Source organism: Amycolatopsis sp. NPDC043889 (assembly GCF_056435645.1).
This window is the reverse complement of the sequence record NZ_JBWKEC010000005.1, coordinates 338,720-380,301: the sequence shown is the minus strand read 5'-3', so window position 1 is coordinate 380,301 and position 41,582 is coordinate 338,720. Positions and strand designations below refer to the sequence as shown.

Genomic DNA, 41,582 nt, shown 5'->3' with positions numbered 1-41,582 from the left:
GGGGGGAAAGTGGGGCGCCAGAGACGAAGAAGGAAAACCCCTTCAAGCCCGGACTCTAGAAGAGCAGCAGAAGGAAAACCGGGGACGGGGGGGGGGGGGGGGGGGGGGGGGTGGGTTCCCAACCCAACCCCCCCCCCCACGACCCCGGGCGGCATCCAGTCGCGCGAGGCACGCCTTCGCACTGACCGGGCGGGTGACCTGCGTGCCGGCTCCATCCCAGCACGCGGGAAGTTCCGCCCGGCTTGTGGACACCCGCCGGGGCGTGTGCCATGATGCGTCCGTGACCTCCTGCACCATCATTATCGCCGAGCGCGCCGGATAACAGCTCCACAAGAGCCCCCGGCGCGCAACCTCTCGCACCCATGCGGGAGGTTTTTTTGTTGCCTGAACACATTTTGCCACCACCATGAGGAGTCCCCGTGACCCGCAAGGAGCCCGCCGATACGCCACTCGGCGACGCCTTCCACCTGTACGACACGACCTTGCGCGACGGTGCGCAGCGCGAGGGGATCTCCTACTCCGTCACGGACAAGCTGGCGGTGGCGAGGCTGCTCGACGATCTCGGGGTCGGGTTCATCGAAGGCGGATGGCCGGGGGCGCTGCCCAAGGACACGGAATTCTTCGCCCGAGCCGCTTCGGGCGAACTGAAACTGCGCCACGCCGCGCTCGTCGCGTTCGGCGCGACGCGGAAGGCGGGCGCCAAGGCCGAGCAGGACCAGCAGGTGCGGGCGCTGCTCGATTCCCAGGCACCGGTGGTCACCCTGGTGGCCAAATCGGACTTACGCCACATCGAACGCGCGCTGCGGGTCGATGTCGACGAAGCGTGCGAGATGGTGCGGGACACCGTCGCGTTCCTCATCGGCGAAGGACGTCGCGTCTTCCTTGACGCGGAACACTTTTTCGACGGCTACGCGTTCTCCCCGGACACCGCGCTGAAGGTGCTCGACGCGGGAGTGAACGCGGGCGCCGACGTCGCCGTGCTGTGCGACACCAACGGCGGACAGTTGCCGCTCGGCCTCGCGGAAACCGTCCGCGAGGTCAAGGAAAGGACCGGATTCCGGCTCGGAATCCATTGTCAGGACGACACTTCCTGCGCGGTGGCGAACTCTGTCGCCGCCGTGCAGGCCGGCGTGACGCACGTCCAGTGCACCGCCAATGGTTACGGCGAACGGGCGGGTAACGCCGATCTGTTCGCCGTGACGGGAAATCTGGTGACCAAGCTCGGCATGGAGGTCCTCCCGACCGGAGGCGCCGCCGAGCTCACCCGGGTCTCCCATGCCCTTGCCGAAATCGCGAACCTCGCCCCCTACACCCACCAGGCTTACGTAGGGGCGTCGGCCTTCGCCCACAAGGCGGGACTGCACGCGAGCGCGATCAAGGTGGATCCGTTGCTGTACAACCACATCGATCCAGCTTCGGTCGGCAATGACATGCGGGTACTGGTCACCGAGATGGCCGGCAGGGCCAGCCTGGAGCTCAAGGGACGTGAGCTCGGGGTCGACCTTGCCGGCCAGCCCGAGGCGCTGACGAGCGCCGTCCGGAAGGTGAAGCGCCTCGAGTCCGAAGGCTGGTCCTTCGAGGCCGCGGACGCTTCACTGGAACTGCTGCTGCGGCGGGAGGTCGACGGCCCGCAGAGCGATGTTCTCGACGAACCGCCGTTCGAACTCGAGTCGTACCGGGTCGTGCTGGACCACCGGTCCGACGACGAGGTCGTGTCCGAGGCGACGGTGAAGGTCCACGTCGCCGGGCAGCGCGTGATCGCCACCGCCGAGGGCAACGGCCCCGTGCACGCCCTCGACGCCGCCCTGCGCGAGGCGCTCAGCCCGCATCTGTCCTGGTTGGACAGTGTGGAGCTGGCCGACTACAAGGTGCGGATCCTGCCCGGGCACCCGGGCACCGACGCCGTCACGCGCGTGCTCGTCGAGACCAGCGACGGCGAGCGGGAATGGACCACCGTCGGCGTGCACGGCAACATCGTCGAAGCGAGCTGGCTGGCGTTGTGCGACGCGCTCGTGCACAAGTCCCTCAGGGAGGGCCCGGCGTGAGGAGTCGTACAGTGGGGGAGTGCGTCTAGCCCGAATTGCTTATCCCGGTGGTGTCGCGTTCGCTTCGATCGAAGGGGACGGCGACGACGCCCAGGTACTGGAAATCGCCGAGCACCCCTTCGGCAACCCCAACTTCACCGGCAAGCGCTGGCCGCTCGCCGACGTCCGGCTGCTCGCGCCGATCCTGCCGTCGAAGGTGATCGCGGTCGGCCGGAACTACGCCAAGCACGCGGCCGAGTTCGGCAACGAGGTCCCGCAGGACCCGATGCTGTTCATCAAGCCGTCGACCACGGTGATCGGCCCGAACGCGCCCATCCGCCGTCCGCGCGGTGTCGGCCGCGTCGACTTCGAGGGCGAATTGGCGATCGTCATCGGCCAGCCGGTCAAGAACGTGCCCGCCGCCCGCGCGGCGAGCGCGATCCTCGGCTACACCGTGGCGAACGACGTCAGCGCACGTGACCTGCAGAAGTCCGACGGCCAGTGGGGCAGGGCGAAGGGGTTCGACACCTTCTGCCCGCTGGGCCCGTGGATCGAGACCTCGCTCGACGCGGCCGACCTCGCGCTCAAGTCCGAGGTGGACGGTGTTCTCAAGCAGGACGGCCGGACCTCGGACCTGGTGCACAAGATCCCCGAGCTGGTCGAGTTCGTGTCCGGCGTGATGACCCTGCTGCCCGGCGACGTCATCCTGACCGGTACGCCCGAGGGGGTCGGCCCGATCGAGGACGGCCAGTCGGTCTCGATCACCATCGAAGGCATCGGCACGCTGACCAACCCGGTGCAGGACGTCTGACCTCAAGTGCCATGAAAGGTCCCTTCCTTGCAAAATTTGCAAGGAAAGGACCTTTCATGGCGTTCGGGGCACTCAGCCGCCGGCCGGCTCCATCGCCCGCCGCGCGAAGGCCGGGGCGTGCTCGGGCCGCAGCCCCAGGCCCAGCAACCGGGCCGGGACGTAGGACAGCACGGGGAACCGGCCGAACAGCTTCACCATCACCTCGGGCGGACCGTTGCGCCTGCCCTCCATGACCGGCTTCATGACGTTCTTGTGCAGCATCCGCTGCAGCCCCTGCACCAGCATCGTCGGTGCGAGACGGCGCTTGCGGACCTTCGCCAGATCCGCCACCGACGGCCTGCCCCGGCGCAGCGGCTCGGCGAGTAGGGTGGCGGCCGCGACCGCGTCCTGCACCGCGAGGTTGATGCCGACCCCGCCGACCGGCGACATCGCGTGCGCCGCGTCACCGATGCACAGCAGCCCGTCGACATGCCACTTCCGCAGCAGGTTCATCTTGACGTCGAGGAACTTGACGTCGTCGGTCGTCTTCAGCTCGTCGACCCGGTCGGCCAGGTCGGGAAGGATCGCGGCCACGTTCTCCCTGAACGCCTCGATGCCGTTTTCGCGGAGATCCTGGCCCTTGGGGCTGAGATAGGCGATCTGGAAGTAGCCCTTGCGCGGCAGCGGCACGGCGAAGCGGCGATCCCGCATCTTCGGGGTCAGCATGCCCTCGTGTTCGCCTTCCCGCCGCGAGATCCGGAACCACCACGCGTCGAACGGGATGGCGTAGTCCTTCGTCATCAGCCCGGCCTCACGGCGGGCCAGCGACCAGCGCCCGTCGGCGGCGATCACCAGGTCGGCGCGTAATTCGCCGGTCTTCCCGTCGGCGTCGCGGTAGCGGACCCCGCTCACCCGGCCGTGTTCGAAGATCAGCCCGGTCATCTCCGTGCTCTGCCGCAGCGTGAACGTGGGCTCCTTCGCGCCGGCGTCGGCGAGAAGGTCCAGGAAATCCCACTGCGGGACCATCGCGATGTACGGGTGCGCCACCTTCAGCCGGGTCAGGTCGGCGAGGCGCATCATCGTGCCGTCCTCGGCCGGGAAGCCGGCGTAGGAGATCTCGCTGTGCGGCAGGCTGAGGAATTTCTCCCCGAGGCCCAGCTCGTCGAGCAACGTCAATGTCGACGGGTGCACGGTGTCGCCGCGGAAGTCCCTCAGGAAGTCCTCGTGCTTCTCCAGCACCGTGACCTCGACCCCGGCCCTGGCCAGCAGCAACCCGGCGACCATGCCCGCGGGGCCACCGCCGACGACCACGCAGTTCGTGCGTTCGCTCATCCGTTCCACCCCTTCGAATCCCTTATTCATCACTTGTTGAATAAGCTCAGCATGCACCTGCTCGACCGGCGCGTCAAGCGCCATCCGGGCGGATGCGCCGTTCGGGCTATGACCCGGGTCTCACTGGTCCGGGTGTCCGGGGCGACTGTCCAAAGAGGACGCGAGGTGTGGCGGGAATGTCTCGGAAGGACGACGATCGCGGAAATGCCCTTGTGGACGGTCCGTGACTTGAATCCGGTTAAGGATTCCGGTGTCGTCACAGGGTGTGCGCGTCGCGAATCGAGGAGTCCGTATTTCACCCGCCCGCCCGCCTTAGCCGTTGTCCGGTAACTAAAACACGTCTTCTCACCAACTGGGAGTAGAGTGCCCGCGCCGGAACAGACCAGCCTTAATCACCTCATCGGCAGAGTCGCGATCGCGCTGAGTGCCCTAGCCTCACTTGGTGGATTTCGCTCTCGTGCCCCGGACCCCGTCACGAACCACGCCGGACGCTCCGGATGGAGCGCCGTGGGAGCCGCCGGAGTTGCGGTTGGTGTGTCTCGACATCGATGACACGCTGATCGACTGCACGGCGGCGATCCGGCTCAGCCTGAGCGCGCTCACCGGTCAGAACGACCTTTGGCCGCTGTGGGATCTCATCACCGAAGAGCATGTCGCGCTGGTGGTGGCGGGCGAAATCGATTACGCGATCATGCATCACAAGCGTACTGAATGTTTCCTGGCCGAGATCGGCATTCTGGCCGACGAAGACCAGGTCAAGGGCTTCGAAAGACGGCGTCGTGAAATTCTCACGCGTTCGTGGCAATTGTTCGGAGATGTCCTCCCGTGCCTGGAATGGCTGAGAGCCGCGGGTGTCCTCGTCGCGGCCGTCACGAACGCCTCCGGCGCGCATCAGCGCAAGAAGATCGCCGACCTCGGACTCGCCCGGTTCTTCGACCACGTGGCCATCGCCGGTGAACTCGGAGTAGCCAAACCGGACCCGGCGATGTTCCACTCGGTCTGCCTCGGCCTCGGCTGTGACCCCGCCCAGGCGGTCCACGTCGGCGACAAGCTCGACACCGACGCCATCGGCGCACGCGACGCCGGCCTGGGTGCCGTCTGGCTCGACCGGGACGGCATCGCCGAGCGCGCCCCGGCGGGTGTGCACACCATCTCCGGCCTCGACGAGCTGCCTGAGCTGCTCGTTTCCGAGTTCGCGAAGCTCGGCGTCCCCGCTCAGCGCGCTACGGAGACCCCCGCTTTCACGGTGCGGAACGGCGTGCTCTAGTATTCCTTCTCGTGCGGCACCGAGCCGGTCAAGATCGGAACGGTACCTCACTGGGGTATGGTGTAATTGGCAGCACGACTGGTTCTGGTCCAGTTAGTCTAGGTTCGAGTCCTGGTACCCCAGCTGGAGAACTCTCCGGAGTGAAACACAGAGTGACCCCCCCGCGAAGGGCGGGAAACCCGGTCTGGTAAGTTTCTCCACAGCAACACAGCAGGTGAACAACTGAAAATCTCCTTCTGAAGGAGAAAGTTCCTAGCCCCCGTCGTCTAGCGGCCTAGGACGCCGGCCTCTCACGCCGGTAGCGTGGGTTCGAATCCCATCGGGGGTACGTACAGCTTCCACCCAAGAAGTCTCGACCGAACTGGTCGGGACTTCTTGCATTTCGGTGGAAGTCATCGCGTCGCTGATCCTTTCTGCGGCTACAGCCGTTACCGGTACCTGATCGACCGGCAGTTTGACGGTAATGGTCACCTTGTCGCCCACGCCACGCACCTTGACGGTCAGCTGGGTGATCTCGAAGAGGCTGCGGAGCAGCGCCTGAGGTGCCTTGGCCAAGTTGAGCCGGAGATGCGGAAGCGCTTCGAGGAAGGTCAGGTCTGACGACGTAGCCTTCGCCGGTTTGCTTCCTGTCTTCCGCGTCGAGTTGGGCGATCGCCGCCAGCGCGGTGGTCTTGTCTTCCTCCAGCTTGTTGTAGTTCTGGCGAAGTGCCTAGGTGAAGGGGTCGTCTTGGGCTTGCCGCAGAACAGAGTCCTGCCACCGGGCTACCTCTGTCGGTTGGCGTTGGAGGCGTTCCCGCTCGGCTTGACGCTCTTCGGCGGCGCTGTCGTCCACTGTGGCCAGGTCGGCTTCGATGATGCTTCGCCGAGCGAGGCTGAAGAGGAGGTCGGCGTAGAAAGCCGAAACGGCCTCTGTCGCCGCGGTTGTTCTTGCCCGGCCGGCACAGGTATCAGACGAGCTGTTGTGTTTCGCGTCACCGGCCATGCGTGAGGGCGCCAGCAGAACGGCGTGCAGGATGAGCTGCGCCGCCGTCGGCGCGCCGCCCGCCGCGACGACGCCTCGGCAGCGATCGGCCACGGCGAGACCGGCCGAACCTGTCAAGCCGCCGATGAGTAAGGCTATCCCGGCATTCGGGACCGTGTCATCGCCGAGAACCTGAGCCGCCATGCCCAGGGTCGCGGCTGCGACGGCGAGTGCGACACCACGGGCGGCATGCACCGCCGAGGGAAGTTCAGTGGCCGAGGTCGTGGTTCCGCCGTGCGCAGCAGATTTCTTCGTCGGACACGGTCCGGCATGCGTCCCTTTTCGTGGGAAATGACCGGAGAACCTGTGGGGTCGAGACGTTGCTCGTCGCCGCCGCGCAGCTCGCGAGGCCGATCCTTGTTGTGGGACAAGGGCAACAGCTTCTTTACATACCCTACGGGGGTAATGTTAGTGTGGCGGCGTGACGGCGAAGGGATCGCCGCGAAACGAGTTGTCGAACCGAAGGGTGAGAGCTGATGGACACCACCGTGTACACGGTCAAGGGCATGACCTGCTCGGGCTGCATGAACAAGGTGACGACCGCGGTGAACGGCGTCGCCGGGGTCAGCGAGGTGGACGCGGATATCGCGACCGGCGAAGTGACCGTCGTGAGCGAGGGGCCGGTCGACGCGCAGTTGGTGCGATCCGCGGTCAAAGAGGCCGGCTACGAGGTGGTCGGCTGAAGGTGATGGCCGAGGAGGACGGAGCTGGGCCGGCTGTCGTCATCAAGGTCGTGAACAACGGGCCGTATCAGGTGAAAGGGGCCGTCCGGCTCGTCGACCACGACGGCGAGGAATACGAACTGACCGGCCGCACCCAATTGCTGTGCAGGTGCGGGCATTCGGCGAAAAAGCCGTTCTGCGACGGCGCCCATGTCCGGACCGGGTTCACCGCGACCGGGGCAGTCGTTGAGGTGGAATAGAAGCGGGCGGGTGACGTGAGAGTCACCCGCCCGCTTTTCGTGATGCAGACGTCAGGAGCGCACGAGGCGTGCTATCGCTTCGGAGGCTTCCCGGATCTTCCTGTCCGCCTCGGGGCCGCCTTTCGCGGCGGCTTCGACGACGCAGCCTGCCATGTGTCGCTCGAGGAGTTCGAGGGAGAACGACTGTAAGGCGCGGGTCGCCGCGGAGACCTGGGTCAGGACGTCGATGCAGTACTTGTCCTCTTCGACCATCTTCTGCAGGCCCCGGATCTGCCCCTCAACGCGTCGTAGGCGTTTGAGCTGCCTCTCCTTGTCGGCGCCGTGATCGACCACGCTCACTCCTCGAGTCGGGATTCCGCGTACGTCTCAATCATGCCCGGTCGAGGGTCGCACGCGCAGGCGGGTTTCGAGGCTTCGTGGAGTGGTTGTGGTCAAAAACGGGGGTGGCATACGTCACGGGGGTATGCCGGTTGCCCTACCCCCCTAGGGTATGTAGTGTTGCGGCCAGGAGGACGAGAGATGCACGGATACACGCAAGGCAAAGACGAATACGTGACCCGGTTGCGGCGGATCGAGGGTCAGATCCGGGGCCTGCAACGGATGGTCGAGGAGGACAAGTACTGCATCGACATCCTGACGCAGGTGTCGGCGGCCACGAAGGCGTTGCAGTCGGTGTCGCTGGGGTTGATGGACGAACACCTCAGGCACTGCGTGTCCGACGCCATCGCCAAGGGCGGCGACGAGGCCGACGAAAAGATCAAGGAAGCGAGCGACGTGATCGCCCGCCTGGTCCGTTCCTGAGACCGCGCACCGAATCGGAGGAGAACCACGATGAGTGAAACCACAAGCATCTACACCGTCACCGGCATGACCTGCGACCACTGTGTCCGTTCCGTCACCGAAGAGATCGGCAAGATCGACGGCGTCACCGGCGTCCGGGTGGATCTGCCCACCGGCGCGGTGACCGTGACCAGCTCCCAGGAACCCGAGGTCGCGGATGTGCGTGCGGCCGTCGAAGAAGCCGGATACGAGCTGACCGCCTGATTCGCGGTTCGCTCCCGATCGCGGGCACGGCCCGCACAAGGGATTCGAGATGAACACAGTTGCGAAGCTCTCCGCCTACGGTGTGGCGCTTGCCCTGGTCGCCGGTGGCGCCTGGGCCGCAGGCACCGCTGTCGGTCCTTTCGCCGGCGCTGCCGGCCTTCCCGGCGGCGAGGACGCCGGGCATGGGGACGCTCACAGCGGCACCGTCGCGGAGGCGGCGCCGACCGACGAGCCCGGCGGGCTCGCGTCGTCCAGGGGCGGCTACACCCTCACGCCCACCACCACGACGCTCACCGCGGGCACGACCCAGCCCTTCTCCTTCAAGATTCTCGGCCCGGACGGCAAACCGGTCACCGCTTACGGCGTCGAGCACGAAAAGCGGATGCACCTCATCGTGGTCCGCCGCGACACGGCCGGTTTCCAGCACGTGCATCCCGAACTCGCGCCCGACGGCGTGTGGAGTGTCCCGCTGGCCTTGCCCCAGGCGGGCAGCTACCGCGTCTTCGCGGATTTCAAGCCGACGGGCGGCTCGGCCTCGACACTGGGTGTGGACGTCGCCGTGGCGGGAGATTTCAAACCCGCTGAGTATCAGCCGTCGCGCGTCGCGGACGTCGACGGTTACCAGGTCCGTCTGGACGGCGAGCTGGCGCCGGGCAAGTCGTCGAAGGTGACCTTGACGGTGACCAAGGACGGCCGCGAGGTGACCGATCTGCAGCCGTACCTGGGCGCTTACGGGCACCTGGTGGCGCTGCGCGGCGGCGACCTGGCCTACCTGCACGTCCACCCGGACGGCGAACCCGGTGACGGCCGAACGAAGCCCGGTCCCACGGTGACCTTCTTCGCCGAAGTCCCGTCGAATGGCACTTACCGGCTGTTCCTCGACTTCCAGCACCAGGGCAAGGTCCGCACCGCCGAGTTCACCGTCGCCACCACGGGCACACCCGCCCCGGCCCCGGCTCCCTCGGCAACCCAGAACCCAACCCCACCCCCGGCCGATGACGGCCACGGCGGACACGGCTGACGCGAGCGTCGAAAAGGAGTGAACACGATGACATCCGACGTGGCCCAGACGCGGACAACCGAAGTCGAACTCGCGATCACCGGGATGACCTGCGCGTCCTGCGCAATGCGCATCGAGAAAAAGCTGAACAAGCTCGACGGCGTCACCGCGACCGTCAACTACGCCACCGAGAAAGCCAAAGTCACCTTCCCGGTCGACGTCGAGCCGCAGAAGTTGATCGAGCAGGTTGAGGCGGCCGGATACTCGGCCGCCGTGCCCGCCCCGGAGAAGACGACCGGCTCGGATGAGCCTCGTGAGGAAGCCGATCCGATCGCCCCGTTGCGGCAGCGGCTGATCGGTTCCGCGGTGCTGTCGGTGCCAGTGATCCTGCTGGCGATGGTGCCGGCGTTCCAGTTCACCTACTGGCAGTGGATTTCGCTGACGCTCGCCGCACCGGTGCTGGTGTGGGCGGCGTGGCCGTTCCACAAGGCGGCGTGGGCGAACCTGCGCCACGGTGCGGCGACCATGGACACGCTGATCTCGATGGGCACGCTGGCGGCGTTCCTGTGGTCGTTGTACGCGCTGCTGTTCGGCAGCGCGGGAACGCCGGGGATGACGCACGCTTTCGAGCTGACCGTGGAGCGGATGGCCGGGGACGGCAACATCTATCTCGAGGTCGCCGCCGGGGTGACGACGTTCATCCTCGCCGGACGGTACTTCGAGGCGCGGTCCAAGCGACGGGCCGGAGCGGCACTGCGAGCCCTGCTGGAGCTCGGGGCGAAGGATGTCGCCGTTCTCCGGAACGGCAAGGAAGAGCGAATCCCGGTCGATCAGTTGGCTGTCGGAGATCTGTTCGTCGTGCGGCCGGGGGAGAAGATCGCCACCGACGGCGTGATCACCGAGGGTGGTTCCGCGGTGGACGCGAGCATGCTGACCGGGGAAAGCGTGCCAGTGGAAGTCGCGCCGGGTGACGCGGTGGTCGGCGCGACGGTCAACGCGGGCGGGCGGCTCGTCGTCCGTGCGACGCGGGTCGGCGCCGACACGCAGCTGGCACAGATGGCCAAACTGGTGGAGGACGCGCAGACCGGAAAGGCACAGGTCCAGCGGCTGGCGGATCGCGTGTCGGCGGTCTTCGTGCCGATCGTGATCGCGCTCGCCGTCGGCACCCTGGCCTTCTGGCTCGGGGCGGGTGGCACGGCGTCGGCCGCGTTCACCGCCGCGGTCGCCGTGCTGATCATCGCCTGCCCGTGCGCGCTGGGCCTGGCCACCCCGACCGCGTTGCTGGTCGGCACCGGCCGCGGCGCGCAGCTCGGGATCCTGATCAAGGGTCCGGAAGTGCTGGAGTCCACCCGCGCGGTCGACACGGTCGTGCTGGACAAGACCGGCACGGTCACCACCGGACGGATGGCGCTCGTCGAGGTCCACGTCGCAGACGGCGTCGACGCCGACGAGGCGTTGAGGCTCGCGGGTGCGCTGGAGAACGCTTCCGAACACCCGATCGCGCAGGCCATCGTGGCCGGTGCGCGGGACCGGGTCGGCGAGCTCCCGGCCGTCGAGGACTTCACGAACGTCGAAGGCCTTGGTGTGCAAGGGATCGTCGACGGCAAGGCGGTGCTGGCCGGACGCAGCTCGCTGCTGGAGGACTGGGCGCATCACCTGCCGGAGGGTCTCGCCGAGGCGAAGGCCACCGAAGAGAAGGCGGGCAAGACCGCGATCGTCGTCGGCTGGGACGGCGCGGCCCGCGCGGTCCTGGTGGTGGCGGACACCGTGAAGCCGACCTCGGCCGAGGCGATCACGCAGCTGCGGGCGCTCGGGCTGACCCCGGTCCTGCTGACCGGGGACAACGAGGCTGTGGCCCGCGCGGTGGCGGCGGAGGTGGGGATCACCGAGGTGATCGCGGAGGTCTTGCCCAAGGACAAGGTCGACGTGGTCAAGCGGCTCCAGGCCGAGGGCAAGGTGGTCGCGATGGCGGGTGACGGCGTCAACGACGCGGCCGCGCTGGCGCAGGCCGACCTCGGGCTGGCCATGGGCACCGGTACGGATGTCGCGATCGAGGCGTCGGATCTCACCCTCGTCCGTGGTGACCTGCGGGCGGCGGTGGACGCGATCCGGCTTTCCCGGCGGACGCTGCGCACCATCAAGGGAAACCTGTTCTGGGCCTTCGCCTACAACGTCGCGGCGCTGCCACTGGCCGCGGCGGGCCTGCTCAACCCGATGATCGCCGGCGCCGCGATGGCGTTCAGCTCGGTCTTCGTGGTCACGAACAGCCTGCGGCTCAAGGGATTCCGCAGCACGGCGAGCTGACCCTCGTTCGACACGGGGCGCTCGTGCGGCACTTCCGGTGCCGCGCGAGCGCCTTTCTGTCGGTCCTCGGCCGTGAGCGTGATCAGCTCAGGGTGCTGATCAGTTCACGGCAGGCCTGTTCGCAGCGACGGCACGCTTCGGCGCATACGCGGCAGTGTTCGTGCATGCTCGCGTGTCCCTGGCACTCGTCACCGCACGCCTTGCATGCGGCGGCACACCCCTCGAGGATTGCCCGTGTCAGGTTCGCGTCGTAGCCCGTGTGCCGGGACAAGACCCGTCCTGTGGTCGCGCAGATGTCCGCGCAATCGAGATTGGTGCGCACGCACTTGACCAACTCGGCGACGCTCTTTTCGCTGAGACATGCGTCCGCGCACGCCGTACAGGTTTGGGCGCACTCGAAGCACGCTTCTATGCACCTGGTCAGCGCCTCACGATTCACCTTGCCCAGATCCGCCGGGTAGGTGCGGAGCATCTCGGCTGCCTGCGTCATGACGATTCCTTTCCTCGCGAAACATGTAGCAGCCTTCGGGTACCCGAGATGGCGGGTATGAACCGATGAACCACCATGTCACCTAGTAGAGGTGGTGCTCGGCAAGGAAACGGCGAATCGTGGGAGCGAACGCGTCGGCGAGGGCTTCGGCGGTGCTCAGTGTGTCGGACAGGGAAACGGGCGCGAGACGGCCGTTGGGCAGGACGCGGGCGGCGTTCTCTGCCAGCTCGGTCGGATGCCGTTCGTCCATGCCGGGGAAGACCAAGGTGGGTGCCGTGATCGCGGCGAGTTCGTCGACGGAGCGGAACGAGCGGTCGTGGCCGATGGCGGCCGCGGCGGCGATGCTCGCGGGGTCGGAGCGCGGGATGGCGTCACGTACGAGCGCGCCGATGACGGGAGCGAGCTCGGGCAGGACCGGTGCCCAGGCCGCTTCGATGCCGTCGGTCCGGACACGTTCGGCGAAGGCGTCCATGAACGCGATCTCGGCTTGCTTCGCTTCGTCGTCTTCGATGTCTTCGACGCTGATCAGGATGGCGGCGCGGACGCGGCCGGGATGTTCGAGGCAGGTGCGCTGGGCGATGGTGGCCCCGAGGCCGGTTCCACCGACGACGGCGCGCTGGAAACCGAGGTGATCGAGTAGCGCGGCGACATCGTCGGAGTACTGGGTCCAGGTGTGCCGGGCCGGGTCGGTGCAGACCGATCGGCCGTAGCCGCGCACGTCAGGGAGGATGATCGTGTGCCGGTCCGCCAGCCGCTCGGCCAGCGGGATGAGGCTGTGATGATCAGGGCCACCCCCGTGCAGAAGCACGAGGGGTGGCCCAGAACCGAGGGAGACCGCGTAGAGCGGCCGGCCGTCGCCGCCGTGATACGCGATCTCCATTGTGGACACCTTAGTGGTGGTAGGCGTGCACCACCGCGTGTCCGGAACCGCGGCCGATGAGCCACTTGTTCACCGGTGTCGTGAGCAGGAAGGCGACGAGCAGCGCGAAGGCGAGCGCGCCCCAGAACAGCCAGCTGGCGAGCCCGGCCTCCATCGCGCCGGGGACGACGAGCATCACCCCGTTGTCGATGATCTCCATGACGAGGATCGAGACGGTGTCCGCGGCGAGGGCGACCTTGAGGGCCTGCTTGAAGCCGACACCTGCGCGCAGCACGCCGCGCATGGTCAGCGCGTAGCCGAAGACGAACGCCAGTGCGACGGCGAGCACGATGGTGGCGACGTTGCCCCAGCCCAGCGCGGTGCCGATCACCATGCCGAGCACCTCACCGATGGCGCAGCCGGTGAGGCAGTGCAGGGTGGCCGACGCCGCCATGCCCCAGGAGACCTTCCCCGGCCGGTGGTGTTCGTGGCCCCCGTTGCCCGCATGGCCCCCGTGGTCGCCGTGGTGCTGGTGTTCGTGGTGTGAGTGGTCGTGCTCAACCGACATGGTCGTGTTTCTCCTTTGTGGACTGCTCGGCAGGTGTGGGTTCGAGTCCTGCGACGAGATTGAACGAACCGGTCAGCAGGTTGAGCGACACCAGTCCCACCGTGTCGGCGATGAGTCGATCGCTCCAGCCGTGTTCCCGCAACTCGGCGATGTCTTCATCATCGAGCGAAGACGGTTCGGCGAGGACCCGCACGGCATACGCGATCAGCGCGGCTTCGCGCCGGTCAGTGGAGGTGCCCTGCCGGGCCAGTGCGATGTCGTTGTCGCTGAGTCCGGCGGCCCGCGCGGCCCGTGTGTGCGCCTGCAAGCACAGCGCGCAACCGATCCACTCCTGTAGGGCGAGCGAGATCTTTTCGCCGAGTGCCCGGGGAAGCTTGACCCGCTTCATGGCCCGCGAGAAGTCGAGGTACCCCTGAAGGAGCGCGGGGGAGTGTGCCATCGCGGACACCATCGGACCTACCGAGCCACGCCGTTCGACGATGTCGCCGAGCAGCTCGGCGGACTTGGCTGGCGCGTCGCTCGGGTCTAGCGACTGAAGACGCTGCACGGCTCCTCCTCATGCTGTCGGCCGGCCACCGGAACTTTATACCCGTATGGGGTACCTGTCCAGTGTCGATGGTTCGATGTTGACCAAGAGTGCGGCTCGCCCTGGCGATCTTCTGATGAAGTCTTCGATGTTCTACGTGACGACTCTTTGTCACGCAACGGGTTTTGCCATTCAGGCGACATCTGTGACGATTGCGACACTGATACCCCCTAAGGGTACTTGCGCGGCGTCATGAACCGGTCTACGTTCATGTCCGCAATACCCCCTAGGGGTAATTAATCTCGAAAGGACGGTCGTCATGGCGGAGACATCCCCGGACCCACGGCGGTGGTGGGCGCTGGGACTCATCGCGTTGGCCCAGTTCATGGTCATCATGGACACCTCGATCATCGGCGTCGCTCTACCCGCTATGCAGCAGGACCTCGGGTTCTCGCCGGGGGACCTGTCGTGGGTGTTCAACGCCTACGTCATCGCGCTCGCCGGGTTGCTGCTGCTCGGTGGACGTCTCTCGGACCTGTTCGGTGCGCGGAAGATGTTCACCGCGGGCTGGGTCGTCACCCTCGGTGGTTCGGTGGTCGCGGCGGTCGCGGGCACCGCGTGGGTGGAACTCCTCGGCAGGGTGCTGCAGGGCGCGGGTGCGGCGTTGATCGCCCCGTCCGCGCTGACGCTCCTGATGATGCTGTTCGGCGCGCGTCCTCGTGAGCTGACCAAGGCGCTCGCGCTCTACGGCGCGGCCGCGCCCGCCGGTGGTACCGCGGGGGTGTTCCTCGGCGGTGTGATCACCGAGTGGCTGTCGTGGCCGTGGATTTTCTGGCTCTACGTCCCGATTTCGCTGGTCGCGATCGTGGCGACGGGCAGGCTGATGCCGTCCGCGCCCGCACGGCGTGGTTCGGTCGACCTCGCCGGTGCGATCGCGGCGACCGCGGGCCTCGGGCTGACCGTGTTCGGCGTCGTCCGGGCGCCGGAGGCGGGCTGGGACTCGGCGGGCACGTGGGGTGCGCTGGCGGGTGGCGTCGCGCTGCTCGCGGTGTTCGTGCTCGTCCAGCGCGGGCGGGAGGTTCCGTTGGTGCGGCTGGGGATCTTCCGGACGCCGAATCTCGGCGGCGCGAACCTCGCGCAGTTCCTGCTCGGCGCGGCGTGGATCCCGATGTGGTACTTCCTGAACCTGTACCTGCAGCAGGTCCTGGGTTACGGGGCCTTCGCCAGCGGTGCCGCGCTGCTGCCGATGACCGTGCTGATCGTCGTGCTGATGGTCGCGGTCGCGCCGAAGCTGATCGGCCGCTTCGGGCCGAAGAAGATGATCATCGGTGGTCTGTGGGCGCTCGCCGCGGGGCTGGTGTGGCTGTCGTTCGTCAGCCCGACGGGCAATTTCGTGGTCGACGTCCTGCCCGCTTCGCTGGTCGCGGCTCTCGGTCAGGCGCTGGCGTTCATCCCGTCGCTGGGCACCGCGATCTCCAGCGCGAAGCCGGAGGAAGGCGGACTGGCGTCGGGGATCGTGAACACCTCGTACCAGATCGGCTCGGCGCTCGGTCTCGCCGCGATGACCGCGGTCGGCGTGTCGTTCGGCGCGGGACGGATCGGTGACCCGGTCGCGCTGACCGGCGGCTACTCGGCGGCGTTCCTCGGGGCCGCGGGCATCGCGGTCGCCGGTGGCTTCCTGGCCATGGCCACCCTGCGCTTCCCCCGGAGCGCGCCGAGCGAAGTCGCCGGAGGTGACCCGGCGGTCGTGCGATGACCGGCTGTACCACCGCGTGGAGGGCGAGACCGTTCGAGGTCTGCCCTCCACGCGGCGTTTCACCTCGTCTTGCGATACGTTCGAAGGCGGTCAAAGGAAGGATGACGGTGTCAGACGGAGACAGCGGCGAAAGGTGGAGCCGCTGTCGGTGGCGACCACCAGTTCAGATCCCGGGCACGTGCTCATCACCGTGTCCGGTGACCCCGGCCAGGCACTTGACCCGGTGCCGAGCAGCGTGGTCGTCGATCTGAACGCGGTGGACTTCTGTGATTCCACCGGCCTGTCGACCCCTGGTCGGTTTCAACAATCGTTGTGTCGCCGACCGCGTCGCCCTTCAATTCCTGCCCTCAGCGACGATCCGCCGATTGTTGCTGCGTACCGGGCTATCGGACCTGTTGCCGATCGCTGTTAGCAGAGGGCCAGGCTGAACGCCCCCATGAGGGCGACGGCGACGACTGCGGGGGCGGTCAAGCAGGCGACACCGCCGATGACGCTGGTCATACCGGACCGCAAGGGCAGCCGTTGACGGTCCTCGAGCCGGCTGAGCCGGATCGAGGTGTCACCGCCCGACATCGCGAGCGCTTTCCTCGGCCCGCCAGTGGCCCCGATGGTGAGCAACGCCGACCGCACTGGCCCGGCTCCACATTCCGCGGCTGCCGTCCGGTCGGCGGCCAATTCGACGAACAGGCTGATCGCTTTCGGCAGTTCGCGCATGAGCGGGACGAAGCGCAGCGTCCTGCCCAGCACGTCGGCGCAGCCGGTGAGCAGGTGGTGACGGCCACGGACGTGAGCGTTCTCGTGGGCGAGCACCGCTCGCAGCTCGGCGGGGGTGAGCCGGGTTCGCAATCCGTCGCTCGCGACGATCATGGCCCGGCGTCCGCCCAGGCTGTAGGCGATCGGATGCTCGTGAGGTAGCCACAAGGTCCGGACGCGATCCGATGACCGGGATCCGGACAGCCGCAATGCGTCGAGATGGCGCTCATGCAGCTGGTTGCGGCGCCGTCGACGCCTGATCGAGGACAAGAGCAGCTGGAAGAGCGCGAACGTCAGCAGGACTCCGGCCGTACCGCCGACCACCAGGTCGAGGGACGGTATCCCGTCGTGACTGATCGTGGACAGACAGACGTCGATCAAGCGCGTGATCTGATCCGCGGGGCCATGACCGGGCAGAGCGAGAAGGAGCACACCGCCGACCGTGCCTGCCAGCAGACCGATCGCGGTCATGAGCCACCAGGTGATCGCCGCCGCCGGGCTGCCCTGCGGCGTCCCGAACCTCGCCAGGACCGGTGGGGACCACCAGCCGACGATCAGGACGCCGAGGAGAAGCGCGGCGGCGGGGATCACCGCTTTCGCTGCTTTCGGCGTAAGGCGCGGCGCAGGATGTCCGACTCTTCCTCGGAGACCGACTGTGCGAAATGCAGCAGCACTGATTCCGGGTCGCTCGCCGAGTCGAGCACGTCACGAAGAGCCTGAGCGGTGGCTTCCTCACGAGAAGTGATCGCTCGGTAGCGGTACGCGCGACCTTCCATCTCGCGAACGACCCATTCCTTGCGGTACAGGTTGTCCAGCACGGTCATGACCGTGGTGTACGCCAGTTCGCGCTCCTTGGCGATCTCCACGAGAACCTCGCGGACCAGCATGGGTTCGGAACCGCGCCACAGCACATCCATCACCGTGGCTTCGAGCTCGCCCAACCGACGCATGACACCTCCTGGCAGGGAGGATACCCTTCTGTCGCGGTCAACCGACTATGCGCCTCGCGCCCATCAGGTGCCCGTCACCCTTCATGGACCGGACGTCGACAAGCTGTCCTTCGGTCGGCGCGTCGACCATTTTCCCGCTGCCCACGAACATGCCGACGTGGTGGATCGCACCGGGATCGCCGGTCCCGTCGTCATAGAACAGCAGGTCGCCAGGCTGCAACTGGTCGAGCGAGACCGGTTTTCCGGCCGTGTACTGCTGACGGCTGGTGCGGGGAATGGAGACGCCCGCCTGGCGGTAGGCCCAGGAAGTCAAGCCGGAGCAGTCGAACTCGGCGGGGCCGGTGGCACCCCATTGGTATTGCGAGCCCCTTTTGGACAGTGCGGCTTGCAGCGCGTCGTTCGCCGCTCCGGGCGGACCCAGATAAGAACCACTGTCCTGGACCTTGCCCAGTTTGGCCTTGTCCTGCGCCGGAAGTGCTCCCAGCGCCTGACGAACTTGCTTGATCTGCCGGTCGAGGTCGTTCTTCCGGTTGGTGACCTGGTCCACCGCCCACTGCGCGGCCGCTGTCGCCTCGCTCGCGCGTTTCTGGGCTTCTGCCGCCTGTGCTCGACCTTTGGCAGCCTGATCGAGTACGGTCCTCAGCCCGGCGAGCGCGTCCGCCTTCTGCCCGGACAAGAGAGAGATGGCCGCGGACTTCTGCAGGAACTCCGTCCGGCTGTTGCTGTCGAGCAACGCCGCGAGCTGATTGACCGAAGACGCTCCCTGGAAATTCGCGGCGACGAGTTTGTCGACCTCGCCCCGGAACTTCGTGATAGAGCCCTCCGCGTCCGCCAATTCCTTGTTGGCGGCCGCGAGATCGGCGTCGGCCCTGGCACTCGTGGCTTTCCGTGCGGCCAGGTCATCTTGAGCGGCGGAGAAATCCTCTTCGGCCTTAGCGGCGTCAGCGCCGAGGCGCTGGTAGCGAGACATCGGATCCTGTGCCTCGGCGGGTGGCGGCGCCGGCTGCGCACTCGCGGGGATCACGCTCAATCCAAGCGGGAGAACAACGGCGGTAGTCAAGACGCGCAGTGAAGCCGTCCGGCGTCGGTGCGGTGTCACGGGTGCGGGATCTCCTGTCGTGTTTTCGAGCGTGGTCACGGACCGCCCCGAAGGCCCGCGGGTCACCGTAAGGTAACGAGCCACCCTTGTCCACTATTTCACTTAGTACTAGGCGGGTGGCATAGAGTATCGAGAAGTCAGAATGTGATGGCCACTACGGCTTACGTCGGTACAGGCTCACCAGGGTCTCTTCATGGGAGTCTTCGACGAGCTGAGAATGGTGCACGCGACGCAGTCCGGCCATCTCGGCGATCAGGTCGAGCTCATCGGCGATGTGGATGTGCGCGCCGTGTCGTGGCTCGATTCGCGCTGGTGGCGTCGCTGGGCGCACTTCCACGAGAACGACGCCGTCCGGCGTGACGTGTTCGGCGGCCTTGCGCAGCAAGCGAATCTGAGAGCGCAGGCTTTCCCGGCCGGTCAAGGCTTCCGAGCTCAGCAGGATCGAGTCGAAGTAGGTTCCGGCGGGCAAGGTGATGTCGAGATCGTCCACAGTGGCCGTGACGGTCAGCGGAAATCCCACATCCGCGAGAGCTGCCTTCATATCCTCGTCTGCCACGCCGATGTGCAGGACGCGAGGCTCCTGTGTCCATGAGTGCAGGAGTTGCACGAGGTGGCTTCGGGTCGGTGTGACGATCCGGAGCGCATGACGCGACATCGATCACCTGTCGTCCGAGTCGGAAGAGATCTACGGCAAGTAGTACTAGACGTAATAGTATCTACTGGCGAGGGATCCCGTCGAGACCCGGCGGCGATGAATCAGCCCTGCGGGAGCGGCCCCTGCATCTCGCGGATCTCGGCCTCTTGGGCGTCGATGATCTTCTGGGCGAGAGCCTTGGCGTCGGGGTTGGAACCCATTGTCGACGTCGTGAGGTGGTGCATCGCCACGAGGCAAAAGGCGAGCACGCCCAGCAGGAAGACCCGCTGGGTTCTCCTGAGCGCGCTCGCCGTCATGACCCAAGGTCACCTATCCGCTTCGGCGGATGCGGCGGGGTCACGGCTTTCACACCGCCACCGGGGTGAGGCGTTCGGCCTTGTCGAGTGCGCGCAGGCACCAGGCGCAACCGGCTCCGATCACGGCGAGGACAGCCCATGGTGCCGCTGGTACACCGGCATCTCTCGCGATGTCCAACGCGGTGCCGGTGAGCAGGTTGCCGAGGAGGATGCCCACGCCGACCACGGTGTTGTACAGCCCATAGTGCGTCGCGACCAGCTTGCCGCCGGAGAGGGCGACGATCGTGTCCATTTCGAACGGGAAGACCACGATGGTCCCGAGTGCCAGCAGGGCGGCGGAGAGAATCAGCGATGCCCAGCTCAACGCCGCCGGACCGGCCGTCGCGCCCGCGGTGAGCATGGGCGGGAGAAACGCCGCTCCCATGAGCAGGAGACCGACGGCGAGACACTTGCCGGATCCCCACCGCCGCCTGCACCACGCGGTGATCCGCAGCTGTCCGGCGATCGCCAAACCTCCTGACACCGCGAACAGCAGCGCCACCAATGTGGTCCCCGCCACTCCGGGGCCGCCGACCTGACGAGCTTCGAGCGGGAGTGCGAGATAGACCTGGAACGACAGGACGTACGAGCCGATCATCGCGAGCGAGAACAGCACGAACGACCGGTTACCGAACGCGGTCGCCCAGTCCTGCCGGATCGAAGTCCGCGCGGCCGGGTCACCCTTGGCACGCGAACGAGGCGGCAGGGACCGAATCTGCAGCACGGTCAGGACCGCGAACACCGCGGCCGCGACGAGGCAGGTCACTGGGAAGGCGAAACTCGTCAGGACCAGCCCGACGACCGGGCCCAGCAGGATGCCCGCCTGATAGAACACATTGAACAACGCGAACACCTCGACGCGCCGCTCCTCACCGGCGTCTTCGGCGAGGTAGGCCCGCACCGCGGGATTGAACAACGCACCTGCGAACCCGGTGGCCGCCGAGGCGACGATCAGCGCCGGAACCGAATCGACCAGGCCGAGCAGGGCGAACCCGCCCGTCCGCAGCGCGCATCCCGCCACGATCAGCGGCTTGTAGCCGAGCCTGTCGGCCAGCGTGCCACCGATCAGGAACATGCCCTGCTGGGAGAAGTTCCGCACGCCCAGAATGAGCCCTACGGCCCAGCCCGCCAGCGCCAGATCCGCCGACAGGTGCCCCGCGAGGTAGGGCATCAGCATGTAGAAGCCCAGGTTGATGGTGAACTGGTTCAGCATCAACAGCTGGGAAGGCCGGTCGAACGACCTGAACTTGACGACCAGATCCTTCACGCCCGCACCTCGGACGGGTCGATGACGTGTGCGCAGCGCGTCCACCGCTCGACGACCTGGTCGACGGGATTGACGACGACGTCGGGCTCGTCCGCGGGGGTCTGTCCGAGCAAGCCGTTCGCCGCGCAGTAGTCGTCGTTGTAGACGGTGTCGAAGTAGCGGTGGGGGCCGTCGGGGAAGATCGTGACGATCCGTGTGCCGGCAGCTTCGGTCCTTGCGAGCCAACCAGCGACGAGTGCGACCGCTCCGACGCTCCACCCGCCTGTCGCGTGGTGGGACGCGGCGAGCCGACGGCAGGTCCACACCGCTTCGGCCGGCGCCACCCAATGGACTTCGTCGAAACCGCAGTAGTCCACATTGGACGGGTAGATACTCGAACCGAGTCCGCGCATCAACCGGGGGCGCGCCGGTTGCCCGAAGATCGTGGAACCGATGGTGTCGACGCCGACGACTTTCATCTGCGGGTAGTGCTCGCGCAGGACACGCGAGACGCCCGCCGAATGGCCTCCGGTGCCCACCGAGCACACCAGGACGTCGACGCGGTCGAGCTGGTCCACCAGTTCCAGGGCGAGCGGCTCGTAGGCGTCCACGTTGTCCGGGTTGTTGTACTGGTCGGGGCAGTAGGCGTCGGGTTCTTCGGCCAGGAGCTGCCGTACGCGGTCCCGTCGGGCCTGTTGCCAGCCGCCGGTCGGATGTGGGGCGGTGACGAGCTCGACACGGGCGCCGTGTGCGGCCAGCATCCGGTGCACGATCGGTTCGAGGCCAGGATCGGTGACCACGGTGACCGGGTGGCCGTAGACGATTCCGGCGAGTGCGAGGCCGAGTCCCAGCGTGCCGCTGGTCGATTCCACGATCCTCGCGCCCGGAGCCAGGTCGCCCCGTTCGCGTGCGCGGGCGATCATGTGCAAGGCCGGGCGGTCTTTCATGCCGCCGGGATTGAATCCTTCGAGCTTCGCCCAGAAGCCGCGGCCCGGCGCCGCGCCCGGTTCATCGATCCACAGCACCGGGGTGTTGCCGACCGCACTGGCCGGATTGCGGCCGTGCGTGATGGTCCTTTGGCCGGGGAGGGTGGTCCCGGACACGGTCGAGCCGTTGGCGGACAGGGGTGTCCTCATCGAGATCTCTTTCAGTGAATCGTCGCGGGGCGCGACGGTCGAACGGAACGGGGTCGGCCGGGTCGTTCAGCCCGATCACGTTCGCGTGACGCAGATCTCGATGAGCAAGGCGCGTCCGGTTGGGCGCGGATCCCGTCCCGGGCTCCCATGACCAGGGGAATGAACCGGTGAGCGGAATAGTCCGGTAAACGTATTCTCGAGCGGAATCGCCGACCACGTCGTATCCGTCGTTCCTCGCGTACCGCGATGAATGGCGTCCGTGGTCGTGTGTTGCCGGTGTGCGTGGTGCTCGGGTTCGCAGTCGTCGGCCAGTGGGGCATGCGTCGCTGCGCTGGTGGCGACATGCTCGGCCGCGTGGGCGTGCGCTTGCGGGAAACATTGGCCCAGCTGCAGCGAAAGAAGCCAGAAGAGCAGAGTGACGAGCCACAGCATCGGCTTCACTCTGCGACGCGGCGTAGTCGGATAGCCCCTCACAGTTATCGGACCGTATCAGCAAAGAACTTACGTCTGCCACCTTCAATCGTACTAGTTCTACTAGTAGCGAGGAATTCACTCGATTTCGCGTCCGACTACTACCCTTGGTAGTTGAAGGTGAGCTCCCTTTGAGCGCAGTGTGATCGAGTAATTAGCTGTGTCCCGGGATGCGGGAATGGCGATTAATCGGATTGAGCATATCGCGTCGGCGATAGGAAAAGCGGATGCGGAGTCATGCGGGACCCCGCACCCGCCGACACACGTCGCCAAGGGGGGTGACGCGGGCAGTGCGGAACGCTATGAGAGCGCTCGGACGTTACTGATACAGCGCGGCCGTCCCGCCGAGGACACTGGCCGCGATGATCGTGGCGGTGTGCCGCCACCATGGGCGCACATTTCGGTCGGTACCCGCTGGGGGCTCGACCTCGAGCCGAGTGCTGGTTTCACCGGCGTTTCCCCTGACGGAACCCTCGTCCGGCACGCGACCCAGCTACTATCGGTCCTAGTTGACCTTGTCGGCGGAGGTGCGGTCTCGTGCGGGGTTACCCGACGCTACCGCGTCGATACCTGCCGCGGCGCAGAGGAACAGGTGTTCTCCACTGTCGTGACGGGTAGGCGCAGTCGCTTGAGGGCGAGTGCGTTCACCGCGACGATCAGGCTGGATCCGGACATCGACAGTGCGGCGATCTCCGGGCGGAGCATGAGCCCGAAGGCCGGTTCGAAAACACCGGCGGCGATCGGTAGCGCGATGGTGTTGTAGCCGATGGCCCAGCCGAGGTTCTGGCGCATTTTGCGCAAGGTTCCGCGGCCGATGCGCAAGGCGATCGGAACGTCGAGCGGGTCGGACCGCATGAGGACGACATCGGCGGTCTCGATCGCGACGTCGGTGCCCGCGCCGATGGCGATGCCGAGGTCTGCCTGTGCCAGCGCGGGGGCGTCGTTGACGCCGTCGCCGACCATCGCGACCTTGCGTCCGCTGCGCTGCAACCCGGCGACCTTCGCGGCCTTGTCGCCAGGCAGCACCTCGGCGATCACAGTGTCGATACCGAGCCGGGCGGCGATGCGCTCTGCCGTCGCCTGATTGTCGCCCGTCAGCATGACCACTTCGACGCCGAGGTCGTGCAGCGCCCGGACGGCGGTCACGGAGGTTTCCCTCGGTGCGTCCGCGATGCCGATCACCCCGGCCGCGACGCCGTCCACCGCGGCCAGGACCGCGGTGCGTCCGGTCGAGGCCAGTTCGTCCCGGCGCGGGCCGAGTGCCGCGAGGTCGATGTTCTCCCGTTCCAGCAGCCGCCGGTTGCCGACCACCACGCGGTGCCCGCCGACCTGGGCGATCGCACCGTGGCCGGGCACGTTTTCGAACCGATCCGCGCGTAGCCCGTCCAGTTCGCCCGCGTGGCGGACGATCGCCTCGGCGAGCGGGTGCTCGGACTCGCGTTCCACCGCGGCGACCAGCCGGAGCAGTTCCGCCTCGCCCAGACCGTCCACGAGCACGTCGGTCACCTCGGGCTCGCCCTTGGTGAGCGTGCCGGTCTTGTCCATCACGACGACCTCGATGCGCGCGGAGGTCTCCAGTGCCATGGCGTTCTTGAACAGCACACCGCGTTTCGCGCCGAGGCCGGTTCCGACCATGATCGCGGTCGGAGTGGCGAGACCGAGTGCGTCCGGGCAGGTGATCACGACGACGGTGATGGCGAACAGAATGGCCGTGGCGAACGCGCTGCCCGCCAGCAACCAGACCGCGAGAGTGGCGCCACCACCGATCAGTGCCACGAACACCAGCCAGAACGCAGCCCGGTCGGCCAGTCGCTGGCCCGGCGCCTTGGAGTTCTGCGCCTCCTGCACGAGCTTGACGATCTGCGCGAGTGCGGTGTCCGAGCCGACCTTGGTGGCGCGGACGCGCAGGGTGCCGTTGGCGTTGATGGTGGCACCGATGACCGTGGAGCCGGGCGCCTTGTGCACGGGCAGGCTTTCGCCTGTGACCATCGACTCGTCCACTTCGGACTCGCCGTCCTCCACTACGCCGTCCACCGCGATCTTCGCGCCTGGCCGCGCCAACAGCAGGTCTCCGGCCTCCACCTCGGCGGTGGGTACTTCGACGGCCTCGCCGTCACGGAGCACGACCGCCTTGGGCGGGGCGAGGTCGAGCAGGGTGCGAATCGCGTCGTTCGCCCCACCGCGGGCGCGCATCTCGAACCAGTGTCCCAAGAGGACGAACGCGGCGAGCACGGTCGCGGCTTCGTAGAAGACCTCTCCTCCGCCGGTCAGTGTGATGACCAGGGAGTACAGCCAGCCCGCGCCGACGGCCACCGCGACGAGCACCATCATGTCGAGGGTGCGGTGCCGCAACGCGCGCACCGCGCCGTCGAAGAAGATCCAGCAGGAGTAGAAGATCACCGGAAGGCTCAGGAGCAACGCCCACAGGTCTTGGCGGACGCCGAATGGCGTCGGGAGGTGGAGTCCGAAGACCTCGGTGCCGATCGGCGACCACAACACGATCGGGATGGAGAACAGCAGTGCGATCAGGAATCGATTGCGCATGTCGGCGACCATCGCGGCCATCGACATCCCGGCGTGCCCGCCGTGGCCCATCGCCTCATGCGGGGATCGCGGAGTCGCTGCCTCGGCGTGGTGCTCGTGGCCGGCGTGCTCCGGCTCCGTCGTGGGGTCGCAGAGGTGGCGCGGCACCGACTGGCCAGCGCAGTGGTAGCCGCAGTCGACCACCCACTGACGCAGGGCCGCCACCGACGTCACGGCGGGATCGAAGCGCACCGTCGCGGTCTGCGCGACCGGGTTCACCTCGACGTGGTGCACGCCGGGCTGTCTCCCGAGCTTGGCGTTGACGACGTTCTGCTCACTCGCCCAGTGCAGTCCGCTGACGTCGAGCACGGCAGTGCGGGTGTGGTCACTCATGGTCGTGCCTTTCTGGGCCGGTGTCGATGGTGGTGACCGGTCGGTTGTGCGAGTCGTCCTTCGCGAGTATCCGGGACGTTCCCGTTCGACCGGACAGGGTTACCAACAGCAGCGCCGCGAGGACGATCGCGTCGCCGAGGCTCTCGATCAGGGTGACACGTTCACCCAGCACGGTGATGCCGAAAACGACGCCGACCACGGGGACGAGCAGGGTGCAGGCGGTGACCGAGGTGAGGGATGCGCGACGCAGCTCGCCGAACCACAGCACGTACGGAATCGCTGTCGCACCGAGGGCCAGGATCACCATCGCGGCGATGAACCGCGCGTTCCAGGTGATGGCTGAAGGTGGTCCGTCGACTGCCGCGGCGACGCCGGACAGAACGACTTCGGTGAGGCGGCGTGCCGGCAACGCCCCCGCAGTGATCCCGACGGCGACTGTAACGCCAGGCCTGCTCCCTCACCGAGTCCGGTCGGCGCGGCGACCAGTAGCAGCCCACCGAACCCGAGAGCAGTCCCTGTGACCTCGAGGGCCCGCGGCTGTTCGGCATACAGCCACCAGGCGGGCAGCGCGACCAGCAACGGAGTGGAGTTGCTCAGCACCGCGGCTGCCCCGGTCGCCAGTCCGAGGGCGCCGGCGAACATGGCCCCGAACGCGAGCGCGACATTCATGAGCGCCATCACGCCGATCAGTGCCAAGGGCCTCCCGCCTGGTGGCAGAGCCGGGCGCCGGTACAGCAGGCATGCGCCGAGGAGGAACAGCCCGGCCAACAGAGCGCGCAGCGCGGCGAACCACAGCACCGGGGCGTCGCGCATGCCCCACCTGATCAGCACGTAGCACGAGGCCCAGGCCACGACGACGACCAGCATGCGTGACGGGCGTGCCCGGCTAAGCGCTGCCGTCATGACGAAGACTCGTAGCCGAGGACGGTCGTCATCCCGGCCTCGGCGTGGTAGGTGTTATGGCAGTGGATCATCCACTGGCCGGGATTGTCGGCGTCGAACTCGCAGGCGACGGTCTGGCCGGCCGGTACGATCACGGTGTCCTTGCGCGGGCCGCCTGCCTGCTGGAAGGTGTGGCCGTGGATGTGCATGGGGTGCCACATCATCGTGGTGTTGACGAACTCCACGCGCACGCGTTGTCCATTTCGGACTCGCGATCGGTTGGTGTGGTCACCGGCGCGGCCGTTGATTCCCCATTGGTAGCTCATCATTCCGCCGGTGAGCGCGAGCCGGTGCGTGACGTCGGGCTGCCGAGCGGGCAACGGTTCACTGGCCTTCAGTTCCGCATAGCCGACAGGATTCCCGCGCAGCTCGTCCGGGCGAATCGACCGCGTGGGAGCGGTGCCGCGGCCGGTGCGCACCAGCGCGAAAGCAGCACCCCCCTTGCCCTCCGCCTGTGCCACCAACGGGAACACGCCGTCGGACAAGGTGATCAGCACGTCGTAGCGCTCGCCAATGCCGATGAGCAGTGCGTCGGTGTCGACCGGTGTGACCGGGAAGCCGTCGGTGTGGGTGACGGTCATGCGGTGGCCGCCGAGCGCGACCCGGAACGCGGTGTCGGAGCCGGCGTTGATGAACCGGATCCGCACGCGGTGCGCGGGCTTGGCGGTGAACGTCGCCGGTGCGCCGTCGACGCGGCCGTTGAGCAGGTAGTGCGGGTAGGTGACGTCTCCCTCCAGTGTTCGGCCGCCCATGCCGTGCATCGAGTGACCGCCGCCCCGCTGAAGAGTCGCGAGGACCTGGTCTGGAGTGGTGCCGGTCCCGTCGATCCAGTCGTCGAGCACGACCGTCCACTCCGCGTCGTAGCCGCCGGGTTCTCCCGGGTCCTCGACGATCAGCGGCGCGTACAGGCCACGGTCGAGCTGTGTGCCGGTGTGCGGATGGAACCAGTAGGTGCCCGGCGTCGGCACCGCGAAGCGGTAGGTGAACTCCTCTCCCGGCTTGATCTGGGCTTGGGTGAGGCCGGGAACTCCGTCCATGTCGTTGCGCAGCGCCAGGCCGTGCCAGTGGATCGAGGTGTCCACGGGCAGCCGGTTGACCAGCCGCGCCTCGAGCAGGTCGCCCGCGGTCACGCGGATTTCGCGGCCGGGCGCGACGCCGTCATAGGTCCACGTGTCGACCACGGGGCCGCCGAGGTCGACCTGGCTTGTGGTCGCGGTGAGTGTGGCCGATCGGGTGTGGCCGGTGCCGCCGCGCGCCGTTTCGGTCCGGCCCACCAGCGGGTCGGTGGGCAGGATCAGCGGGTTCTCCGTCGAGCAGGCGGTCAGCCCGGTCACGGCCAATGCGGTCGTGCCGAGAAAGGCGCGGCGGGTGAACGGGCTCATGCGACCGCCTTTCGGAACAACCCGGTCGCCGCCAGCCCGAGCCCGAGCAGCAACGGTCCCGTCTCGTCGAAGCTCGCGGTCAGTCCGCCGTCGAGCAGCACGCGATCGGCGCCGTAGCCGGGCAGGAACCGGGCCCAGTCCGGTGGTTCGCCGCGCAACATCGGGCTCTGCGCGATTCCGACATCGAGGAACGGCACGAGGAACGCGATGAGCACACCGGACACGCGGCCGAAGATCGGGCCGATGCACACGCCGATGAGGGCGTAGATCGCGGCCAGCAACAGGTTGCCGCCCGCGTAGACGATCCACTGCTCGGTATCGAACACGGTGACGGTGACGGCGAGGGACGCCGCGGTCACCAGCAGGACGGTGAAGCCGATCACGCTGAGACGCGCCGACAACAGGGCGCCGGTGCGGAGCCCGGCCAGGGTGAGCCGCCGGTCGCCGGTGCGGGCGTCGAGCACGATGAACGGCCCGGCGAGTGTGGCGAGCGAGGCGACGGCGATCGGTGTCATGGTTCCGGCGTGGACGTCCGGCAGCCAGAACGAGAACGCGCCGCCACCGGTCGCGGCACGCACATCCGCGTGTAGTCGCCTGCGCCGGCGCAGTTCGGCGAAGAGCCCGACCTGGGTGCCGAATCCGCCCAGGATCAGCACCAGCCATGGCCGGTCTTCGACCGCCTGCCGCCCCAGGTGCTCAAGTCCTCCCGCGACACCGACGACCACCGCGTAGAACAGGGCGAGGGCCACGGCTCCGGCGAGTCCCGCGCGCACCGCGTTCGTGCTCATCGCCACCTCCGGGATCGTTCATCTGACGTCGCTCGCGGCCGGGGGAGGAATGCCGGGACACGCGCGGCGTACGTGGTCCACTGCTCGCCGAACCGTTGCGCGACTTCACGTTCCTCGTTGCGAGCCAGCCGCGTGTAGAACATGATCAGGGTGGGAATGGTCGGCCATTGCAGCAGGAACCCGATCATCACCAGCAGGAAGCCGTCGTACTGCGGGTGCCGGACCCGCGCGTGGCCGGCAGCGGGAAGCGCGAGCCGAGCCAACTGCCCAGCAGGTAGATGGTCAGCGGGATGCCGTACATCTCGGTGAACAACGCCACCAGGAACGCGGTGAACGCACCCATCGCCCGCCAGTCGCGCTTCGTATGCGGCCGGAAGAAGCTCATCGCGAACACGACGAACAGCGCGATGTTCAGGATGACCAGAGGCCACAGCCCGTACGCCGCGTCGGCCATTACGACCGGCCGGAGGTGTGGTGGTGATCGCGGTCCTGGTCGCCGGATCCGCCGTGCCCGCCCATCATGAACAGCATCATCAGGGGGCAGGCCAGTACCGCCAGGCCGATCAGAATCGTGGTGAGCGGAACTCCGGCGTAGGCGAGCCCGACGATCAAGATCGCCACGGCGATCGCGTACAGCCCGAGGTGTTGGCGCTTCATGATGTTCTCATTTCGTCGGCGGTCTTCGAGCATCACCTTCTGCACCGGTCGGCGTCAGGGCTGGTTGTCGCGAACGGGGAATCCGAAGGTCCCCATCCGCTGCGGACGAAGGCCTCTGACGCACTTCTACTATCTCGGATAGCAGAGCCTTCCCGGTGATGGCGCTTGACGCGGTATGGGACCTTGGGCCGTTCTGGCGGCGACGTTGGGCCCTGCGCTTCAACGAGATGCGCGGTGACTCTGAAATATGCCCTTGGGGACGTGATGACGTCACCTGTGTCGATCGCCCGTTGGGCCCTGCAGCCTCGACGGCGTCGGAGAGAGAGTTGACGCCGCTTGGCTCTGCTGTTCCGCGCGAAGGCGAACAAGGCACTGGATCGCGCTGAGGATCCTCGCGAGATCCTCGACTACTCAGGGCGGAGGACCAGCGCAGGTGAGTGCTTGCGGCGCTGGTGCTCGCCATGCTGATGAACGCGTTGGCCACCACAATCGTGAACGTCGCGCTGCCGACGATCGCCACGAAGCTGTCACCTCGGGATTCAGGGCCGTGTGGGCGCGGCAGCCCCTCAGTGAACCCGCGGCCGTTGTCGAAACCGACTGAGGCGAGATTCCCGTCCGGTCCGTTTCCGAATCGCGCTCTTCGCACTCGTGGTGGTAGGTGCCTGCGAACCGCTAGCGTCTTGACCGTGAGTCTTGATCCGGCCAGTGGCGTCGAGCAGCGCCCGTCCGATTCTCCGTATGTGGAGCGGGTTTACCGGGCCGGTACGGAGGCCGTGACGATGCCCGCGCGGATGCGGTCCATCGCGAACTCGAACTGGGAGCTCGTGGTGTGGCGTGACCGGGGCGAGACGCATGTGGCGGTGCGTGGCCCGGAGACGAGCCCCACGGTCCTGGACCTGGGCCCCGGCGAAGGTGAAACGGTCGGGATCATCTTCCGGCACGGTGCGTTTTTGGCGCCGATGCCGGTGCCGGACCTGGTCGACACCGCCGTGACGAGTCCGCACACCACGGCTCGCTCGTTCGTCCTGCAGGGGGAGGAGTGGGAAACACCGACTTACGACAACGCCGACGTCTTCGTGGATCGGCTGGTCCGCGCCGGGGTGCTGATGCGTGATCCGCTGGTCACCGATGTGCTTCGCGGCGACGCGGCCACGCTGGTCACACCGAGGTCGGTGCAGCGGCGGGTGGCCGCGGCCACCGGGCTGACCCAGGGGGCGATCCGGCAGATCGAACGAGCGAGGCAGGCCGTGATGCTGCTGGGGCAGGGGATGGCCGCGGTCGAGGTCGTGCAGCGGGCCGGGTATCACGACCAGCCGCATCTGGCGCGCTCACTGACCCGGTTCACCGGCTGCACGGCCTCCCGGCTGCGGCGGGCCGACGGCGACGAGATGCTGTCGCTTCTGTACAAGACCGACGTCGCGGTCCGCCCCTAGATTCGTGGTGACGCCGGGACCACCCGGCACCCGAAACGTCCTGGAGGGCATGTCATGGCCATCGCGCAAATCTACGTCAACCTGCCGGTCACCGACCTGGAGGCGAGCACGAAGGTCTACCTGGCGATGGGGGGAACGGTCAATCCCGATTTCAGTGGTGACACCTCCGTCCAGGTGGCGTTCGCCGACACGATCCTGGTGCAGCTGATGACCCGTGAGACGTTCGCGACGTTCACCAAGCGGTCCACATCGGACGGACCGATCGAGGTGATCAACGCACTGGCCGCCGGATCGCGCGAAGAAGTGGACCGCCTGGCCGACGCGGCGCTGGCCGCGGGTGCCACCGAGCCACGCGAGGCCCAGGACATGGGCTGGCTGTACAACCGGGCCGTCGACGACCCGGACGGCCACTGCTGGGAGCTGCTGGCCTACGACCCGAGCGCCCTGTGACGGACCGCACGGGTCCCCGCGTTGACCTCGAGTTCGGTCGAGGTCCGACCATAAGGCCATGACCCTCGAAGCAGACGAAATGCTCCTGTTCCGGAACACCATGCGGATCACCGACGGCCACCTGGAGGAGTTCACCGCCGCCGTCCGGGAAGCCATCGACTTCGTCGAGCGCAACGCGCCGCAGGTCATGGTGCAGACGTTCGTGGACGCCGATCGCATGCTGGCCTACAGCTACCAGATGTACGCCGATTCGGACGCGGTCCTCGAACACTGGCGGATCTCCGAGAACCACATCAACGCCGTGTCGGCGCACTGCACGGTGGTGGACTTCCAAGTGCACGGCTCGCCGGACGAACGAGTGCTGGCGGGGATGCGCGGCATGATCGACGACGGCACCGCTGTCGTCACACCACGGATCGCGGGTTTCGTGCGCCCTCTGCCGAGTCCGCGGGCTGGTCGATGACATCCGCTGACGCGGCCATTCCGCCGACGCTGCTGAGCGCGGTCGTGGCGATCGGCCGCCAGGCCAGGCGGCCGGTCTCGGCCTGGTTCTCGGGGACCGGGCTCCTCGACGACGTCGATGTCCGCGTGGCGCTGGATCAAGCCAGGACGGTGCTCCGCAGGGCCGTCGCGGCGATACCCGACCGGCCACTCGGCCTCGAGGTCACTTCACCGCGGAGAGGCTGGACGGAGTGCGGGAGCCTGATCGCGCCGGAGCGGACCAGGCCCGGAGTCGTGGCCGCGGTGGAGGTGCTGCTGAACACGCACCTCCGCTTCGGTACTGAAGGACTACACGGCCGTCGCACGCTGAGCCGTCATCGCGCGTAGAGGCGATGCATGAGCAGTTCCAAGGGGCCGCGGTCGAAGCGCCGGAGCCACAGGACGGCGAAGCCGATGTTCGTCAGCCCGACGAAGACCCAGAGGCCGACGATCCACCATGGACGGACATCCGCGAAACGCTCGGCGAGGCCGAGACCCCAGCCGTAACACAGGGCGCCGGCCAGCAGGTTCTGCAGTACGTAACAGGAGAGCGCGGTGCGGCCGACCGCGATCAGTCCACTTCGGACCGCTCCGGGCCGCTCGCGCATCCGGAGGGTGAGGTGCGTGACCAGGGCGAGCAGGCCCACGGCGACGAGCGGGGGCAACAGGTACCGGTCGACGAGCAGCCAGTCCGGGCCGCCGAACCCGGTCAGCACGTTCAGCGGCAGGCCGACGGCGAAGCCGAGTACGAGCAGGCGCGAGCGGAGCCGTGCTCCCTTGTCCGTGTCGTCGAAAACGCCTGCCCTGCGGAGGCGGGAACCCAGCAGGAACAAGACGACGGCGGAGGGCACGATCAGCACGATCTCCGCCCGCAGCAAGAAGAAATCGTTCAGCCGGACGGCGACCTGTTCGGGCCAGTTCGCGGTCGCGGAGGGGGCGACCGGGGCAGGCTCTCCGGAGACCTCCGGTGTGGCGACGAGCAACGCGGTCGCGGCGAGCAAAAGCGCCACGTACGTGCCGCCCACCACGACGACGACGTTCCGCACGACCCGATCGTTCCGGCCGACGAGGTACGCGACGAGCAGCGAGGTGAGCCCGTAGGCCATGAGCACGTCGCCTTCGAACACGAGCAGGAAGTGCGCGACCCCTTCCAGGAACAGAATTCCCGCCCGGAGCGGATACCTGCCCGGCCAGGGGGCACCGCGCCGCCGGGCGGACTGGTACTGCAATTCCAGGCCCACGCCGAACAGGATCGTCAGCAGCGCGAGGAACTTGCCGTTGGTCAGCACACGTAAGCCGATCTCGGCCCGCTCGGCGAAGGTCGTCGCTGTGCCGACGAAGTCTTGGAAGAAACCCGCGGGCCCGCCGGGATGGGCGAACAGGAACACGTTCGTGCCGAACGTGCCGAGTATCGCCACCCCTCGGAGCAGGTCCAGAGAGGAGATCCGCCCGCCGCGGGAATGCCGCGCGGCAGCGACTGCCGACGTCTGGTGACTCATGGTGTCGAGCCTGTCACCGCACGCTTCCGGCTTCGTCCGTCGTTAGGACGACTCCGCCCCGTCACTTCGTAGCACGCCTGATCGGTGATGCGCTTGCCGTTGCACGCACTGCGTGCATAATGGCGAAGGGGTCCTGGCCAAGACGAGCCCGGTGTGAAGCCGGAGGGGAGCGGAAGAGATGACCGACGAGATCGCCGCCGAGCTACGACCGCGGGAGCCGGACTTCTCGACGATCACGACCGAGGAGCTGATGGCCTACCGTGAAGCGGAAAACCGGGCACGGGCGTCCAAGGCGGCCCGGGCGTTCCTCGGGGAGCCGGACGACGGCGCCCTGATCGACTGGCGGGAGATCGCGTTGCCCGGCCGCGATCTGCCGGTCCGGGTATACCGCCCGGCCGTCGGCGGCGACGTCGCCCTGCCGCTCGTGGTCCACGTCCACGGAGGCTGCTTCGTCGGTACCGCGGTGCAATGCGACTGGCCCAACAGTCATTTCGCCGCGCGGCTGCCCGCGGTGGTGGTTTCGGTCGAGCATCGCCTCGTCTCGCCGGGCGTTCCACTCCCGTTCGCGGCCGACGACGGCTGGGACACGCTGGTGCACGTGGTGCGTCACGCCGCCGAATGGGGTGTCGACCCGGAACGGGTGGCCGTGGTCGGCGAGAGCTTCGGTGGGTTGATCAGCGCGCTGACCGCCATCCGGTCCAGGGAGGGCGGTCCGCGGCTCAAGGCGCAGGTACTGGTCAATCCGGCGGTCGACGTGACCGAGTCGATGTACGACCATCCCTCGATCGCCGAGTACGCCTACAGCCCGACCCGGGCACTGCCCCAACTCCAGCTCGTCCAACGGCTTTCGGTCCCGCCGGGGGTCGACGCCCGCGCGTGGTCGCCCATCCATGCAGACGACCTGAGCGGACTCGCGCCCGCGCTCGTGGTGGTGCCCACCCGCGACGCCCTCGCGGATCACGGTCGTCGCTACGCGGAACGGCTGCGCGAAGCCGGGACCGAGGTGCGGCTTTCCGAATATCCGGGAGCGAGGCACGGATTCCTCACGTTGCCCGGGGTGGAGCCGCAGGCCGCGGCCGCTCAGGCGGAGATCTCCGAGTTCCTGCGCGAGGCGCTCGCTTCGACCTCGATCTGATCGAGGTGCGCGGCGAGGATGTCCGCGTAGGCGTCCCGGCGGTCGGCGCCGAGCGGGAGGATTTCACGGGCGAAACGGGCCACCGCGGGGAAGCGTTCCGGGTCGGCCCCGAGGACGGCGACCCGGAACGATTCCATGCCGTGCTCGCGCTCTTCCGCGGCGAGGGTGCCGATACCGCCGTCCGCGGCGTTCAGCGCGGTCACGAGAACCGCGATCCGGTGATAGTGGGCGGGGACCCGCTCATCGGGCAGACCTGATGAGCGCAAAGCCTGGAGCAGCGCTTCCATGACGGCACGCGATCCGCCGCCGCCCGAGGCGTAGCGCCCCCAGACGGTGGCGATCTGGGGCTGCCGGGCGAAGACCTCGCGGAGCCGGAACGCGATGTCGGTGACGCACTGTTTCCAGTCGCCTACGGGTTCGTAGCCCTCCATGGCCGTGAGGAGGGCGCGGTCGGCGACGGCGCGCAGGAGTTCGGTCTTGTTCCGGAAATGCCGGTACAGACTCGAGGAATCGGTGCCGAGCATCGCGGCGAGCTTGCGCACGCTGAACGCCTCCGCGTCGCCGCCCTCCAGGAGTTTTCCTGCCGCGTCGAGGATGTCGTCGCTGGACCAGCGCCGTCGACCTGTCATCACCGGTACTTCTTCCTGTCGCCGTCAGTGGCACAGTTTACGATCGCACGCGCCGGGTGCAACGCCGTCGGCGCGCTGGTTCCCGGGAAAGGGGCAAACGGTCATGGACGACTCCTACCACCTGGAAGCAGGCTCGCCGTCGGTCGACGACTACCTGCGGCTGCGCCGCGAGGCGGGCCTCACCGAACCGGCGAGGGAGCAGGCCGAGCGTGGGGTCGACGGCGCTTGGGCCTCGGTCAAGGTGATCCACCGGGCCACCGATGAGACCGTCGGGATGGGCCGGGTGATCAGCGACGGCGGGTGGTACTTCCACATCGTCGACATGGCCGTCCTCCCCGCCCATCAGCGGCGCGGTATCGGGGACGCCGTCCTCGACGCCCTCCTCGCCGAGATCGACGCCGCGGCTCCGGGCGCGTACGTCAATCTTCTCGGTGACCCACCCGGGTGGCGGCTTTACCGGCGCCATGGTTTCGTCGAGACCGCTCCCGGGACCGTCGGTATGCGGCGCACGATCGAGGGGAACTCCTGACAAAAGTCCGCGCCGGGAATTGACCGGGTGCCGGTGCCGGAGGCAATAGGCGAAATGGACCCAAACGCTTACGCCTTTTACTGCGAATCGGCGCGCATCCGGTAATTGCGGCGCACACTGGTCCCCTTGGCGAGGTCGGCGCCGTAGACGTGCAAGGTGATGGCGACGGTGTCGCCTTCGTTGTGCACCTGGTGGATGTCGTCGGGTGGCGCGACGCCGCTGACCGACCCGGCGGGCCGCCGCCGCTGCGCCGTCCGGACGAGCCGGTCGCCGTCGATGTCGAAGATGTTCTCGGTCTCGGTTCCTTGGAGGACAAGGAATGTGCACCACACCAGGTGATCGTGGATCTCGGTGAGCTGGCCGGGCCGCCAGACCAGCGCGACGATCGAGAAGGCGGACTCGGTGTGCAGGGTGGTGCGGGTGTACCCCTCGGGGGACCCGGCTCGTTCCGCCGCGGTGAGCAGCCGCGAAGTCGGCCGGAGTTCGGTGAGAACGGCCGCCACGGCCTGCGCGGTGGCCAGGGGTTCCGACGTTCTTCCGGTGCATTGGCGAAGACGTTTTATCAGCTCGGCGAGGCCGGGTCTGGCGGCGGTTTCGGGTGCGACGGTCATTTGTTCTCCTTCTTGTCGCTTCTCATCGTGTTCCGTTGTCCGCCCGGCGTCCAATGATGAAGTTCTTCCCTTCGTATAGGTATTCTTTATCCATGCTGAACCTGGTGCAGCTCACGGTGCTGGCGGCGGTCGCCAGGCACGGTTCGATGACCGCGGCGGCGAAGGAACTGCATTACACGCAGCCGGCGGTGAGCCACCATCTCGCGAGGTTGGAGGCCGCGACGGGGGCGAAGCTGGTCCAGCGGATCGGCCGCGGCATCCGGCTCACCCCCGAGGGCGAACTGCTCGCCGCGCGCGCGGCCGAGATCGTCGGCCGGGTCGAAGGCGCCGAGGCCGAGCTGGCCGCGCAGGTGGGCTTGCGCGCCGGGCGGGTCCGGCTGGCGGGGTTCCAGTCGATCCTGAGCACCGTCGTCCCCGATGCGGCCGCCGCGCTGGCCCGCGACCATCCCGGACTCGAATTGGGACTGGTCGACGAACATCCGGGTGAAGCGCTGCGCATGCTGCGGGAAGGGCGGATCGACGTCGCCCTGATCTTCCGGTACGCCGACACTCCGCGCGAGGAGCGGGGACTCCGGCTGGTGCACCTGCTGGAGGATCCGATCTACCTGCTCACCAGCGAACCGGGGCAGACCATCGCCGATCACCGCGACTCGACCTGGATCGGCGGCTGCGCCCGATGCCAGGACGAACTCGTCACGATCTGCGGGCGGGCCGGGTTCGCTCCGCGGATCTCGATGGTGAGCGACGACATCGTCGTCATGCAGGCGCTGGTCGCGGCCCGGATGGGCGTGACCACGCTGCCGCGGCTCGCCCTCCGCGCCCACCGGATGCCGGGCGTCCACGCCACCGAACTGGCCGAGGATCCCCGCCAGATCTACGCCGTCACCTACGGCGACCCACCCGACCCGCCCGCCGCGGTCGCGCTCATCGACGCACTCCGGGCCAGCATCCGGGCCCGGTGAGTCGACTTCGGCCCTGGGTCTCGTGAGTGGTAAGGACGGTTCTAACCGTCCTTACCACTCACGAGGCATGCCCCACCACGCCACCGCCACCCTTGCTCGCCCCTGCACCCCTTCCTGCGGCGCCGCTGTGACTGCTGAGGCTGCTGGTGTTGCTGGGGGGCTGCGGGTGGGCGATCGCGTAGTCCGTGAAGGCCTCCTTCCCTACCTTCAGGGTAGGGAAGGAGGCCTTCACGGACCTGCGACGTCCTTACCACTCACGAGGCAGGGCGGCGAACGCGGTGGTCGGAGCCAGTGTCTCTTGTGGACGGTCACGGGCCATCGAGGATCCGTTCGACGAAAGCTCCGGCCGCCAGCAGGTTCCGGTCATCGCCGACGACGCCGTCGAGGGCCAGCCCGGCGGGCAGGCCGTCGCGGTCGCGCCCCATCGGGACGGTCAGTCCCGGGAAGCCCGCGATGCTGCCGGGCTGGCAGTTGCGGATGAAGGTCGGGAAGGTCGGGACCGCGCGCCCGCGGTGGGCGAACTTCTCGACGGCCGAGAAATCCCGGGCTGTCGCGGGGGTGGTGGGGAAGGCCAGCGCGTCGATCCCGCTGTCGGTGAAGATCTTCGCGTAGGCGTCACGCAAGGCCGAGCGGGTGGCGAGCGCCGCCTCGTAGACGGCCGGCTCGACACCCGGCACGATCGCCTCGGCGAAGATCGCCCGGACGTCGGCCGCGGCGACTTCGGCGACGAGCCGTTCGAAGGAGACCGCGGGCACGTATTCGGCGAGGTAGGACCGGAGTGCGACGCCCGCTTCATGGATCACCAGCGGCATTCCCTGGTCGGCGACGAGTTCGGCGAGGGATGTGTCGTCGATCGGCACGAGGACGACTCCTGCCGAACGCAACCGGGCGAGCGCGGCGTCCCATAGTTCTTCGACGTCCTCGGCGAGGTCACCGGTCAGGAAGCCGTGCGGCACACCCAGCCGGATCGCTGAACTCTCGATCAAGGGTTCCGGCGCTTCTCCCGCGAGCACCGCGTCGAGAAGGGCGAGATCGGCGACCGTGCGGGCGATCGGCCCGGCCGTGTCCCGGGTGGTGCTCAACGGGGTCATACCGCCGGACGGATAGCGGCCCGAGGTCGGCCGGAAACCGCAAACCCCGTTGAGCGCGGCGGGAACACGCACCGAACCCCCGGTGTCGGTGGCCAGTCCCGCCGGAACGATGCCCGCCGCGACGGCGACCGCGGTCCCGCCGCTGCTTCCCCCGGCGAACCGGGACGGGTCGCGGGCGTTGCGCACCGGGCCCAGCGGGGTCGTGTCGCAGGTGATGCCGAACGCGAGTTCGTGCATGGCCGCCTTGCCGATGACGACGGCGCCCGCGTCGACCAGGCGCCGGACCACCTCCGCGTGCTCGCGCGGAACGTGGTCCGCCAGCGCCGGGGTGCCCGCGGTGTTCGGCATCCCCGCGACGTGGATGTTGTCCTTGACCACCAACGGGATACCGGTGAGCGGGCCACTCGTCTCCGGTGTGCCGTCGTCCGTCGCGAGATGGCTGATCGCGTTGAGGTGCCGGACTTCTTCCGCGCGCGAGCGGCTTTTCGAAGCGCTCCAAGGTCCACTCACGGTCGCCAGCCTAGCGTGACAAGAACCACAGTCACTGAAAAAGACAATCGTTTTCATTAAGCTGCGGCGCGCCACCTTCCCACGAGAAAGGTCGATCGTTCATGAGCTCTGGTCCCTCGCTGCACATTCTCACGCGCTCGGATCTGCGCAACCTCGAACTCACCCCGGACGAGGCGATCACCATGGTCGAAGACGGCTACCTGGCGTACGCGTCCGGAGCCTCGCGGAACCCGGCGAAGCTGATGGTGCCGATGCCGGATCCCGCGCGGGACGCCGTCGCGTACTCGATGCTCGGCTACGACGGCTCCCTCGAGCAGGCCGCGTTCAAGACGAGCTACCGCCAAGGAAGCACGTCGGCCGAGAAGTACTACACGACGATCACCCTCTACGACGACACCACCGGTCTGCCGTTCGCGCTCATGGACTGCCACCGCGTCGGTGCCACCCGCACGCCCGCCAGCACCGCGCTGATCGCGCGTTCCTGCGCCCGGCCCGGCGCGCGATCCGCGCTCATGGTCGGCACCGGCGCACAGGGGATCCGGACGCTGCCGTACCTGCTCACCGCGCTGCCGGAACTGGAGCGGCTCCGGTTGTTCGGCACGCATCCCGACGGCCTGCGCGACAGCGTCGCCGCGGTGAAGGAGCGGTTCCCGGACCGCGAGGTCGAACTCGTCGACGACGTGGAGGCCGCGGCGCGTGAGTCCGACATCGTGGTCGCGGCCTCGGGCCGCGCGGCCCACCCGAAGATCCGGCTCGGCTGGCTGCCGCCGGGCGGGCTGCTGATCTCGGTCGCCAGCAAGGGAGTCCAGGAGGGCACGCTCGCCGAGGCCGACTACACCGTGGCCACCAGCGGCGCGCAGGTCGAGGTGACCGGGCAGCGGATGGCGGGCCCGGACGGCGTGTTCCGGATCGACGCCGAACTGCCGGAGATCCTCGCCGGTCGCGCGCCCGGCCGTCGCGGCGACGACGACCGGGTGTTCGCCTTCAGCAGCGGCATGATCATCACCGACATCCCGGTGGCGCACGCGCTGGCCGCCCGTGCCATCGCGGCGGGCCGCGGCCGCGAGGTGGCCCTGTGGACCTGATCGACACCCTTTCCCCGCCCCTGCCCGCGCTCGAACGCCCGTGGGCGCCGCGTTTGCGTGACTCGGACACCCTGTGGGAGATGGCCCGCGCTGTCGGCGGCGGGCCGTTCCACGTGGTCCATCCGGCCACTTTCGCCGAGAACCTCGGGGGAATGGTCGCGGCGCTCGCGGCCGAGCGCGTCGAAGGCACCGTCTACTACGGGAAGAAGGCCAACAAGGCGGCGGCGTGGCTGCGGGAATGCACCCGGCCCGGCACGGGCGTCGACGTCGCGAGCGTGCCCGAACTGGTGCACGCCCTCGGCAACGGCCTGCGCGGGGAGGCGATCGGGGTCACCGGCGCCGCCAAACCGGACGGCCTGCTCTGGCTCGCCCTGCGGCATCGCTGCCTCATCGCGGTGGACGCGGCCGACGAACTGGAACGCGTCGCGCGCATGGCCATCGAACTCGGGGAGACGGCCCAGGTGCTGCTGCGGGTGAGGCCGCCGTCCGCGCCGGAGAGCAGGTTCGGCTTCGCGCCCGACGCCTTGAAAGCGGCTGTGCGGCAGTGCGCCGAATCGGTCGTCCTGCGCGGTTTCTCGTTCCATCTCGACGGCTACGCGCCCGAGCCGCGGGCGGAACTGGCCGCGTACCTGATCGATCTGTGCCACGACGCCCGCGCGCTCGGCCGGCCCGCGTCGAAGATCAGTATCGGCGGCGGGATCGCCGTGTCCTATGTGGACGCCGGTGACTGGGCGCGGTTCGAGTCCGGCAGGCACGACGGCTGGTTCCACGCCGGCCGCAACCCGGCCCGGACCTACCCGTACCACCAGGCGCCTGCCGGGGCGGCCATGGTGACCGCGATCCTGCGGCACGAGATCGCCGGGAAACCGCTCGCGGAGCGCCTGCGCGCGGCCGGGATCGAGCTGCTGCTCGAACCGGGCCGGGCCCTCGTCGACGGCGCCGGGTTCTCGGTGTTCCCGGTGCTGGGCTGCAAACCCGCCGAAGACCACCTGATCACCACGGTCGCGGGTCTGTCCATGAGCCTGTCCGAACAGTGGAAGGGCAGCGAATTCCTGCCCGACCCGCTCCTCGTGAGCCGGGGAGCAGTCGACGGCACGCCGGTACGCACCGTCGTCGCCGGTTCGAGCTGCATGGAGTACGACGTGCTGACCTGGCGCGCGGTCGAGCTGCCCGCGCGGCCGAGGACCGGCGATCTGCTCGTGTACCCCAACACGGCCGGCTACCAGATGGACAAGAACGAGAGCGGCTTCCATCAGCTTCCCCTGCCCCCGAAGGTGGTGGTCGACGGCGACCGCTGGCATGTCGACACCGACTACCCGATCCAGGAGATCCGATGACGATCGTCCGGCGCGCGTCCGAGCTGATCGGGAACACGCCGCTGCTGGAGCTCGCGCGCACCGGCACCGGGACGCGTCTCCTGCTCAAACTCGACCACCTCAACCCGACCGGCTCGTGCAAGGTGCGCATGGCCAGGCAGATGATCGACGAGGCGGAACTCGAAGGACGGCTGCGGCCGGGCGGGCATATCGTCGAACCCACCTCCGGCAACACCGGCAACGGGCTCGCGCTGGTGGCGCTGGAACGCGGCTACCGGTTCACCGCGGTGGTCGACCACCACGCCGCCCGGGAGAAGCTCCGGATGCTGCGCGCGCTCGGCGCGGAACTGGTGTTCGTCGACGGCCCGCCGGACGGCGGGGTCAGTTCGGTCCAGCGGCGGCGGGTCGCGGCCCGGATCGCCGCGGAAACCGGCGCCTACCATCCGGATCAGCACAACCATCCCGGAAACGGCAACGGGTACGCCGGTCTGGCGCGGGAACTGCTCGGGCAGCTCGGCGACGTCGACGTGCTCGTCGCGGCGATCGGTACCGGCGGCTCCCTGTGCGGGACGGCGCGCTTCCTGCGCGCGGCGGGGGCGGGCACCCGCGCGGTCGCGGT

General features: G+C 68.0%; 44 protein-coding genes, 2 tRNA genes and 1 pseudogene (1 of these 47 cut by a window edge). 22 read left to right on the top strand and 25 right to left on the bottom strand.

Annotation, left to right across the window (positions count from 1 at the left end; all coding sequences use genetic code 11):
- Positions 1-419 precede the first annotated feature (419 nt).
- Complete coding sequence (cimA, locus tag AC0685_RS14000) at positions 420-2,045, top strand: citramalate synthase (RefSeq protein WP_478225853.1); 1,626 nt, start codon at positions 420-422, stop codon at positions 2,043-2,045.
- A gap of 19 nt (positions 2,046-2,064) precedes the next feature.
- Positions 2,065-2,835: a fumarylacetoacetate hydrolase family protein gene (locus AC0685_RS13995; protein WP_478225852.1), complete on the top strand. Its 771-nt coding sequence runs from the start codon at positions 2,065-2,067 to the stop codon at positions 2,833-2,835.
- A 72-nt stretch (positions 2,836-2,907) separates the two neighbouring features.
- Here the strand turns inward: AC0685_RS13995 and AC0685_RS13990 are convergent, their stop codons facing one another.
- A complete protein-coding gene (locus AC0685_RS13990) occupies positions 2,908-4,146 on the bottom strand; it encodes an FAD-dependent oxidoreductase (protein ID WP_478225851.1) in 1,239 nt (412 codons plus the stop codon).
- Between the two features lie 532 nt (positions 4,147-4,678).
- Between AC0685_RS13990 and AC0685_RS13985 the strand changes: the two genes are divergently transcribed.
- From AC0685_RS13985 to AC0685_RS13975, 3 genes are all read left to right on the top strand, one after another.
- On the top strand, positions 4,679-5,413 hold the full coding sequence (locus AC0685_RS13985; protein WP_478225863.1) for an HAD family hydrolase: 735 nt from the start codon (positions 4,679-4,681) through the stop codon (positions 5,411-5,413).
- A gap of 51 nt (positions 5,414-5,464) precedes the next feature.
- Positions 5,465-5,536, top strand: a tRNA-Gln gene (locus tag AC0685_RS13980).
- Between the two features lie 132 nt (positions 5,537-5,668).
- Positions 5,669-5,741, top strand: a tRNA-Glu gene (locus tag AC0685_RS13975).
- Between the two features lie 381 nt (positions 5,742-6,122).
- On the opposite strand, the gene AC0685_RS13970 is transcribed toward AC0685_RS13975, so the two are convergent.
- On the bottom strand, positions 6,123-6,512 hold the full coding sequence (locus AC0685_RS13970) for a hypothetical protein (RefSeq protein ID WP_478225850.1): 390 nt from the start codon (positions 6,510-6,512) through the stop codon (positions 6,123-6,125).
- Between the two features lie 398 nt (positions 6,513-6,910).
- On the opposite strand from AC0685_RS13970, the gene AC0685_RS13965 reads away from it, so the two are divergent.
- Entirely contained in the window at positions 6,911-7,117 is a 207-nt protein-coding gene (locus AC0685_RS13965) for a heavy-metal-associated domain-containing protein (RefSeq protein WP_125690215.1), read from the top strand.
- 5 nt (positions 7,118-7,122) lie between these two features.
- Positions 7,123-7,356 carry a CDGSH iron-sulfur domain-containing protein gene (locus tag AC0685_RS13960; protein WP_478225849.1) on the top strand — a complete coding sequence of 78 codons (234 nt, stop codon included), beginning with the start codon at positions 7,123-7,125 and terminating at the stop codon, positions 7,354-7,356.
- Between the two features lie 51 nt (positions 7,357-7,407).
- On the opposite strand, the gene AC0685_RS13955 is transcribed toward AC0685_RS13960, so the two are convergent.
- Positions 7,408-7,689, bottom strand: coding sequence for a metal-sensitive transcriptional regulator (locus AC0685_RS13955; protein WP_478225848.1), 282 nt, complete (start codon positions 7,687-7,689; stop codon positions 7,408-7,410).
- Positions 7,690-7,875: 186 nt separating this feature from the next.
- Here AC0685_RS13955 and AC0685_RS13950 point away from each other — a divergent pair, with 186 nt between their 5' ends.
- The 4 genes from AC0685_RS13950 to AC0685_RS13935 are packed head-to-tail and all read left to right on the top strand — an operon-like array spanning position 7,876 to position 11,704.
- Entirely contained in the window at positions 7,876-8,157 is a 282-nt protein-coding gene (locus AC0685_RS13950) for a metal-sensitive transcriptional regulator (protein ID WP_478225847.1), read from the top strand.
- 30 nt (positions 8,158-8,187) lie between these two features.
- Positions 8,188-8,400: a heavy-metal-associated domain-containing protein gene (locus AC0685_RS13945; protein WP_478225846.1), complete on the top strand. Its 213-nt coding sequence runs from the start codon at positions 8,188-8,190 to the stop codon at positions 8,398-8,400.
- A gap of 49 nt (positions 8,401-8,449) precedes the next feature.
- The gene (locus AC0685_RS13940; protein WP_478225845.1) at positions 8,450-9,421 is read left to right on the top strand and encodes a hypothetical protein; all 972 of its coding nucleotides are present in this window, start codon (positions 8,450-8,452) and stop codon (positions 9,419-9,421) included.
- A 27-nt stretch (positions 9,422-9,448) separates the two neighbouring features.
- Positions 9,449-11,704 (top strand): heavy metal translocating P-type ATPase, encoded by a 2,256-nt coding sequence (locus AC0685_RS13935; RefSeq protein ID WP_478225844.1) that lies wholly within the window; start codon positions 9,449-9,451, stop codon positions 11,702-11,704.
- Positions 11,705-11,786: 82 nt separating this feature from the next.
- On the opposite strand, the gene AC0685_RS13930 is transcribed toward AC0685_RS13935, so the two are convergent.
- The 4 genes from AC0685_RS13930 to AC0685_RS13915 all read right to left on the bottom strand — a co-directional run bounded on the left by AC0685_RS13930 (position 11,787) and on the right by AC0685_RS13915 (position 14,168).
- Positions 11,787-12,194 (bottom strand): four-helix bundle copper-binding protein, encoded by a 408-nt coding sequence (locus AC0685_RS13930; RefSeq protein WP_478225843.1) that lies wholly within the window; start codon positions 12,192-12,194, stop codon positions 11,787-11,789.
- 82 nt (positions 12,195-12,276) lie between these two features.
- Positions 12,277-13,074 (bottom strand): alpha/beta fold hydrolase, encoded by a 798-nt coding sequence (locus AC0685_RS13925; protein WP_478225842.1) that lies wholly within the window; start codon positions 13,072-13,074, stop codon positions 12,277-12,279.
- Between the two features lie 10 nt (positions 13,075-13,084).
- The gene (locus AC0685_RS13920; protein WP_478225841.1) at positions 13,085-13,621 is read right to left on the bottom strand and encodes a DUF4396 domain-containing protein; all 537 of its coding nucleotides are present in this window, start codon (positions 13,619-13,621) and stop codon (positions 13,085-13,087) included.
- Positions 13,611-14,168, bottom strand: coding sequence for a carboxymuconolactone decarboxylase family protein (locus AC0685_RS13915; protein ID WP_478225840.1), 558 nt, complete (start codon positions 14,166-14,168; stop codon positions 13,611-13,613). The genes AC0685_RS13920 and AC0685_RS13915 overlap by 11 nt, the downstream gene beginning before the upstream one ends.
- 298 nt (positions 14,169-14,466) lie before the next feature.
- Here AC0685_RS13915 and AC0685_RS13910 point away from each other — a divergent pair, with 298 nt between their 5' ends.
- Complete coding sequence (locus AC0685_RS13910; RefSeq protein WP_478225839.1) at positions 14,467-15,903, top strand: MFS transporter; 1,437 nt, start codon at positions 14,467-14,469, stop codon at positions 15,901-15,903.
- Positions 15,904-16,311: 408 nt separating this feature from the next.
- On the opposite strand, the gene AC0685_RS13905 is transcribed toward AC0685_RS13910, so the two are convergent.
- The 14 genes and pseudogenes from AC0685_RS13905 to AC0685_RS13840 form a co-directional block, all read right to left on the bottom strand.
- Complete coding sequence (locus AC0685_RS13905; RefSeq protein WP_478225838.1) at positions 16,312-17,247, bottom strand: M56 family metallopeptidase; 936 nt, start codon at positions 17,245-17,247, stop codon at positions 16,312-16,314.
- Positions 17,244-17,606 carry a BlaI/MecI/CopY family transcriptional regulator gene (locus tag AC0685_RS13900; protein ID WP_478225837.1) on the bottom strand — a complete coding sequence of 121 codons (363 nt, stop codon included), beginning with the start codon at positions 17,604-17,606 and terminating at the stop codon, positions 17,244-17,246. The genes AC0685_RS13905 and AC0685_RS13900 overlap by 4 nt, the downstream gene beginning before the upstream one ends.
- Before the next feature lie 37 nt (positions 17,607-17,643).
- Positions 17,644-18,630 (bottom strand): C40 family peptidase, encoded by a 987-nt coding sequence (locus tag AC0685_RS13895; RefSeq protein WP_478225836.1) that lies wholly within the window; start codon positions 18,628-18,630, stop codon positions 17,644-17,646.
- 229 nt (positions 18,631-18,859) lie between these two features.
- Positions 18,860-19,195 carry a hypothetical protein gene (locus tag AC0685_RS13890; protein WP_478225835.1) on the bottom strand — a complete coding sequence of 112 codons (336 nt, stop codon included), beginning with the start codon at positions 19,193-19,195 and terminating at the stop codon, positions 18,860-18,862.
- Positions 19,196-19,461: 266 nt separating this feature from the next.
- Positions 19,462-19,557: pseudogene (locus AC0685_RS13885) on the bottom strand (DUF305 domain-containing protein); the annotation flags it as partial.
- A gap of 148 nt (positions 19,558-19,705) precedes the next feature.
- Complete coding sequence (locus AC0685_RS13880) at positions 19,706-20,962, bottom strand: MFS transporter (protein WP_478225834.1); 1,257 nt, start codon at positions 20,960-20,962, stop codon at positions 19,706-19,708.
- Complete coding sequence (locus tag AC0685_RS13875) at positions 20,959-22,077, bottom strand: PLP-dependent cysteine synthase family protein (RefSeq protein WP_478225833.1); 1,119 nt, start codon at positions 22,075-22,077, stop codon at positions 20,959-20,961. The genes AC0685_RS13880 and AC0685_RS13875 overlap by 4 nt, the downstream gene beginning before the upstream one ends.
- 1,026 nt (positions 22,078-23,103) lie before the next feature.
- Positions 23,104-25,464, bottom strand: a complete 2,361-nt coding sequence (locus AC0685_RS13870; RefSeq protein ID WP_478225832.1) for a heavy metal translocating P-type ATPase — start codon at positions 25,462-25,464, stop codon at positions 23,104-23,106.
- Positions 25,457-25,771: an EamA family transporter gene (locus AC0685_RS13865; RefSeq protein WP_478225831.1), complete on the bottom strand. Its 315-nt coding sequence runs from the start codon at positions 25,769-25,771 to the stop codon at positions 25,457-25,459. The genes AC0685_RS13870 and AC0685_RS13865 overlap by 8 nt, the downstream gene beginning before the upstream one ends.
- The gene (locus AC0685_RS13860; protein WP_478225830.1) at positions 25,765-26,367 is read right to left on the bottom strand and encodes an EamA family transporter; all 603 of its coding nucleotides are present in this window, start codon (positions 26,365-26,367) and stop codon (positions 25,765-25,767) included. Before AC0685_RS13860 ends, AC0685_RS13865 begins: the two co-directional genes overlap by 7 nt.
- The gene (locus AC0685_RS13855) at positions 26,364-27,788 is read right to left on the bottom strand and encodes a multicopper oxidase family protein (protein WP_478225829.1); all 1,425 of its coding nucleotides are present in this window, start codon (positions 27,786-27,788) and stop codon (positions 26,364-26,366) included. The genes AC0685_RS13860 and AC0685_RS13855 overlap by 4 nt, the downstream gene beginning before the upstream one ends.
- Positions 27,785-28,576, bottom strand: coding sequence for a hypothetical protein (locus tag AC0685_RS13850; RefSeq protein ID WP_478225828.1), 792 nt, complete (start codon positions 28,574-28,576; stop codon positions 27,785-27,787). The genes AC0685_RS13855 and AC0685_RS13850 overlap by 4 nt, the downstream gene beginning before the upstream one ends.
- A gap of 187 nt (positions 28,577-28,763) precedes the next feature.
- The gene (locus AC0685_RS13845) at positions 28,764-29,030 is read right to left on the bottom strand and encodes a hypothetical protein (protein ID WP_478225827.1); all 267 of its coding nucleotides are present in this window, start codon (positions 29,028-29,030) and stop codon (positions 28,764-28,766) included.
- Positions 29,030-29,233: a DUF2933 domain-containing protein gene (locus AC0685_RS13840; RefSeq protein ID WP_478225826.1), complete on the bottom strand. Its 204-nt coding sequence runs from the start codon at positions 29,231-29,233 to the stop codon at positions 29,030-29,032. The genes AC0685_RS13845 and AC0685_RS13840 overlap by 1 nt, the downstream gene beginning before the upstream one ends.
- A 686-nt stretch (positions 29,234-29,919) precedes the next feature.
- Here AC0685_RS13840 and AC0685_RS13835 point away from each other — a divergent pair.
- Genes AC0685_RS13835 through AC0685_RS13820 form a run of 4 tightly spaced genes read left to right on the top strand, consistent with a single transcriptional unit; the run spans position 29,920 to position 31,944 of the window.
- Positions 29,920-30,666 (top strand): helix-turn-helix domain-containing protein, encoded by a 747-nt coding sequence (locus tag AC0685_RS13835; RefSeq protein ID WP_478225825.1) that lies wholly within the window; start codon positions 29,920-29,922, stop codon positions 30,664-30,666.
- A 54-nt stretch (positions 30,667-30,720) separates the two neighbouring features.
- Positions 30,721-31,116 carry a VOC family protein gene (locus tag AC0685_RS13830; RefSeq protein WP_340683479.1) on the top strand — a complete coding sequence of 132 codons (396 nt, stop codon included), beginning with the start codon at positions 30,721-30,723 and terminating at the stop codon, positions 31,114-31,116.
- 58 nt (positions 31,117-31,174) lie between these two features.
- Complete coding sequence (locus tag AC0685_RS13825) at positions 31,175-31,579, top strand: hypothetical protein (RefSeq protein ID WP_340683478.1); 405 nt, start codon at positions 31,175-31,177, stop codon at positions 31,577-31,579.
- Positions 31,576-31,944 (top strand): hypothetical protein, encoded by a 369-nt coding sequence (locus AC0685_RS13820; RefSeq protein WP_478225824.1) that lies wholly within the window; start codon positions 31,576-31,578, stop codon positions 31,942-31,944. Before AC0685_RS13825 ends, AC0685_RS13820 begins: the two co-directional genes overlap by 4 nt.
- On the opposite strand, the gene AC0685_RS13815 is transcribed toward AC0685_RS13820, so the two are convergent.
- The gene (locus tag AC0685_RS13815; RefSeq protein WP_478225823.1) at positions 31,932-33,095 is read right to left on the bottom strand and encodes a DUF418 domain-containing protein; all 1,164 of its coding nucleotides are present in this window, start codon (positions 33,093-33,095) and stop codon (positions 31,932-31,934) included. The genes AC0685_RS13820 and AC0685_RS13815 overlap by 13 nt on opposite strands.
- Before the next feature lie 178 nt (positions 33,096-33,273).
- On the opposite strand from AC0685_RS13815, the gene AC0685_RS13810 reads away from it, so the two are divergent.
- The gene (locus AC0685_RS13810; RefSeq protein ID WP_478225822.1) at positions 33,274-34,230 is read left to right on the top strand and encodes an alpha/beta hydrolase; all 957 of its coding nucleotides are present in this window, start codon (positions 33,274-33,276) and stop codon (positions 34,228-34,230) included.
- Here AC0685_RS13810 and AC0685_RS13805 read toward each other — a convergent pair.
- A complete protein-coding gene (locus AC0685_RS13805) occupies positions 34,176-34,859 on the bottom strand; it encodes a TetR/AcrR family transcriptional regulator (RefSeq protein ID WP_478225821.1) in 684 nt (227 codons plus the stop codon). The genes AC0685_RS13810 and AC0685_RS13805 overlap by 55 nt on opposite strands.
- 103 nt (positions 34,860-34,962) lie before the next feature.
- Between AC0685_RS13805 and AC0685_RS13800 the strand changes: the two genes are divergently transcribed.
- A complete protein-coding gene (locus tag AC0685_RS13800) occupies positions 34,963-35,388 on the top strand; it encodes a GNAT family N-acetyltransferase (RefSeq protein WP_478225820.1) in 426 nt (141 codons plus the stop codon).
- Between the two features lie 77 nt (positions 35,389-35,465).
- Here the strand turns inward: AC0685_RS13800 and AC0685_RS13795 are convergent, their stop codons facing one another.
- Positions 35,466-35,999, bottom strand: coding sequence for a cysteine dioxygenase family protein (locus AC0685_RS13795; protein WP_478225819.1), 534 nt, complete (start codon positions 35,997-35,999; stop codon positions 35,466-35,468).
- 92 nt (positions 36,000-36,091) lie between these two features.
- On the opposite strand from AC0685_RS13795, the gene AC0685_RS13790 reads away from it, so the two are divergent.
- Positions 36,092-36,961: a LysR family transcriptional regulator gene (locus AC0685_RS13790; protein WP_478225818.1), complete on the top strand. Its 870-nt coding sequence runs from the start codon at positions 36,092-36,094 to the stop codon at positions 36,959-36,961.
- Positions 36,962-37,269: 308 nt separating this feature from the next.
- Here AC0685_RS13790 and AC0685_RS13785 read toward each other — a convergent pair whose 3' ends face one another.
- Positions 37,270-38,562: an amidase family protein gene (locus AC0685_RS13785; RefSeq protein ID WP_478225817.1), complete on the bottom strand. Its 1,293-nt coding sequence runs from the start codon at positions 38,560-38,562 to the stop codon at positions 37,270-37,272.
- Positions 38,563-38,663: 101 nt separating this feature from the next.
- Here AC0685_RS13785 and AC0685_RS13780 point away from each other — a divergent pair, with 101 nt between their 5' ends.
- The 3 genes in view from AC0685_RS13780 to AC0685_RS13770 are tightly spaced (each overlapping or abutting the next) and all read left to right on the top strand, a layout consistent with a single transcriptional unit that may run on beyond the window.
- Entirely contained in the window at positions 38,664-39,647 is a 984-nt protein-coding gene (locus AC0685_RS13780) for an ornithine cyclodeaminase (protein ID WP_478225816.1), read from the top strand.
- Positions 39,638-40,984, top strand: a complete 1,347-nt coding sequence (locus tag AC0685_RS13775) for a type III PLP-dependent enzyme domain-containing protein (RefSeq protein ID WP_478225815.1) — start codon at positions 39,638-39,640, stop codon at positions 40,982-40,984. The genes AC0685_RS13780 and AC0685_RS13775 overlap by 10 nt, the downstream gene beginning before the upstream one ends.
- Positions 40,981-41,582, top strand: the 5' portion of a protein-coding gene (locus tag AC0685_RS13770; RefSeq protein ID WP_478225814.1) for a PLP-dependent cysteine synthase family protein. It continues 451 nt past the right edge of the window; only the first 602 of its 1,053 coding nucleotides appear in the window; its start codon is at positions 40,981-40,983; its stop codon lies off the right edge, out of view. Before AC0685_RS13775 ends, AC0685_RS13770 begins: the two co-directional genes overlap by 4 nt.

Excerpts from the sequence above, each read along its gene's own strand:
- AC0685_RS13990 (WP_478225851.1), bottom strand. The coding sequence starts at position 4,146 with ATGAGCGAACGCACGAACTGCGTGGTCGTCGGCGGTGGCCCCGCGGGC.
- AC0685_RS13965 (WP_125690215.1), top strand. The coding sequence starts at position 6,911 with ATGGACACCACCGTGTACACGGTCAAGGGCATGACCTGCTCGGGCTGC.
- AC0685_RS13960 (WP_478225849.1), top strand. The coding sequence starts at position 7,123 with ATGGCCGAGGAGGACGGAGCTGGGCCGGCTGTCGTCATCAAGGTCGTG.
- AC0685_RS13950 (WP_478225847.1), top strand. The coding sequence starts at position 7,876 with ATGCACGGATACACGCAAGGCAAAGACGAATACGTGACCCGGTTGCGG.
- AC0685_RS13945 (WP_478225846.1), top strand. The coding sequence starts at position 8,188 with ATGAGTGAAACCACAAGCATCTACACCGTCACCGGCATGACCTGCGAC.
- AC0685_RS13940 (WP_478225845.1), top strand. The coding sequence starts at position 8,450 with ATGAACACAGTTGCGAAGCTCTCCGCCTACGGTGTGGCGCTTGCCCTG.
- AC0685_RS13935 (WP_478225844.1), top strand. The coding sequence starts at position 9,449 with ATGACATCCGACGTGGCCCAGACGCGGACAACCGAAGTCGAACTCGCG.
- AC0685_RS13930 (WP_478225843.1), bottom strand. The coding sequence starts at position 12,194 with ATGACGCAGGCAGCCGAGATGCTCCGCACCTACCCGGCGGATCTGGGC.
- AC0685_RS13925 (WP_478225842.1), bottom strand. The coding sequence starts at position 13,074 with ATGGAGATCGCGTATCACGGCGGCGACGGCCGGCCGCTCTACGCGGTC.
- AC0685_RS13920 (WP_478225841.1), bottom strand. The coding sequence starts at position 13,621 with ATGTCGGTTGAGCACGACCACTCACACCACGAACACCAGCACCACGGC.
- AC0685_RS13910 (WP_478225839.1), top strand. The coding sequence starts at position 14,467 with ATGGCGGAGACATCCCCGGACCCACGGCGGTGGTGGGCGCTGGGACTC.
- AC0685_RS13900 (WP_478225837.1), bottom strand. The coding sequence starts at position 17,606 with ATGCGTCGGTTGGGCGAGCTCGAAGCCACGGTGATGGATGTGCTGTGG.
- AC0685_RS13875 (WP_478225833.1), bottom strand. The coding sequence starts at position 22,077 with ATGAGGACACCCCTGTCCGCCAACGGCTCGACCGTGTCCGGGACCACC.
- AC0685_RS13870 (WP_478225832.1), bottom strand. The coding sequence starts at position 25,464 with ATGAGTGACCACACCCGCACTGCCGTGCTCGACGTCAGCGGACTGCAC.
- AC0685_RS13865 (WP_478225831.1), bottom strand. The coding sequence starts at position 25,771 with ATGGTGATCCTGGCCCTCGGTGCGACAGCGATTCCGTACGTGCTGTGG.
- AC0685_RS13860 (WP_478225830.1), bottom strand. The coding sequence starts at position 26,367 with ATGACGGCAGCGCTTAGCCGGGCACGCCCGTCACGCATGCTGGTCGTC.
- AC0685_RS13855 (WP_478225829.1), bottom strand. The coding sequence starts at position 27,788 with ATGAGCCCGTTCACCCGCCGCGCCTTTCTCGGCACGACCGCATTGGCC.
- AC0685_RS13850 (WP_478225828.1), bottom strand. The coding sequence starts at position 28,576 with ATGAGCACGAACGCGGTGCGCGCGGGACTCGCCGGAGCCGTGGCCCTC.
- AC0685_RS13845 (WP_478225827.1), bottom strand. The coding sequence starts at position 29,030 with ATGGCCGACGCGGCGTACGGGCTGTGGCCTCTGGTCATCCTGAACATC.
- AC0685_RS13840 (WP_478225826.1), bottom strand. The coding sequence starts at position 29,233 with ATGAAGCGCCAACACCTCGGGCTGTACGCGATCGCCGTGGCGATCTTG.
- AC0685_RS13830 (WP_340683479.1), top strand. The coding sequence starts at position 30,721 with ATGGCCATCGCGCAAATCTACGTCAACCTGCCGGTCACCGACCTGGAG.
- AC0685_RS13825 (WP_340683478.1), top strand. The coding sequence starts at position 31,175 with ATGACCCTCGAAGCAGACGAAATGCTCCTGTTCCGGAACACCATGCGG.
- AC0685_RS13820 (WP_478225824.1), top strand. The coding sequence starts at position 31,576 with ATGACATCCGCTGACGCGGCCATTCCGCCGACGCTGCTGAGCGCGGTC.
- AC0685_RS13815 (WP_478225823.1), bottom strand. The coding sequence starts at position 33,095 with ATGAGTCACCAGACGTCGGCAGTCGCTGCCGCGCGGCATTCCCGCGGC.
- AC0685_RS13810 (WP_478225822.1), top strand. The coding sequence starts at position 33,274 with ATGACCGACGAGATCGCCGCCGAGCTACGACCGCGGGAGCCGGACTTC.
- AC0685_RS13805 (WP_478225821.1), bottom strand. The coding sequence starts at position 34,859 with ATGACAGGTCGACGGCGCTGGTCCAGCGACGACATCCTCGACGCGGCA.
- AC0685_RS13800 (WP_478225820.1), top strand. The coding sequence starts at position 34,963 with ATGGACGACTCCTACCACCTGGAAGCAGGCTCGCCGTCGGTCGACGAC.
- AC0685_RS13795 (WP_478225819.1), bottom strand. The coding sequence starts at position 35,999 with ATGACCGTCGCACCCGAAACCGCCGCCAGACCCGGCCTCGCCGAGCTG.
- AC0685_RS13790 (WP_478225818.1), top strand. The coding sequence starts at position 36,092 with ATGCTGAACCTGGTGCAGCTCACGGTGCTGGCGGCGGTCGCCAGGCAC.
- AC0685_RS13780 (WP_478225816.1), top strand. The coding sequence starts at position 38,664 with ATGAGCTCTGGTCCCTCGCTGCACATTCTCACGCGCTCGGATCTGCGC.